This is a genomic window from Flavobacterium frigidum, from assembly GCF_048286795.2.
Map to the genome: position 1 here is coordinate 57,672 of NZ_JBLVPT020000002.1, position 57,671 is coordinate 115,342.

The following is a 57,671-nucleotide window of genomic DNA, read 5'->3' on the forward strand; positions in this document are numbered from 1 at the left end:
GATAAATTAAGAAGAGTTGATCTTTTTTTTGAAGTGAGCAATACGATCAATAGGGGATATACCATTGATTTAGTTTTTCTAGATAACAACAATCAACAGCTTTATACTTCAAACTTTACTATACCACCGTATTCTGGTTCAGAAAACAAAGTAACTAAAACTGAAATATTCGAAAATGCGCAACTTGATTTATTAAAGAGAACTACAAAAATTGCTTTCATATTACAAATGATGTCCGGACCACAATTGAATGAAAATAGTCCAGGTAGTTTGAAATTGCGTTCAGGTGTAACTGCTTATTTTGTAGTAGAATGAGAAAAAATATTTTAGTTTTTGTGCTAATGCTAACGGTTGTCAGCTATTCACAAAATAAACAATTGCTTTATAATTTCACTTCGATCCCGCAGACGTTAATGACTAATTCAGGTGCCGATGTCAAGTACAATTGGTATTTTGGGGTTCCTTTATTGTCTGGTATTTCTGCAAATGTAGGTTCAAGCGGTTTTTCGGCTTATGATTTACTGGCAAATGATGGTGTAGATTTTAATGTAAAACTGCGTAATGTGATATTCTCTTCCACTAATAAAGATAATATTGCGGTCAACGAACAGGTAGAACTATTCAGCGGAGGCTTTAAGTTAAGAGGACAAGAACGTGATTCGTATGTGTCGTTTGGTATGTATCAAGAATTTGATTTTTTAAGTTATATGCCTAAGGATATGGCAATTTTGGCTATTGACGGCAATAGAGATTATTTGGGTAAAGTTTTTAGTTTAGCAGATATTAATGTTAAAGCAGAAATGCTCTCCGTATTTCATTTGGGATTTCATAAAAATGTGAGTGATAAATTGATTTTGGGTGTGCGAGGAAAAATTTATTCCAGTATTTACAATGTCAGTTCTGTTAATAATTCAGGCTACATTTATACCGTTCCATCAACTCAAGGTGTGTATGAACAGCAAATTTTTTCTAACTTGGAACTCAATACTTCTGGACTTTCAAATTACAATGATGAAAATTATGAGCCTAATGTGGTCAAAGACATTACCAAAAGAGCGTTGTTAGGTGGTAATCTAGGTTTGGGTTTAGATGCAGGTTTTACGTATTACCCAAAAAAAAACATACAGATTACAGCAAGTATAATTGATTTTGGTTTTATAAAACATAGTAAAGAAGTAGAAAGTCTGACGTTAAAAGGAAGCTATAAATACGAAGGAGTAACGCCAAGTTTTAGCTCTGGAGGTTCTTTAGGTAATGTTTTTGAAGAATTCAAAGATGCGATTCCTTTAGATACTTTATACACTAAATACACGACTTGGCGCCCAGCCAAGTTTAATAGTTCGATCCAATACTCATTTGAAGAAGACGTTGCTGAAGATTGTAATTGCGCAAATAGTAGTAACGAAAGCATTTATAAAAGCGCTCTCGGTACTCAATTATTTTTAATGTCAACGCCTAAAACGCCTTTGCTAGCATTGACCACTTATTACCGAAGAAGAATTTTTGATGGCTTGAATATTAAAGCTACATATACTATTGACTCCTATTCTTATAAAAATATTGGTTTGGGGATTTCGAGTATGATTGGGCCTGTTAATTTTTATGTACTTGCGGACAATCTTTTGGAGTATAAGGATGTCACAAAAGCCAATAGTGCATCCTTTCAATTGGGGCTTAATGTTGTTTTTAAGGATAAGAAAAAATAGCGGTTTGCTTTCATGGGTTCTGTTTCGTTCTAAAATTTTATAATTTTTTCACAAATAACGTGATGAAAACTTGTACTTAACTCAGTACAATTGAAACATAGTTTTCTAGTGTTATACGATGTTTCGACGTTCGTAGCACAATGAGTTGAGTATTAATTTAGTAATTAAGGATTTGCAAGAATAGCTCCAGATGTGACTTATACTTTATTGCATTTAATGCTCGTTTTTTTGGTTAAGATTGTTTATATTTGCACGCAATTAAACTCCAACTACAATTGCAATGATCGCACACAACACCAAGATTATCGGCGAAGGATTAACTTACGATGACGTTCTATTAGTCCCAAATTACTCTAATGTACTTCCGCGCGAAGTGAGTATTAAATCTAAATTTTCTCGAAATATTACGTTAAACGTTCCTATCGTATCTGCTGCTATGGATACAGTAACAGAAAGTGCAATGGCTATTGCTATGGCACAAGAGGGCGGAATAGGTGTTTTGCATAAAAACATGACGATCGAACAACAAGCTGCTAAAGTTCGTAAAGTAAAACGTGCAGAGTCAGGAATGATCATTGATCCCGTGACTTTACCATTGACTTCGACTGTTGCAGATGCTAAAAATGCAATGAAAGAATTTGGCATTGGAGGTATTCCAATCGTAGATGAAAACCAAATATTGAAAGGAATTGTTACCAACAGGGATTTGCGTTTCGAAAGAAATAACACCAGACCTATAGTAGAAGTGATGACCAGTGAAAATTTAGTGACTGTGGCCGAAGGCACTTCATTAGAACAAGCAGAAGTAGTTTTGCAAGGCCATAAAATTGAAAAATTACCAGTTGTAAACGCGTCGTACAAATTAGTGGGTTTAATTACTTTTAGAGACATCACTAAATTAACCCAGAAACCAATCGCTAATAAAGATGTTTTTGGTCGTCTACGTGTAGCTGCAGCTATTGGCGTAACAGGTGATGCTGTTCTGAGAGCGGAAGCCTTGGTAAATGCTGGGGTTGATGCTATTATTATCGATACTGCTCACGGGCATACGCAAGGTGTTGTCAATGTATTAAAAGAGGTTAAAAGTAAATTTCCACAAATAGATGTTATCGTCGGTAATATCGCTACTCCGGAGGCCGCTAAATTTTTAGTTGAAAATGGTGCAGACGGTGTAAAGGTAGGAATTGGTCCAGGTTCTATTTGTACTACTCGTATTGTTGCGGGTGTAGGTTTTCCTCAGTTTTCTGCTGTTCTTGAAGTGGCTGCGGCTATCAAAGGAAGTGGAGTTCCAGTTATCGCTGATGGAGGAATTCGGTATACTGGTGATATCCCAAAAGCTATTGCTGCTGGTGCTGATTGTGTGATGCTAGGTTCTTTGCTAGCTGGAACCATGGAATCTCCCGGTGAGACAATTATTTTTGAAGGAAGAAAATTCAAATCCTACCGCGGAATGGGTTCTGTTGAAGCCATGCAAGAAGGATCAAAAGACCGTTATTTCCAAGATGTTGAAGATGATGTAAAAAAACTTGTTCCAGAAGGTATTGTGGGTCGAGTTCCTTACAAAGGTGAATTAAACGAAAGTATGCAACAGTTCATTGGAGGACTAAGAGCAGGAATGGGCTATTGTGGTTCAAAAGATATTCCAACTTTACAGGAAAACGGTCGTTTTGTTCGCATAACAGCCAGTGGAATCAATGAAAGTCATCCTCATAATGTAACTATTACAAAAGAAGCACCGAATTATTCGAGATAACCCTGTTTCAAAATCATAAAAAAAAAGCATAATTACTTCCTTTTCTTGGATAGTAATTATGCTTTTTTTGTTGGTGAAAAGTGTAGTACTACGATTCAGTTGATTCGGATACATCTGCCAAGTTGTCTTTTAAATGCTGACTATCCCAGCTGTGGTTTGTTGCCGCCACTTGAGAATAAACGTCGGCTTTAAGTAGTTGCTCTTGCAACTCTATTTCTTCCTTAACAGTAATCATATAGGCCATTTTATCATGGCGTTTTTCAGCTAGTTTACGAGTCGTAATTTCGTCGTATTTTATAAATTGTTGCCCTTGTCTAGTTGCAGTATATTTTCGAAGTCCCAATTCTACCAACGCATCAACACCCATATTGACAGCACTGTATAAGGTTTCTCGATAAATATGTTTGACTTTATGATCGATGAGTTCATAGGCATCATTTCTGTTTCGAGCACGAGTTAATACTTTTAAATTTGGGAAGTGTTTTTTTAATACCTCAATTACTTGGAGATTGACAGTAGGATTATCAATAGCAGCGATAAAAACTTTCGCATTTTCGCAACCTGCGGCTTTCAATAATTCCAATCGGGTTGCATCTCCATAGTACACTTTAAAACCCATTTTTCGGAGTAAATCGATACGGTCTGAATCATAATCTAAAATAGTTGTTTTTATTTTATTAGCTCTCAACAGTCGGCCAACCGTGCTTCCAAAATGTCCAAAACCTGCTATGATAACTGGATTATCTTCATCGATGTAATCATTCTCTTTTTTGGTTTCCTTTTCTTTAGTTCTGGTGTTGGGATAGATTATTCGCTCATTGATCAATAATAAAAAAGGTGTGGCAACCATACTCATCGCTATGACAGCCATAATCTGGTTGGCTAAAATATTAGGTATGATATTCAATTGCATGCAAAAACTCATAATCACAAAACCAAATTCACCTGCTTGGCTTAAGCCAAAAGCGAAAAGTAAATTTTGATCCAATTTTTTTTTATAAAATCGACTGGTAAAAAACAAAACTATAAATTTCACTATGGTTAGAATGGCTCCAAAAGCAAAAATAAATAACGGATTGTCAATTATTAACTGGAAATTGATCGAGGCGCCAACTCCCAAAAAGAACAAACCAAGAAGCAGTCCTTTGAAAGGCGCAATATCGCCTTCTAATTCATGACGAAATTCAGAATTTGCCAGTACGACACCTGCCATAAATGCGCCAAGTGCAGGACTTAAGCCAATTAATTGCATCATATAGGAAACCCCTACAACGAGCAATAATGCCGAAGCGGTAAACAATTCTTGCAGCCTCGTTTTTGCAATGATTTGTAACAACGGAACAAACAAAAAGCGACCTGCAAAATAGATTGTCGCAAGAATTCCGAAAACGATTACCGTTTGCAACCAACTTTGATAACCCGTGATTAATGATTGAGGCGCGTCATTGCTAAGCTCAAGATTGACCGAGGATAATAGTGGTAAAAAGGCTAATATTGGGATTACAGCAATATCTTGGAAAAGTAAAACCGAAAAAGAAGAACTCCCAACGGAGGTATTTGATAGGCCTTTTTCTTTCAATGTTTGTAAGACAATTGCTGTTGACGATAGTGCTAGTGCAAGCGAAATTGCCAAGGCACTTTCCCACTTCCAGTCCATAAAAATGAGGCATCCTACAAACATTAGTACTGTTGTGCCTACCAGTTGCATAGATCCCATACCAAGAATGAATCTTCGCATTTTCCAAAACTTACTGGGTTCTAGTTCAAGACCAATTAAAAAAAGCATCATGACCACACCAAATTCTGCAAAATGCATTATATCCTGGCCTTCTTGACCTATCAGTCCAAGAACAAAAGGGCCAATAATTATTCCAGCAAACAAATAGCCTAGAATGGAACTTAAGCCTAATTTTTTTGCAATTGGCACACAAATTACAGATGCTGTTAGGTAGATAATAGCCTGAAGTAAAAAATTAGTATCCATATTAGGTTTGTATTGTTGCAAACCATTCGTTCAAATAATGGAATTGCAAAATTTCATCTGTATTTAAATCGTAATTTTCTAAATAGTCCAAAAAATAGCCATAAATCAAACCATTTTTTTCATAATCTTCACTCTTCATATTATGTGTTCCGTGAACTACAAAAGGGGGTAAATAAATCATGTTACACACTTTTGCAGTTTGGTTAAAGGGCTCTAGCAATTCTAGAATACTGTAACGATCACTGCCAGTTTCACAATAATTTTCTTTATCGCCACCTGTTGTAATGACTTGAAAAATTATTTTATTAAGTAATGCTTTTCCCTTTTTTCCATAAGCCCAATTGTGTTCTAAAACCATATCAATCCATTGCTTCATTAAAGGCGGACAACTGTACCAATACATAGGATGATGCCAAATGATGATGTCATGTTTGCTCAATAAATCTTGTTCGAATTTTACGTCAATATCAAAATTTGGATATTGTTCGTATAAATCATGAAAAGTAATATTTTCTGAATCGGGAATATGATTCACTAACGCTTTGTTCGCATGTGATTTTTCGAACAATGGATGTGAAAACAGGATTAAGATTTTATTTTTTGGCATGAAATGTTATTTGTCTTTTTATTTTTAAACAAGAAATAAGGTAATCAATTTGGCGAACAATTTACTTCAATTTAAAAGTGTATTGAAAGGTATAAAATAGTATTCATTTTTTAGGATACTCCTCCTCGTTTTTACGATTTTTTGATAATAAAAAATCCCTTCGAAAGAAATTTGACTTCCTTTCGAAGGGATTTAATACAATTCAATAATTTCTTAAAACTTATATGCCAAGAAAATTACTAGGTGTAATTTGCATCAATTCTGCTTTTACTTCGTCCGAAACATCTAGGGTTGTAATAAAACCATGAATGGCGTTTTTATCAATCGCTTCATTGGTTCTAGTCAATCCTTTTAAGGCTTCATACGGATTAGGATATCCTTCCCGACGCAAGATTGTTTGAATTGCTTCAGCTACAACTGCCCAGTTCTTCTCTAAATCTTCGTGAAATTTAGGTTCGTTCAACAACAATTTGTTTAATCCTTTCAAAGTAGCTTCAAAAGCGATTAAGGTATGTCCCATTGGTACACCAATGTTTCTTAAAACCGTACTGTCTGTTAAATCACGCTGTAATCTTGACAAAGGTAATTTAGCCGATAAATGTTCGAAAATCGCATTCGCAATTCCTAAATTCCCTTCGGAGTTTTCAAAATCAATTGGGTTTACTTTATGTGGCATCGCCGAAGAACCTATTTCACCTGCTTTTATTTTTTGCTTGAAATATTCCATCGAAACATAGGTCCAAATGTCTCGGTCTAAATCAATGATGATCGTGTTTATTCTTTTCAATGCATCAAAAAAGGCTGCGAAATGATCGTAGTGCTCAATTTGTGTAGTAGGGAAGGAGTGGTGCAATCCTAAAATATCTTCCACAAATTTCCCTCCAAAATTTCTCCAGTCAATTTGTGGGTACGCTACGTGATGTGCGTTATAATTTCCGGTTGCTCCACCAAATTTAGCTGCAAAAGGAATATTAAACAACAAACGCATTTGTTCCTCTAAACGTTCAACAAAAACACCAATTTCTTTCCCCAAACGAGTAGGAGAAGCCGGTTGTCCGTGGGTGCGTGCAAGCATTGGAACGTCCTTCCATTCGATACTTAGATCTTTCAATTTTGATGTCAAAGTAATCAAAGAAGGCATGTACACTTTCTCGAAAGCTTCTTTTGTAGACAACGGAATCGCAGTGTTATTAATATCTTGAGATGTTAATCCAAAGTGGATAAACTCTTTATATTCTGATAATCCTAATTTTTCAAAAGCATCTTTGATAAAGTATTCCACGGCTTTTACATCGTGGTTAGTCACTTTCTCCGTTTCTTTGATCCAAAGGGCATCTTCCGTAGAGAAATTTTTAAAAATGTTGCGTAAACTTTCAAATAAATCCGAATGTACTCCTGCAAGTTGAGGCAAAGGCACCTCGCACAAAGCAATGAAATATTCGATTTCAACCAATACGCGGTATTTGATTAAGGCTTCTTCAGAAAAAAAGGGAGCCAGCGAAATAGTCTTGTTTCTATATCTTCCGTCTATTGGCGATATAGCATTCAATTCGTTTAAAGTAGTCATTGTTTAGTTGTTTGTTCGAAAGGCACAAAAATAGTTATAAGTTACAAGTAATGGAGTATAAGTATAGACTTTTATTGCCCTCATAATTGATTTTTTGCCATTGGCATTGGCATTGCCATTTTCATTGCTATTGCCATTCTCATTACAATTTATGTAGTAAATTCTTCCTCATGATTTCAACGCCTTTTGAAGCCACTTCAGGAATAACCTCCAATGGATTTCTGAGATTTGGGATTTTTATTGGCTTTGGATCAATATAAAAAATTGGTGTTTCCCGAGGTGTGAAATCAATAAGTCCAGCCGCAGGATAGACTTGTAAGGAGGTCCCGATTACCGCAAAATAATCCGCACTTTCAGCAAGTATTATGGCTTCATCAAGCGCGGGAACTTCTTCGCCAAACCAAACGATATGTGGGCGCAATTGATTCTTGTTTTCGTCAAAATCACCAAAATTCAAATCGTCCTGCCAATTCAGAATGTAATCTGGGTTTTTAGTGCTTCTTACTTTCAATAATTCGCCATGCAAATGCAATACATTAGAACTTCCCGCACGTTCGTGCAAATCATCCACATTTTGTGTGATTATGTACACCTCAAAATCGGTTTCTAATTCGGCAAGTATCAAATGCCCAAGATTAGGTTCGACTTCTTTTAGCTGTTTGCGTCTTTGATTGTAAAAATCGAGTACTAAAGCCGGGTTTTTATACCAACCTTCCGGCGTGGCCACATCAAGAACGTTATGACCTTCCCATAATCCGTCACTATCGCGAAAAGTTTTTATGCCACTCTCGGCACTTATTCCTGCTCCGGTCAATACTACAAGTTTCTTTTTCATAGTTATATTTTTTCGCCACAGATTCACAGATTATTTTTGAATTAGGCTTTATATTGGAAGGTTAAAATACTAAAAAAGAACAGGGAATTTAAGTATTTGCACTTTTTTTTGCCACATACTTAATTTTTTTTTAAAATTAATCAAACAATTAAATCTGCGAATTTGCGGTTAATTTTTGTTCCGTTGCTTTTTTTATATTGTACTAAACAAATGATAAATCAGTGAATCTGTGGCTATTTTTTATTTTCACTATTTTTGCAAAAAAACAATCCATAATGATTGACTTAGAGTACCTCGCTTTCCTCGAAAATATCCTAACCGATAATCGCAAAGAAAAATTTCAAAAAGTATTGCAAAACAGAACCAAGCATTTTACAATTGCTGTAGAGGATATTTTTCAAATGCACAATACCAGCGCAGTAATGCGGAGTTGTGAAATTTTCGGAATTCAGGAATTAAATGTTATCGAACAGCGTTATGGGAAAAGTATCGACAAGGAAATTGCGATGGGCGCTCAAAAATGGGTTGACATCAATACCTTCGACAGCATTACAAATTGTCTAGATACGTTAAAAAGTAAAGGGTATCAAATCATAGCTACTACTCCACATGAGAATGATTGCTTGTTGGAAGATTTTGATATTTCGATACCTAGTGCTTTATTTTTTGGAACAGAAAGAGACGGATTATCCGAAGAAATTTTACAACGCGCCGATGGTTTTCTAAAAATCCCCATGGTAGGTTTTACCGAAAGTTTGAATATTTCAGTTTCGGCGGCAATCATCATTCAAAACCTGACGAATCGATTGCGCAATTCAAACATCGATTGGCACTTATCCGAAACTGAAATTTTGGAGAAGCGTTTGGCTTGGGCCAAAAATTCAATTAAAGATATTAAGCGAATCGAAGCGCGATATTTTGAAGAACATTAAAACGTTGTTTCACTCTCCAGTTGTATGTCTTTTATGTTACTCGGATTCATTTTATAGCGGTATACACCGTTATTTCCAATAGCAAATAAGGTATTGTCGCGTACAATTAAATCAAAGCAATTTTTGTCAATGGCATGCACTAAAACAGGTTCAGCAGGATTTTGAATATTGAATATCTTGATCACATCATCGCAAACCAATAAATAATCCGCGTTGTAAAAACTAATGCCTTTAGGTTGCGTGAGTGTTCTGCTGTGAATTAATTTTGGATTCGTTAAATCTTTGGTGTCATAAACTTGTAAAACGTTAGTGTTGTTGCCGCAAGTGGTATTCGAATTTAAGGTTACATAGGAGTGCGTGCTATTGGCAATGACTGGATCACAAGCGGTAAAGTGCTGTACGCTTGACAATTTTGTTGGGTTTTCAGGATTGCTGATCGAATAGATAAACATTCCATTTCTAGATCCAATAAACAAATTATCGCCGTATGAAAACAAGGTTTCAATATCGAAACCAATAGGTATTTCATTGATTTTTACGGGCTTTTCTGAGTCAATTAGCGAGAATACATTCAATTTCATCTGGTCGACACCGTATAAATAGTTCCCTTTTATGGCAAAAACAGCTAGTGAACCGCCTTGCCCTATGTCGCCATTTTGTGCGCTGTCACTTTGTGAACAACCGATTATGAATAGTAATATTACTAAGGATATAATTTTTTTCATGTTTTACTTGGTTAAAGTCCAATCGATTATTATTTCATCTTGATTTGTGTTGGCCACGGAACCATTTGGAGCTTGCTTTTGCGGAAACACATTTTTGTTTCTGTTAGTAACCGTAAATTTTTTTGTCGCAGGATCGAAAGTGGCAGTGACTAAATCTACTGCTTGATTGATGTACACCGTATTTCCTTTGATGGCTAAGTCAGTAGCGCCTGGAGCTTTTATAAAATGGAGTCGGATAGGTTTCTTAGGATCGGTGTAATCATAAACATGAAAACCTTTATTGACATCGTTTATAAACATTAAATCGTCCTTAATGTAGATTTTCCCCGATTTAATAATAGGCTGTGCGTTTTGAAAAGCAATGGAGGTTTCGAGGGCGCTCCGAGTAATAATAACCGGTTTGTATTCTTGACGCGCAAAATCACCGGTATCCGTTGTAGGCCAACAGGAAACGAACAGAAATGAAACCAGCATAAGAATTACTATTTTTTTCATTGCAAAATGTTTTTATAAAGATATCAAAAAGAGGATTTGGTTGCGTTATGATAGTGTTATTGTTTGTGTAGCGAGATATTGTAGTTGACGAGTGAAATTTTGCAACGCGCCGTCGGTTTTCTTAAAATCCGATGGTAGGTTTTCACGAAAGTTTGAACATTTCGGTGTCGGCGGCAATCATCATTCAAAACTTGACGAATCGATTGCGCAATTCAAACATAAATTGGCACTTATCCGAAACTGAAATTTTGAAGAAGCGTTTGGCTTGGGCTAAAAATTCAATTAAAGATAGTATAAGAATTGAAGAACGGTATTATGCTGATAATGTGAAATAGTTATTTTATATTGCTACAGTTGTATTCTTTATTTAAAAAATAGCATGTAACTTGTACTGTTTTCATAAAACAAGATACTTTATCGAATACTGTATTTAACGCATGATTAAAAAAGAAAAACAATGAAAGAATTTAAAAATAGCAATGAAAATTTAATAAATACTATATTGCCAGCTGGAGCAGAGGGAGTAATTGCTCCTATTTTAATTCCAAAAGAAGATACAGAGAATAATAAGGAGTACTGCGCTGGTTATTTCCAGAGACCAAAGGTTTTATTTTTTGATGTAAATGAAACGTTGCTGGATCTTAATGTGATGAAAAAAAGTATTGGTGCAGCGCTTGGAGATCGTCCTGAGTTAATGCCTTTGTGGTTCACTACAATGCTTCAATATTCATTGGTTACTACAGTAGCAAATCAATATCATGATTTCGGAACAATTGGAGCCGCTGTACTTATGATGGTTGCCCACAAAAATGGAATTGCTATAACGGATAAACAAGCGAAAGATGCTGTTGCCGCAATTTTATCATTGCCTGCACATCCAGAAGTGAAAGAATCACTCTTACTTTTAAAAAAAGAGGGTTTTAAATTGGTTGCCTTCACTAACTCTTCCAATAAGGCAGTTGAAACGCAACTGAAATATGCGGGAATTCATGATATATTTGACGATGTGTTGAGTATAGAAGATGTAGCTAAATTCAAACCACATGTAGATACCTATAATTGGGCTGCTAGAAAAATGAGATTAAAACCAAATGAATGTATGTTGATAGCGGCGCACGGTTGGGATGTTGCTGGTGCAAATTGGGCGGGTTGGCAAACGGCTTTTGTCAGCCGTCCGGAACAGCAATTGTTTCCTCTTGCAAATTTACCTGAAATTAATGAAGAGAATATTTTATCAGTTGCTCAGAAGCTAATCTCAATACCATTTCAGCAGTTCTAATCATTTAAAAATACACGAATCGATTGCGCAATTCAAACATCGCTTGGCACTTATCCGAAACTGAAATTTTGGAGAAGCGTTTGGCTTGGGCCAAAAGTTCTATTAAAGATAGTATAAGAATCGAAGTGCGATATTTTGAGGAACATTAAAACGTTGTTTCACTTTCCAGTTGTATGTCTTTTATGTTACTCGGATTCATTTTATAGCGGTATACGCCGTTGTTCCCAATAGCAAATAAGGTATTGTCGCATACAATTAAATCAAAGCAATTTTTGTCAATAGCATGCACTAAAACAGGTTAAGCAGGATTTTGAATACTTACAAATACACCTTAACAACGTCATTGAGTTACAGTTTTATAAAAGACTTTTTTGCACAAGTCACGCCAGCCGATGACACGAATAAAAATTTTATAACCACAAGAAATGTAGCGAGTCAAGCAGTATGGAACCTGAGCGTTTCCTATCCTTTTAGTCTAAAAAATGGCATGATGTATTTGTTAATGTATCTGCTTCAATCAATTCTAACAACGGATATAAAAACCTACAATTTAGTGTAATATCATTTATAATTTTAGCAATAGCGAAACTAAAACGGCAAAACGAAGCTCAAGTATAGAAAAGGAAAATAAAGGTTATGAGTTTAAAAGAGATTTTAGTTAAGCACAGTTATTGAAAAACGAAGCGTTTAGCTGTGTTATTTAATTAATTATCGTGACCATCACCGTCGAAGTAAATTTCAGAGATGGCAGTATTTTGTTTTTTCCCTTAATCGAAGCACAAGTATTAATTTAAGTACTGAACTCGCTTTTAACAAACTATATGTTCTAGCTGTTAGCCGAAGTATTATTTGTACTTTTCAAATAACCATTTAGGAATTTCTTCGGTCATTAAAAAAGGAGCGACAATATTATTATGATTTAGGTTACTAAAAGTTGTAAAAATTAAATTTTTGTTTGAAGATAATTTTTTAAACAATTCAACACTTCCATGATAAGGATTTTCATCATCTTTTTCGCCGTGAATAAGCCAAATATTTTTATTATTTAATTTTTTAAGATTTGAGAAATCAGGAACTGCTGCAACCGAAATAATTGCCGCAAATTTATTTGGTGCAATATTTAGTAAATTTTGTGCAGTTGAAGCACCCATGGAATAACCAATTAAATAAATTCTATTTTTATCAATGTTAGGATATTCTTGTTCAGTATTTTGAATTAATTCCAATAAAGCAAAAACATCGCTTGAAGGTTTTGAAATTGGAATACCCTCAATATTTTTTTCATAATTTGATGAACGCTTGTTGAATTGCGGTGCAATATCATAACATTGATATTTATTATAAATTTCAGGCCTTAACCAATTTTTCGCAAATGGTTCAAGTTGATTTTCATTATCATTTCCAATTCGAGAAGAGTTGTGAAAAGTAATTATTAATGGATATTTCTGGCTTTCAATATTATTCTTTGGTGTTAAAAGTCTGTACGGAATTACTATATCTTTTTTAGTAAATATTTTTTTTTCAAATACTTCAGTATTTATATTGTTTAGTGAGTTTCTATTATTTACAAAAGTTAAACTGTCAACAGTTGTGTCGCGGTATTCTTTGTTTTGTGCAAAAATAAAATTTGCAGTTAAACTCAAAAAAATTATCGTTAGAATTACTTTTAAATTTCCTTTATACATAATGTTTTTCTAAAATTACTGCCAATATTTCGAGTTGCATCAAGTTGCAAACCTTGTAACCGATTATTTTTTGTTAAAAATTAAATTTTTTGCGGAACATAAAAGTTAATTACCTCTCTACTCATATTTTATACTTGCATAACCTACCCAATGTTTTTGAGTGGCTATAGCTGTAGTTCCCATACCTAAATCTTCTACTTTTATAAGGTCATGATCTATACTTGATGCGTAACCTAAAAAAGTCCCTATCAAAGGTTTGTTGTATAATGCCTGATTTAATTTATTGGCAAAACTCACTCCAAAAGGTACAGAATAACGACCACACCAAACCCATTTATATTCTTTGTAATCCCTATTTTGTAAGGTGTATTCTGTAAATGTTTTTACTTTTACTTGATTAATTTCGTTTACTAAACACTTCTCAATGATCTCCATATCTAAAGCTCTAGCTTTTTTAGTACCTATATCATCTACTCCAAATGGAGCTAAATCACCACTCCAATTTTCAGTACCATAATGTACAGCATCGTTAGAAATGACAACTGCGACATCCTTTCCATATGTAAGATGCTTTTCTTTTAAAATTTTTGATACAACATCAGAAAGAACATCGCTTATGCTTTCAATTGTTTCGTAATTGATGTACGGCACCAGTATTGGAATAATTTGTAGGTTCTTGTTTTTGCGATGTAAAAAAGGTATGATAGCTTCTAATGAATGTTCTAACTCTTGCATATCGTTATGAACTAGGTAGGAAGATTGTGGCAGTTGCGCCATAATTTCAGCATTTAAATCAGACACTTTTAAATCACCATAAGGCGATTTCCAATGAGTGAAATCTCCAAAGATGATTTTGTCCTGAAGTTTAAAGTTTCGAGCGCGATGTGCAACACCAATCAAAATAATTGTGTTGGCATTAATTCCTTTAAGCGATTCGTAGTACAAACGTCCAGCGTATTTATAATCGTCATGCGGACTTATAGCAGCTTTCCACTGCTTATTATTTTTAGAATCCTTAATCCCTAAACGGTTATAAATAGAATCTAATTGCCAATTGTATTTTGTAAAACCAATCGTATCATGCACAGGCCGAACTTTCTTTTCTAGTGCTAGGTCTGGTACTGCATTTTTTATATTTTTTTCAATTTTACAACTGAAACAACACAAACAGATTAGAATAAGTAGTAATCGCATAATAAATTTTATTTCAAGCAATTTACGCTTAAAAACGCTATCTGATAACGGTCGCAATTTTTAGATCCATTTTTGTTTTAGGATACTGTTTGGTTTAAGATTGGTGAATTGCTACTTTGAGTCTTTCTCATATATTGCTAAAATTTTAGGTTGTTTTGCATGCTGTTGTGTGCACGGTTTGCAAATCCGCACTAACTAAGTACTTCAGCCGTTATATTGCCAAACTACTATTATTGGTTCGGGCTTTTATTAAAACTATTTCCAAGTTTCGTTGTTAGATTCAAAATTATTGGTCTGATAAATCTGTACGCGACCAGACCAATAACTGCAACTATTAGTATAAACACTGTTGGAATTATTGCTCCAAAGGTGTACGTCATACCAAGAATAAACCCTAAGATAAATTCTGAGTAATATACAGGAATAATAAAGCTGAGTACAATTATAATATAAAGAACATTGTCTAAGAACGGTTTATACTCATTTGTAAAAGAAGTTGAAAGCAAAATTCCAAACGCTAACCCTGTCATAAAAAGCCAAAAAACGGTGCTAAAAGCGATATTTGTCTGTTGAGTATGTGAAATTTTTTTATCAAGTCTCTTTTCAATCCTACACAAAAGAAACCAAGTAAGTGTAGGCAATAATATACCACTCCACCAATTTGAGATTGAAGGAAGGTCTTGTTGATCTAGAATGTGATGACTAGTGACACCACCATGAAAATGCTCCCAAAAAAGGAAGCTGAAAATTAAAAATGTCACAACACCTACAATAAGGGCTTTTATCTTCGTCAAATTTTGTCTTTGCATGTGTATTTTAATTTGCTGTTTTTATTTTATTGTATGTCAGCCAGACCGCTATCGTTTGGCCGCTTTGAGATGGCTGAAAATTCGTAAACGCTCAACTTCGGCTTGACGAAAACGTGATGCAAAATAATAATTCCACTAAATTCTAGGGAGCTCAAAATGGGGATTAGGCGATGTTTATTATTTATCTTCTATTTTCGTGTCAATGAATTCGTATTCAGCATTTTCAAAACTTACACCAATCTGTTTTGATTTAAATTTCACGTGATTTTCGTCAACAAAACTATAAGTATAAATATCAGTTTTTCCTGAATCAAAATGTAATTCGTGAAATTCTCCATTTTCAATCCACCATTGTCCTTTTTCAACGAAACTATCAACATCGCCATTTTCAACTGTCGTAAATAAAAGTAAAAAAGTGCCATCTTCAAATCTATGCTGAATCCAGTACTTTACAAGGCCTTTTTTCTGGTTATCAATCTCTGAACCTTTCCAACTTCCAAACATTTTATTGTCTAGTTTGTTTTCTTTAGAATCTTTTTTTTGTGCGTTTGAAATTGTAATTATTCCTAAAAATGCAATTAATAACAGTTTTTTCATAAGTTTTTTAATTTATTTAAAAGTAATGGTTAATGGTACTTTGCTATTTACAACTTCGCCCATGCTTTTGGCAGGAATCCATTTTGTTTTCAATATGAATTCTTTTAATTTAGTTGTAAAATATGAAGCATATTTATAGTTTGTTTTATTTTGAAAAGTTAATTCAATATCTATGTTAGTAATATTTCCGTCTTTGAGTAATATGAAATCTGCTGAAATCCAAGAATAAGAATCTTTTTCATTTCTAAACTCAAAATCATCAGGATATTCTGCAATTTTAAAAAAATCATTTTTGTAATTTTTAAAAAATTCTGTGTAATTTTTATCATTTGGATATCTCGATAAAGTATCACATTCTTGAAAGTCATAAATTTTATTCGGGTTATTTATCACATATTGTTTTTCAGCAATAATTGTTAAAGAGTCAATGAATTTTTTTCCAAATCGTTTGTCTATTTCTTGTCGCATCTTGTGTGCATAACAATTTTGTAATTCGCCTGGAACTGTGCAATAATAGGAAGCAGAATCGATGCTCATATTGTATTTTGAAAGCAATTTATTCATTTCTTCATTGCCTCGATATTTTACGACCATTCCAAAATAATGAAAATAAGTTAGCTTATTTTGCTCAATATCTTTTTCGGCATTTTTAGTTTCTATTTTGCAAATCGAATCCCAATATTTGTTTCCGGAGTCAATTTCAACTATTTTTCCCTTCTGTGTTTTACTTTTTTCTTCTTGATTTTGAGAAGTTGATTTTACACAACTAATTAAAGTGAAAAGTGTTATGTAATATATTATTTTCATTTCTTTCGTATTTTCGGTCAAAATATCGTCCAACGTTTCGCCACTTTGATATGTCTAGTAATTCCTAACCTTTCAATTTTTCGACTTAACGAAAACGTGTTGTGAAATGATAATTCCACTAAATTCCAGCTAGCTCAAAATGGCTGTAGTACGATCGTATTTTTAAGAAATCCAAGCTTCTTCAACTTTATCTATTATCCATTTATCTTTCATTTTTTTAATGAAAAATCTGTAACCGTGTCCACATAGTCCACCGCAAATAACCGAGCTTGTTAATATGCCATATTTCTTTTCTGTATCAAATTGAATTCTTGAAAAAGAGACTACACCCCAAAAACTATAAGCATTTTTGCTTTCCCAAACTCTTTCGTTCATTTTGAATTTGGTTATATATTTTACTTTAAAGTGTTTTGATGAAGTAAATTTTTTATGTTCTATTGAATATTCTAAAGTGTCAAACTCTTTGTTTTTATATAAAGAGACATTTTTATGACGGTTTTTTAATTCATTTCGTTCAAATGGTTGTATTCGGGATATTGTATCTAAAATCACAATAAATATTCTTGAAGTATCTTTCTTTATTTCGGCTAAATGTTTAGTATATTCCTGTTTTAGTTTGTCTTTGTCTTTAGGTTGAACTCCTATAACCTTGTCGTTTTTATCTAGTTTCACAAATGAAACAGAATTAGAAATTGAATTATATACCCATAAAGAATCGATAAGATTTGGATAAATTTCAAGCATAACATTTTTTTCAAAATCTAATTCGGATGTTTTATTATCACAACTAGAAATTAAAATTATAAGAAATAAGATAAATGTTATTTTATGCAGTTTTTTCATAATATGTCACACAGCGTCTTGTTAGTAGGCGATGGTCGGGCTAAATAAAGCAATTATTTTCGGATTATCACTAATTTGCCAAATACAAAACCATTTTCCCATTAAGCCTAATTCCCGACTATTGCTTACTAGCTGTTGGCAGGAGTTCATTTATTCGTATTCAGTTTTATTTCTTAATCTTTTTAGCAAATTGTTTTTTTCTAAAAAATTAAATCCAAGATTTAATGTAATAAATTTATCTTTTTCAATTTGGAATTTATAATATTGACCGTCAGTTTCAACTTTCTTCTGTTTATCATTTGACCAATACCTAATTATATATTTTGATTTAAAGTTTACATTTTCTTCTTTGCAATTTTGTAGCAAGTTGGACAAATAAAAACATTCAGATTTAGTTAACACACAAATTTCATTTCCTTTTTCAAAATCTCCGAACCCAAAATCAATATATGCTTTTGAATTTTTAAATTGCTCAAGTCGAATTTTTTGATTTAGAAAAATTATCGGCAAAACTGCCCATTTTAATTCTGTTGGCGATTCCCTTCCGTAATCAGTTATAGTTTTGATAATCTGATTGTTTTCAATAAAGGTTACTGTTAATGTCATATCATCGGTATGATTTGCAATATACTCGTCTTTTAAATTAATGTAATTTGCTTTTTTAAAATCAGCTTCAATCTTTAAAAAATCTTCCTGACTAATTTTCGATTTGTAAAGACCTTTCTTGTTCACATACATTTTTCCATTATAAATTATTTCTCCAGATTTTGAAATAATAATATCTGTTACTGGACAAGAACCATAACATCCCGAAGTTGAAACAATAATTTTATCAAAAGAGCGGACTTTGGCAGTATTATAATTTCTTTTAGCAAATTTTTCTTTTGATTTGTCTTTGTATTCTAGTATTAAAGAGTCTTTAGTCAATTTATCGATTTTTACATTCTCCCATTTATTACTTGTTAAATCATAAGTTTCTAAACTGTTATCTACTATTTTATATTTAGTTTGTGTACCTAAAAATTGATTTTTTTTTCTGCCTTCACTATCATTTTTATTTTTACCAAAATAACCAAGTTTGTTTTCAAAAACTCTGTTTTCAGCAAAATAATATCCAATATTACCGTCTCTATTTTGTCGTGGCGGTAGTATTATAATCTCACTATTTTCAGAAATTTCAATTTTTTCAATAACTTTTTCCCAATCTCCAACGATTAGTTTTTCATAATTTCTAGTTTTGATATTGCAAGAAATTAATAATATTGATAAAATAAATAATGTTTTTAGTTTTCTCATTTTTTTTGAATTCCTGCCAACTTGTATCGTTTGACAAAATCAGACCTAGCACCTCAAAATAGGATAGATAGGTCTGATGAGCGTCATCCTTTATTTATTTTCAAATATATAAATTAATCGCTGAAAATACTTATAAATATATTAGTAGTTTATTTATTTTCCAACATAGATTCTTTGAGTACAGGATTAGTATGGAAAACCGTAAACAAAGTTATGTATCGCTAAATCCCTAGCCCCGACAGCAGCGGAAAGCCTATGCCGGTTGAAAACTACTTTTTTCTGGTGGTGGCAGAGCGACCAACGGAAGCTCCTGCCAGTGCCTAGAAAAAGGGTTTGAAACCCAATAGCTTGCAGCGTATGGCGGGAATAGCTCCCGAAAAAAAATATGTATAAAAAAACTCCACTACTTGCGCAGTGGAGTTTTATGAATCTTGAAATAAAAGGTTTTAGTTCACTAATACCCATTGTCCTGAAGCGATTAGGCTCTCGGCTTTTTTGTATTTCATTTCTTGTGTTTGTCCGTTGGCCACATTTTGAATCGTAACATTATCATTGCGATTAATTTTTGGCATGTCGCGCACAATGGTTTCGGTTACTTGTTTTTGTTGGGTTTGTCCAGCCTCACGGTTGGCCGCTTCGCTACTCACAATCTCGTCTTTACTCAATTGATAATCGTCTTGTTGACGTACTTCTTTCGCTTCTTGAATTTGTTGGTTTTCTTGAGCTGGTAAATCTCCTTTGAACAAGAAGGAAATCACTTCTTTATTCACATTATCGATCATGGCTCTAAACAAATTGAACGCCTCGAGTTTGTAAATAAGTAATGGATCTTTTTGTTCGTGTACCGCAAGTTGAACGGATTGTTTCAATTCATCCATTTTGCGTAAGTGTTTCTTCCAAGCTTCATCTACAATAGACAAGGTAATATTTTTTTCGAAATCAGCAACAAGTTGAGCTCCTATGGTTTCGTATGCTTTTTTCAAATCAGTAACCACATTCAACGATTTGATTCCGTCCGTAAAAGGAACTACAATACGCTCAAACTGGTTGTTCTTGTCTTCGTAAACGCTTTTTATAATAGGGAACGCTTCTCTGGCACTTCTTTCGGTTTTCTCGGTGTAATATTCCAGCGTTGCTTTGTATATTTTACCGGTAAGTTCCATCTCCGTCAATTTGCTGAATTCACTTTCAGTAACTGGTGAAGTAATCGAGAAATAACGAATTAATTCGAATTCGAAGTTTTTGAAATTATTTGCTGCCTTGTTTTGGTCTACAATCAATTCGCAAGTGTCATAAAGCATGTTTGCAATATCGAGTTTCAATCGCTCTCCAAATAAGGCATGACGACGACGTTTGTAAACGACTTCACGTTGTGCGTTCATTACGTCATCATATTCTAATAAACGCTTACGAACACCAAAGTTGTTTTCTTCTACCTTTTTCTGAGCACGTTCAATAGATTTAGTCATCATAGAATGCTGAATCACTTCGCCTTCCTGCAATCCCATTCTGTCCATCACCTTTGCTACTCTTTCAGAACCAAACAAACGCATTAGGTTGTCTTCAAGAGATACATAAAACTGAGAACTTCCCGGATCTCCTTGACGTCCTGCACGACCACGCAATTGGCGGTCTACACGACGCGAATCATGACGTTCTGTTCCTACAATTGCTAATCCACCAGCGGCTTTTACTTCGGCAGATAATTTAATATCGGTACCACGACCTGCCATGTTGGTTGCTATAGTAACCACGCCAGGTTTTCCAGCTTCTTCAACAATTTGTGCTTCTTGTTTGTGCATTTTTGCATTCAAGACATTGTGTGCAACGCCTCTCATTTTCAACATTCGGCTTAACAATTCTGAAATCTCTACCGAAGTGGTACCAATAAGAACTGGTCTTCCTGCTTTAGATAATTCCGTTACGTCTTCGATTACGGCATTGAATTTTTCACGAGTCGTTTTATAAATAAAATCCTCTTTATCTTTTCTTGCCATTCCTCTGTTCGTAGGAATTTCTACTACGTCTAGCTTATATATTTGCCATAACTCGCCCGCTTCTGTTACTGCAGTTCCAGTCATTCCTCCCAGTTTGTTGTACATTCTGAAATAATTCTGTAACGTAACGGTTGCAAATGTTTGTGTAGCGGCTTCGATTTTTACATTTTCTTTGGCTTCAATCGCTTGGTGTAATCCGTCAGAATAACGACGACCGTCCATGATACGACCCGTTTGCTCATCTACAATCATGATTTTGTTATCCATGATTACGTATTCTACATCTTTTTCGAATAAAGCGTAAGCTTTCAAAAGTTGTGTCAAGGTATGAATACGCTCGCTTTTGATTCCGAAATCTTGAAACAATTGTTCTTTTTCTTCGGCTTCAGCGTCTTTATCTAATTTTTTCTTTTCGATAGCTGCAATTTCAGTTCCAATGTCTGGAAGGACAAAAAAGTCTGAATCGGTATCGCCAGAAAGGTATTTGATACCGTTATCCGTCAATTCAACCTGATTGTTTTTTTCTTCAATAACAAAATACAATGCCTCATCAATCTTGTGCATGTCTCTCTTGTTGTCCTGCATGTACTGATTTTCGGTTTTTTGAAGCAATTGTTTAATTCCTTCTTCACTCAAAAATTTAATCAATGCTTTGTTTTTTGGCAAAGCACGATACGCTCTCAACAATTGGAATCCGCCTTCTTTAGTATTCCCTGCTGCGATTAATTTTTTTGCATCGGATAAAAACCCATTGGCCAACTGACGTTGTATGCTAACTAAGTTTTCAATTTTTGGTTTTAATTCATTAAATTCATGACGATCTCCTTGTGGTACCGGTCCTGAAATAATCAATGGTGTTCTGGCATCATCAATCAAAACTGAATCAACCTCATCGACAATGGCATAATTGTGTTTTCTCTGAACTAAGTCTTCTGGCGAGTGTGCCATGTTATCTCGTAAGTAATCAAAACCAAATTCATTATTTGTTCCGTACGTGATATCGGCGTCGTATGCTTTTTTTCTTCCTTCTGAACTTGGTTGGTAATTGTCAATACACTCAACAGTCATCCCGTGAAATTCGAATAATGGCGCTTTCCAAGTACTATCTCTTTTTGCCAAGTAATCATTCACAGTTACTAGATGCACACCGTTTCCTGTCAACGCATTTAAGTAAAGCGGTAAGGTGGCTACCAATGTTTTTCCTTCACCGGTTTGCATTTCGGCTACTTTTCCTTCATGCAACACCATTCCGCCAATTAATTGTACGTCATAGTGAATCATGTCCCACGTAATTTCTTTCCCTGCAGCACTCCATGAATTTGCCCAAATTGCGTTTTCACCATCTAAGGTAATGTAGCTTTTGGTTGCTGAAAGTTCGCGATCAAGAGGTGATGCAGTAACTGTAATCTCAGTATTATCTTTGAAACGTCTTGCTGTTTCTTTTACAACGGCAAATGCTTCTGGGAGAATTTCTAATAATGTTTTTTCAGAAATATCGTAAGCTTCTTTTTCTAATGCGTCTATAGCAACGTAGATATCTTCTCTTTTGTCAATATCTTCAATGCTTTCTACCTCTAGTTTAAGTGCTGCAATTTTAGCGTCTTTATCAGCGCGTGCTTGTTTTATTCTATCCTTAAAAAAAGCAGTACGTCCTCTAAGCTCATCATGAGATAATGCCATTAGCGGAGTTTCAAAAGTTTTAATTTTGTTTAAAAACGGTTGTAAAACTTTGACATCTTTTTGGGATTTATCCCCAACAAAGACTTTAATAATACTATTTATAAAACTCATAATATGTTTTTATTTCTGTTTGTGTAATTCTGTAAATTTAAACAAAAAAAAAGCCTCTTTTGAGACTTTTTCTTGGTTTACTTTTTAATATTCGTCCTCGTTCCAAAGATAATCTTCGTCAGTAGGATAATCAGGCCAAATTTCTTCCATTGATTCATATATCTCGCCTTCGTCTTCTATAGACTGAAGGTTTTCTACTACTTCTAATGGAGCTCCTGCTCTAATAGCGTAGTCAATAAGTTCGTCTTTGTTAGCAGGCCACGGTGCATCGCTTAAATAAGATGCTAATTCTAATGTCCAATACATGTATAGTCTATTTAGTTTTGTGCAAAAATAAATTTTTTACTGAAAAAGACAAGTAAAAAATGATTTATTTTTAGTTAAAGTTAAGAACGTCTTTTTTAGTTTAAAGTTTCAGGTTTAAAGTTTAACGTTTTCGTATCAAAAACTTCGACTAAAAACCGCTAACTACTTCCTCGGAATCCATTTTACTTCATCCGCATTAAGATCGTGAGACAACTTCCGTGCCAACACAAAAAGGTAGTCAGAAAGTCGGTTTAAGTACTTGATTGCGATATCCGCTACGGGTTCATTATGGCTTAAGTGCACTGCTAATCGCTCTGCACGGCGACAAACGCAACGTGCTATATGACAATATGACACAGTAGTATGTCCTCCAGGAAGTACAAAATGAGTCATGGGTGGCAAGGCATTTTCCATGCTGTCGATTTCATTTTCTAATAATTCTATATCAGATTCTATAATGCCTAGTTTTTTTAAACGCAGTTCGCCGTTTTTCTTGACTTCTTTTTCTGGCGGTGTTGCTAAAATGGCACCAACCGTAAAGAGACGATCCTGAATTTCGATAAGTATTTCTTTATAATGCGCATTCATTTCTTGATCGCGAATTAATCCTATGTGTGAGTTGAGTTCATCAACGGTTCCATAGCTTTCAATTCGGGCGTGATCTTTTGGGACTCTGGTTCCACCAAAAAGGGCTGTGGTTCCTTTATCTCCGGTCTTTGTATATACTTTCATTTAGATTATAAATTGTTGATTAACGATTTTAGATTTTAGTCTTTTGAAAACGAGGTCAAACTCTTTTAAAACTTTGAAAAAACAGTTTTTTTTAACCATTAAGAAATTAAGTTCATTAAGTCTTAATTTTCTTAATGGTTTAAATTTATTTAAGTTTAAAAAGGTTAAAAGTGTTTACCTTGATTTGAAAACTAGGGCAAATGCTTTTAAAACTTTGAAAAAACAGTTTTTTTTTAACCATTAAGAAATCAAGTTCATTAAGTCTTAATTTTCTTAATGGTTTAAATTTTTTTAAGTCTAGAGGTTAAAAGTGTTTACCTTGATTTTAAAACTAGGGCAAACGCTTTTAAAGCTTTGAAAAAACATTTTTTTTTAACCATTAAGAAATTAAGTTCATTAAGTCTTAATTTTCTTAATTTCTTAATGGTTTAAATTTTTTTAAGTCTAAAGGTTAAAAGTGTTTGCCTTGATTTGAAAACAAAATTACTGTATTAATTCCACAATTGCGTTAACAAAGCGTTCCAGTGCGATTTCGCTGAGATTGAAATATAAATCGGGTTCAATACATTCAATTTCCATTAAATGAAGTTCGCTATTTATGATAATTCCGTCTACTCTGGCATACAATAAATGATCTGGAAATGTATTTACAATTTTTTGGGCTTTTTCAATAAGTGTTGTAGTTGGTTGAACCAAAGTGTACTGTCCTCCAAATAGCGATTGAACTCTAAAATCGCCATCAACGGGTTTTTTGTTAACGGCATGAGAGAATTTTTTATCGAAAAAGATAAAGGAAGTTTCTCCTATTGTTTGAATCTCGGGCATGAATTCTTGTAGAAGCAACTCTTTTTCAGCTGCAATACTTATGTACTTTTCATTGATTGTTTGTATTTCGGAAACATTAAATACTTCGGTGAGATAGGATCCTGCTGAGAATGCTGGTTTTATAACGGCTCTTTTCCAGTGTGACGGAATCACTTCAGTAAGATTAAGATGGTTCGTTTTGTCAATAAAAACGGTTGGTAAAATTGTAACTCCCAGTTTTTGAAGATCGCGCAAATAAAACTTATGAATATTTTGCTGGATTATTGCGATAGGATTGAGTGTTTTGATTCCCAGTTTTTCTATTTGGTCGAGCCAAATTTTAAATTCGGTTTCTTTCTCGAAATAATCCCACGTATTGCGAAAAATCAAATAATCAAAGTCGGTCCAATTAACGGTTTTATCGTCCCAAATAGTGGCTTTAGCGTCGATGTTGTGTTTGGCTAATTCCGTAATTATGTTTTGATCTTCCGGATTTAAGTCAGGAAGTTTTTCGCAGGTTAAAATGGCGATTTTCATTTTATAGAGGTATTGTATGATGATGGTGAACGCAATTATTATGAGGATTTCCTAGCCCGGATAGTAGTGGAGATCCTTTTCTAAAAGCGTGCAGCCTTTTTTGGCTGAAAGGTTTTAGAAAATATTGTAGCGGATAGCCGGATCAGCTCCCGAAAAAAAAATTATTTAATTGTATCGCTTTCAATGAGTCCATCACGCAAACGAATGACTCTGTGGGCATAAGCGGCAATTTCTTCTTCGTGTGTTACCAAGATTACCGTATTTCCGTTGGCATGGATGTCTCCAAAAAGTTTCATGATTTCTAAGGAGGTTTTGCTGTCTAAATTTCCAGTAGGCTCATCGGCAAGAATGATAGAAGGTTTGTTTACCAAAGCACGCGCAATAGCCACACGCTGGCGTTGTCCTCCAGAAAGTTGGTTGGGTTGGTGATCCATTCTATCGGCAAGGTTCACTTGTTCGAGTACTTCGGTAGCTCTTGTTTTTCGTTCCGATTTTGAAAATCCAGCATAGATCATTGGTAATGCTACATTATCTAATGCGGTAGTTCTTGGTAAAAGGTTGAAGGTTTGAAAAACAAATCCAATTTCTTTGTTCCGAATCTCGGCTAATTCATCATCTCGCATTTGGCTGACATCTTTTCCGTTCAGAATATAACTCCCAGAAGTTGGTGTGTCTAAACATCCTAATAAATTCATTAAAGTTGATTTTCCAGAACCTGAGGGGCCCATTAATGCAACGTATTCTCCTTTATTTATTTGTAAATCAATGCCTTTAAGTACGTAAACGATTTCATTTCCAAGAACAAAATCTCGTTTGATATTGGTTATTTGGATGAGCGGGTTTGCCATTAGATGATATGATTTTTGACCTTTGACGATGCGCAGGCAGCTATTAAATTAGATTTTAAAAGTACAAAACACTTTTGAATTAATAATAAGTACCTGTTTCTTAAAATTTGTTACATTTTATACCTGACTTTTAAATTTTAATTCACAGGGCAAAGTCAAACTCTTTTTGTTTTTACTGATTTGACAAAAAAATCCAATTTTTATACACCAAAACAGTTAATTATAATTTATACTATTTAAGAGTTAATTTATATAATTCACACATATATTTCATTTATTTCATAATTACATATAATATTTATAAGATTTTTGGATTATAATTACGAATTGAATAATACTTCTTACATTTACATAAATAATATTAATCAAATCAAGTTGTTATGAAAAGTACAAAAATGGTGTTAGGAATAGCGGTAATCGCTTTAGGATTTACTTCATGTAAAGATGAAAAAGCTGTAGAGGCAGAAAAAACCGTAGATTCATATGTAATGTATGTGGACTCATTGGGTAATGTTGCTTCTGAGGATGCTAAAGAAAATTGGGACGGAATTGAAGCTACATATCAATTAAAAAGTGGAGATGCTCAAGCGGCATTGGCTAACATGAAAGACAATACAGCGGCACAAGAACGTTTGGCTGCTGCTACTGCAAAGTATGAGGCAATGAAAGCTAAATATGAAGCAGAAGTGCAAGATAATGCTAAAGTTGCTGTAGCGGCTAATCCAAAACAACAATTAAGAAACGCTTTGTTTGGTGAAGGAAAAATAGGCGAAGACATGAATTTTAGTTGGGTAAACAAAGATAACATTCTTGGGATTTATCAAAATTTTGTAAATACTGTAGATAATAATAAGGATGCGTATTCTCGTGAGGATTGGGACGAAGTTAAATTGATGTACGAAGCATTAGATAGCAGAAAAAATACAGTTGAAAAAGAAGGTCTTTCAGGAGACGATAACAGAAAAATTGCTGGTTTAAAGTTGAAGTTTGCACCAATGTATACATTGAACAGAATGGGAGCTAAAAATGGTGAAATGCAAAGAGCTAAAGAATAAGGTTTATTAATTCACTTTTGAAAAATGACAGTCAGCAATGGCTGTCATTTTTTTTTAGATTCGAATTATAAAATGTTGTTTGGGTTGTTCCCGCCTAAAAAAGACCAATCCCCACTGAAAGGTATCTATGGTGACCGTTACTTTTGGATGGGTTTTTATAATTTCCCAAGCATTTTTCATTTCTGGCGACCAATTGATGTCGTCGATTATCCAAACCGTTTCATTTGTAATCGTAGGAAGTAATAAATCGAAATAGTCTAGTGTTGCTTTTTTGGAGTGGTTTCCGTCGAAATAGATAAGTTTAAAGTTTAAAGTTTGAAGTTGTATGTCACCCAAAAAACTACTAAACTCAGTTACGATTGGATTTACATTATCAAAATTGAATAATTGTAATTCACTTTTTGCAATTGCCATTGTGTTAGGACAACCTTCAAGCGTTGTAATTTTGGCTTTTATCCCGACGCTTTGGGATCCTAAAGAAAGTGCAGCAGTAGCCAATCCTAACGAAGTTCCAATTTCTAAAACAGAGTCAGGCTGAAAATAGTGGGTGATTCTAAATAATAATTCGGCTCGTTTTCTAGATATTCCAGCGGTTTTGGCAATCTGAGCAATCACTCTTGTATTCGATTTGAAAACTTTCGAACCCGCACCAAAATCAGTGACTTCAATAGTGTTCTTATTTGCTAAAAGCGAGTTTCTATACTTCCTTAATACTGCATATTCCGGTTTTGATTTTTTATCATAGAAACATTTTGTCAGTAAACTAAACACAAACGGAGAATGTACCGCATGCTCATTTTTAGAGTGCCAAAGAAATTTAAGGTAGGATTGGATTTGAAATAACATAGTCATTATTACGCAAAGGTTCGCAAAGTAAAAACGCAAAGATACACGGAGATTTTTTAAAATTTGAAAACAAAAAATAAACTTTGCGAGGCTCAGTGTTTGCTTTGTGAAGCTTTGCGAAATAGCGCTTTAACTTTAAAAATATCCGACTTTAAAAAACCTATCTTTGCGCGCTTAGAATTTCCACCAATATTACATTCACTTTTTACAATAATGATTGAATTACCAGATACTAAAACGGCCATAACTTCAGATGAAATTGAGAAATGCATCGCTATTTTAGCCCAATTAAATTCCGATACGGATCAAATTTTTGATATCCCAAAAGAACAACGAACGGCATTAATCAAAGCGGCTGGAATGTTTTCCAGACCTGATCGTGACGAGTTTTCTAAACGTAAAAAAGATGGGAAATTAGTTGCCAAACGTAAAAAAGAAAAGCAAGATAGAACCGCAAGGAAAGAAACTGGAATTCGCTCTGCACGTGAAGCGACTATTTTTATAGCACCAAAGCTTTTGGCTTTTAATGATTTGGCTAGCAAAGAGCAACTAGAATTAGAAACTCCACGAAACTGTTACGTTTGTAAAACCGAGTTTACTAGGATGCACCACTTTTACGATTCGATGTGTGCTGATTGTGGTGATTTTAATTATGCCAAACGTTTCCAAACCGCCGATGTAAAAGGGCAAGTTGCCGTTATTACAGGTTCTAGATTAAAAATTGGCTATCACATTACGTTGATGCTTTTACGGGGAGGAGCAACCGTTGTGGCAACTACACGTTTTCCAGTCGATTCGGCTTTGCGATTTTCTAAAGAGCCTGATTTTATGGATTGGGTACACCGTTTGAAAATTCACGGCTTAGACTTGCGACACATTCCGAGTGTGGAGATTTTTTGCAATTTTATCGAGCAAAAATACAAGCGATTGGATATTCTGATTAATAATGCGGCCCAAACCGTGAGACGTCCTGCCGGATTCTACACCCATTTAATGGAAAACGAAGAACGTTCCATTGCTTCTTTACCACAACAAGCACAAGAATTATTACTGGATCATACGAATTGTCTGGATGAATTGAAAGTGTTGACCACTGGTTTTTCATCCAATGAAAATATGCCTGTCACTTGGCACGGACCAGAACCTGGAATTGGGTTGCGGGCTTCAGCCAAATTATCGCAGATTCCCTATTCGTTTGACAATGCCTTGGTAGCGCAAGAAGTTTTCCCAGAAGGAGAACTCGATGCCGACCTTCAGCAAGTAGATTTGCGAAAAACAAACAGTTGGCGACTAAAATTAGGTCAAATAGAAACCACGGAGATGATCGAAGTGCAGCTGGTGAATTCTGTAGCACCATTTGTATTGTGTAACCGCCTTTCGGAAGTGATGAAGAAAGACAACACAGGCAAAAAACACATCATCAATGTTTCTGCTATGGAAGGGAAGTTTTACCGCGATTTCAAGGAAGACCGACATCCGCATACCAATATGGCGAAAGCCGCTTTGAACATGTTAACGCATACTGCCGCAGGTACTTTGGCTAAAGACGGAATTTTTATGAATGCAGTAGATACGGGTTGGGTAACCGACGAAGATCCTGCAGAATTAGCCAAAAGAAAACAGGAAGAACAAGATTTTCAACCGCCATTAGACATTGTTGATGGCGCTGCTCGAGTGATGGATCCGTTGTTTGACGGAATTAATACTGGAAAACATTGGTGCGGCAAGTTTTTAAAAGATTACAATCCGATAGCCTGGTAGAAAGCCCCCTAACCCCCGAAGGGGGAATTTAAAATTGTCATAGAAAAAAAACCACAACAGAATTGGATTTTGTTGTGGTTTTTTGTTGCTGTTAATTAGTGTTTGGATTATTTATGCGCAATCACGGTTTGCGGATTATGATCCGGCTAAGGGTGTCCCGAAAATACCGACTGCAAGTTCAATCCAAATTAGGAGAAGCGCTGCCAGAATAACTCCACAAAGAAGGATTCGATGATTGGTTTTTTTTACCTTTCTTATGACAAGCTCACAAATAAAACCAGTGCCGAGAAGTAAGACCCCAGCAACCACAAAATCGAACAGGGTCCAGTTTACTTCATTTGTGAATTGCATTGCTATTAATGGGATGAGCAATAAAACTACTACTGTGAGGACGATTCCAATAAGCCTTTTGTTTTCCATAATTATAATTTTCAGGTTTATAGATTAATTTGGTTGTTTGTAATACGAAAGTAAGGTCTTCAATCAGTTAAATTACAAATAAAATTTACAACAGAATTGGATTTTCAGAAGTTTTTTGTGCTTACTATTGTGGCCGCAAAGTCAGAGATATTTTTGCAGCGTAATCAAGAATTGCTGTGTATTTGGAAGAGCGGGCGTTCATTGTTCGTGATATGCACTCAACGAAAACCTAGCTTTTTGCTGTAGTCTATTTTTTTTGTAATTCTTGTTTTACAATTTGGTCAAAATTATCTTTATTTACTTTGAGATACTTATCTAAAAGTTTATAATAATTATCATCAGTTTTTCCACTACAAATAAGTTCTAATACTTTATCAAAACCTTTTTCGCGTTCTAATTTTCGCATAAATATTGCAGAAATAGGAAATTTTATTCTAATTGGATGTTGAAGAATATTGTTCTTTTGAAAAACTTCATATAGTGATTTGTCTGGATTTTCTTTTATGAAGTTTTCTAATAGCTCAAAAATTTCTGATGGCTTTCTCCCCCAATAATCAGTTGTGTAAATATTGTATCCTTCTTCTGCTGTCCAATTCCTAATTTCATTTCCAAATTTTCTTTCAAAATATAAATGCGTTAAATCGTGGTTATATTCCTCTAAATTTGTTCCAGAAATAAAAATTTGTCCTTTATCTAAAATCCAACTAGAACGCACATCTCCATTTATTTGTAAAAAGTAATCAATCCCAAGAAGTTTATAAACTTCTTGTATGTCTTTACATTTGTAATATCCAAAAGCAATTGGGCTTAGATTCAGTTTTTTAGCAATTTCAGCATTATATTTTTCAAATTTTAAAGCATTTTCTTTATTAAAATTATCATCAAAATGAAAAGTTATTTTTTTTTGTTTTTTGTAATTCCAGTTTTTTACATTCTCTTCAAAAGGACAGTAGAAGTTAAAATTTCCGTTTTCACTCTTTGCTATAACTGAAAAATTAATACGGTTTAAAATTTGGTTTTTGTCATCAATTCCGAAATATGAAATATCAATTTTATAAGATCTATCAGATTGCAGAACTATATTTTTTAAGTATGGTTTGAAAAATCTTGTACCATATTTATCACTATTTTGAATATTATTAAAAATATCAAAATAATCTTTGTATTTAAATAAATGAACTTTCGCAATTACTCCAGAGTTAACATTGCCATTTTCAATATCTTGAATAAATATTTTGAGATTTTCAATCAGATATTTTTTTGCTATCGAATCAGTTGGGATTTTAATTTGCGGAGTGATTATTAAGTCTGAATTTTGTCCAAAAGCTAAAAATGTTACGCTTAAAAACAGAATAAGAAGAACAGATTTTAAATAATTTTTCATTTTCACATCCTATTTTTATAAATTACATCCAACCTGTAAATAAAACTAATGAAATCATCTCAACCTACCATTATATGGTGTCTTAGTCTGATAAAAATCAAAATTTATATTTATCAAAAATATATAAAATAAACTACAAAACACCAATCGGATTTTTATTTAATTATTATTTTTCTTACTAGTTAAAAATTGGTTTTTGTGACTATAATTGTGGGCGCAAAGTCAAATACATTTGCGCAGCGTAATCAAAAACCATTGCATACTTCGTAGAGCGGGTAGTTTTTGAAGGGTTATAATTCGATTGCTTGGTAGAGATGGTATGTTTGAAAATAAAAAAACCACAACAGAATTGGATTTTGTTGTGGTTTATCAATTTGTTAATACAAACATTATTTACTATTCTTCTAGCATTTTTTCGACCTCTTTTTGTAATATGGGTAAATGTCGAATTACAATTCCCCAAATCACATCATCAGAAACAGAATCATAACCGTGAATTATTCTATTTCTAACATCAACTATTTTTCTGGAGTTCGAAATAATGATTTCGCTATCTTCTTTTAAAATACGGTTCATTGCTTCGCCAATGATTTCGATATTCCTTTCGATGGCTCTTTTTGTTCTCACATCATTTTCATAGGCTTTGAATTCTTTTGGTTTATCAATAAAATAACTTTCTATTTCATTGATGGAACTTAAAATATCATAAAGCCAAGTTTTAATATTATTGTCCATAAATCAGTTGTTTATTTTGATTTATAGTTTGTCGAAAATAAGGATTTTTAATTGCTTTTTCTTCAAGCAAATCAATTTCTCTTTTTAGTATTGTTTCTAATGAAAATTTCAAATCATAATAATTATCTGCATAATCTAAGACATCTATAAGTTGAAATTCAACGATTAAGTCAATGTCACTTTCCGTATTGAATTTTTCAGTTAAAACAGAACCAAATACATGCAATGACTTAACATTATGCGTTTTGCATAATTTTGTTATAGCAGCAGTATGGATTTCAATTGGATTCATATTTTATCAAGGATAATTCAAAAATACGCAAAATAATTCATTTACGGGAATTGTGTATAAGTTGAATTTCAGACTTATCAATGCTTTGGGTTATTATTTGTGTACAAAATATAATTCTGAACTATGATACTGGTACAAGATGATTAATGTATTTTGCTAACTCAAATTAAAAAAGAACAATTGGCAATTCATGTTGACGGCTGCCATCTTTAGCACTTGATTCAAACAAAATCAGCGTCAATTTTGAATTCTCTCGTTTTTTTTGAACCGCAATTGTAAAGTCAAAGTTACCCCATTCAGGAGCTCCGGCATCAGTGGTCTGAAACCCCGCCTTTAACTCGTCGTGTCCGTCTTCAATTATCCAGTTGAAGCTTGCCTCAAAGATTTGCCCTTTTCCGCGAATTCTGAATTTATTTTCATCGATGCGTTCGACAGTTACTTTTTTAAAACGTTCATTAGAATATTGCTTTGGCAAATGAATTTCTGGCTTTTCATCCTTTATTACTGTAGTGATTTCAGGAATTGTTATTAAAGTGTCATTCACAATTGTGCTGCGCTGATTTTCTTTCTTATTGCATGCGAATAATAATATTGCCGATAACAAAAATGTCCATTTCATAAATTATATTGGATAAGTTTTTCTTTAAATTAACTAACTAGTTTTAAAAAGATTTGATATCGAAACATTGTGCGGAGGTATTATTCTTTAGCTTTAAATCGCTTTAATTCGGACAATGGTTCAATAGCATGGTATCCTTTCCATATTTTAGGATCGTATGATTTTATGGCTATAAGTTTGAATTCATTTTCAACAACTTTAGTAACATCAGTATCGGTTACAAGGGAATGTGATAGATTTAAAAATTCAGTTTTAGTCGTAGAGTTTCCTTCAAATTTTATGTCTAATGATAGAATATCTTTGTCTTCTTTTGTGATTTCAATAAATTTCAAAGGACGGTTTACATAAAAATAATTCCCATTTTCTTCAGAGGCATAGTGCAGGTAATAATTCTTGTTTTCAGATTTTTTGCGAAACATTAAAATTCCTTTGTTGTTATTTTGGGCTACTTTAATGCCTAAAAGCCATTTTAAATTAACATTGTTAAGTTTTTCTCCTTCGTCAAGCTGGTATTCAGCTCTAAGAACGGCATAATCCGACTCGTTAATGTAGAGTTTACCTGTATATTTTGCACTGCCTTTCTTTGGTGAAAATGAAAGTACAAATGCATAATCGTTATCCTCAGTAAAAGTAGTTCCTTCAAATTTGTAGCGGTACAGTTCTGGATTATTTATAAAATCATGCTCAGAAGATTTACCTAAATTATTGTTCTGAATGAATTGTGTTAAATTGTATTTGGTAGTTGTTAAGAGCGTACTTTGATCTGTTTTTTTATTTTTTATTTTCTTTTTGTTGAAATCTTTTCTTAAAGAAATGGTATCTCGAGAACCGATGAGTCCACTTTTTATGCGGTAATACTTTGTAGAATCTAAGTGTTTTAGCATTGTTTTGATGCCTATTTGTTTCAACTCTTCTGATGAGGTTGCACTTCCCTCATTTTTGAGAACCGTTGCTTTGAGAACGTTCATTTTATGTAATTCAATTGACTTATTGTCTTTTTTAATAGTATGAGTAAATAAATTACACAACATGTCTGTATACTCTTTTGGAGGTGATGCGATTAAAGTGTTTGTAAAAGATTGAACATCACTATTTACTTGCTTGAGTGCTTGTTTTGAAAAACCAGTAGACTGATTTACATCAACTACAACTTCTTTAGGATATGTCGTCGTTGATTTTCTTACAAATAACATGTCTTTAATAGGATTATCGGTATTTCTATAATTTACAGAAAGATTAGCCTTTACCGTAGCCATGATAACATAAGGATTGGTTTTTTCACCATTTACTTGTACATCATTTAATTCAAAAATAGTAGGAGTGAGTGCTATGACATACTCTAGTTTTGATAATTGACTTACTTTAACTTCAAGATTTTTATATCCAAGATACGTAATGATTAGTGTATTTTCGTCTTGAACTGCAGTTTCAGATAGGTTAAAAAAACCTTCAGCATTTGAGATCAAATGCTCTTTTTTATCAATATTGATGGTGGCGTAGGGAATAGGTTCTTTAGTAGTTGCATCAATTATTTTTACTGAAATATTTTGTGACCAAGAATATTGAAAAAAGAAAATCGTACTCAACAAGAGCAGGTATGGTATGAATTTAGATTTTTTTTTGATGGAGGTGTTTGTAGAATTTACGTTCATTTGAGTTGATTTATAGTTTGATGATTGAAATTGATAGTCAAATGTATATGTTATTTCAATACTCAAGTACCGTAATTGTGCTAATTTTCTGTTAATGTATCCAAACGATAAACCCCATCCCAAGTTGCGATTACCAACTTTGGGTGGGGTTTATTGTATTTTTTTGCTACTATAATTGCGGGCGCAAAGTTTATAATATTTGCGTAGTTTACTGAAGTACTATTTCATCTGTGAAGAGCGGGGAATTACAACTCACATTTCAAAAGCTTTTTTTGATGCATAAAACCTGCAATATAAGCATCTGTAAACCCAGTTCCCATTTTTTTTGGTAATCTTGTTTCAAACTCAGCCAAATTACCCATGATATTTTTACAGTTTGAAAAATGCTTTTTAACAGCTTCTATAGCAATTTTTTGATCTTTTATTTTTTTTCGTATTCCACTTTCGCAAAACATACCAGCCTCGACAATGCTGCTAGTATTCTTATCTACTATCCTATATTGATACCATAAATAGTATTCTGGAGCGTACGAAGGTTGAATAGCAGGTGGATAAAAGGCTAATAACAATATTTTATCGTCAGATTCTGCAACAACTTTGTATAGCATTAAGTCTTTATTTCTTTTTTCACTTTCTTTAAATGGTATGTAAGTTATGTCGCTTGTAACTAATTTTTCTATTTCATCTAATTCAATTCCTTTTTCAAACTGTATACCCTTTAAGTCTGAAAAGTAGCAACGTAGTTTTCCAAAAGTAGAATGATGGTAGACTTCATTTCTTATTAGAATTTTAGTTCCGTCCTTTTTTATGACGTAATCATCTTGAGCTGACGCACACATTGAACACAAAAGAATGCTGGCAATAATTAATTTTTTCATTTTTTTCATTTTTTATAATTTCCCAAACTTTTTTTAGAAATCTTGCACACAGTATTAAAGTAGACGCTTTGACTTACGAAAGGTTTAATGTTGATTTTAAAATTTAAGCGATTTCAGATTAAATCAGCATGAGTAAGTTTAGAATCATTAAACAATTTGTACTAATTCGTTAAAGTTTTAACTTGCATAAGTTTCGTCCTTTAAGCTAGCAGTTAGTGTTCCAAAGCTTGGCAAGATTGCGAACTTCGTTACTTGTTATTTTCTATTAAAATAAAATTTCTTGCGAGAAATAAAGGTTAATTTACTACAAAATTTGCAATCTTGCTAAATGGCTTTTATATTAAGCCATTTATTTTTTTAATTCAATTTTAAGTCTTTCTATTATTACTTTTTCAAATTCTCTTTTCATCATTATATTTCCAAATAAACCCAAGTCTTGATTAATTAATTGCCACTTTTTGTTTTTATATATAGCAACAAGAGCAAAATCTGTTTCGTTTTCATTAATTGGCCTTGTCCATGTTTGTAATCTTTTGTCTCCTAAATCAAAATAAACGTCATGCCAATAATCTGTCGTATCATTATCAACTAAGTCCGCATTTTTTAGTTTAAGCTTTTCCATTGCAGTGATGATTTGTTTTTCAGAATATTTGAGATAATAAGTTTCTGCGTAAGGATATCTTCCAGCAGCATAAAAGTGGAAAGTTGAAAAGAATGAAATCAGATAATACGAACTGAATAGAAGTATTGTGATAATAATTATAAATTTCAATTTCAATTTAGTCATTTCGATTTGAGTTTTTTTATGGTTTCATACAACGTTCTCGACCAGTTTGGAAATAAATTTAGTCCTGTTTTAGGATATTCTAAATCATCCTAAATTCGCGTCGAAGCTTTTATGCTTAGTACAAATTATGTTCCAACAAAAGTCAAATTCCAAATATTCTTGTGGCATCTTTTCGAAATTTTGTCTTGCGTTAAATTTTGGGTGTAAATATTATTGTATTTGTCTTTATATTCAATGTGTATTTGCGTAGAGTTACAATGTGTAAATTTCAAAATTGTGTTTTCCTTCAATAATCCAATTTCAAATATTGGTTTGGTTTCCTCAATAAAAAATAAGGTAGTATCTTTTTCAGTATTACAATCATATAAATTAATTCGGCACATCATGTTTACATAAGGTTCGCAAATGAATTTTAAATCATACAAATCGGATTTTAAAACTTTCACCCAAATATGTTTTTGATCTTCATTTTTTGGTGTAAAATATAATTTTCCGAATTCTTTTTTTCTAAGCGTTGCAATTAATGCGATTACACTAACTATTAAGGTAAAGATGTCTAATAAATCAATTTGAGTATTCAAAATACAAAGCATAGTAATTTCTATATTGTCAATTTTTGCGCATTATGCATAACTTATATTTAGATCTAATGAAATCAATTTAATCTACCATTATTAAGTATCTGGGTCTGATAAACATCAAAATTTATATTTCTCAAAAATATATAAAATAAACTACAAAACACTAATAGGATATTTAATTAAATCTTAATTTTCTTACTAGTTAAAAATTGGTTTTATGCAAAAAAAAATCCACAACAAAATCAAAATTTTGTTGTGGATCTAATCCTATAACAGTAAAAATGTTCAAAGCTGCAAACTGCGACTGAACACTGATTCCTAATTTTATCCTTCCATTTTGGCGCTTAATTCAAACCAACGTTCTTCTTTAAGTTCCATTTTTTGGATGAGGTTTTGCAATTCATTTCCTTTTTTCTCAATGTCAGCATCAGTAATTTTTCCGTCCGAAAAAAGTTGCTCAATAGCTACTTTTTGAATCTCTAAATCTTTGATTTCTCGTTCTATTTTCTGGAATTCTTTTTGCTCATTGAAAGTCAAATTTCCGGTTGGATTGTTTTGTTTCCAGTCTTTCTTTTCGGCTTTGTTTTCTTCTTTTTGAGCAACATCAGCACTGTCTTCGTAGGCTCTAAAATCAGAGTAGTTTCCTGGAAAATCTTCGACTACACCATCACCTCTAAAAATGAATAAGTGATCTACAATTTTATCCATGAAATATCGATCGTGAGAAACTACTAAAAGACATCCAGGATAATCCAAAAGGAAACTTTCTAAAACATTCAGTGTTACAATATCCAAATCATTCGTCGGCTCATCCAGAATCAAGAAGTTCGGATTCTGAATCAAAACCGTACACAAATACAAACGTTTCAATTCACCACCGCTCAATCGATCTACAAAATCATATTGTTTTTTGGCATCAAATAAGAAACGCTCTAACAACTGCGAAGCCGAAATCAATTTTCCTTTCATCAAAGGAATGAATTCCCCGTATTCCTTAATGACATCAATAACGCGCTGTCCTGGTTTTGGGTTGATTCCACTTTGAGTGTAGTACCCTACTTTTATGGTTTCACCTACAACTACTTTTCCGCTATCAAGCGGTAAGGTTCCAGTCAATAAATTTAAGAAAGTCGATTTTCCTGTTCCGTTTTTACCTATAATACCAATTCTTTCGCCACGTTGAAAATCAAAACTAAAATTATCCATGATCACATGATCCTTGAATTTTTTAGAAATCTTGTGAAGTTCGATAATCTTGCTTCCCATGCGTTCCATGTTAATTTCAAGCTCTACTTTATTTTCGCGACGGCGACTTTGTGCTTTTTCTTTGATTTCATAAAAATCATCCTGACGCGATTTCGATTTGGTCGTTCTCGCTTTTGGCTGACGGCGCATCCATTCTAATTCTTTCACAAAAAGATTCTGTGCTTTATCTACACTTGAATTTTCAGATGCTATGCGTTCTTCTTTTTTCTCTAAATAATAGGAGTAATTTCCTTTGTATTGGTATAATTTTCCGTTGTCTAGTTCAATGATTTCGTTACACACACGTTCTAAGAAAAAACGGTCGTGCGTCACCATAAACAACGTAATGTTTTCTTTTGCAAAATAGCTCTCTAGCCATTCAATCATCTCTAAATCTAAGTGATTCGTAGGTTCATCCAAAATCAATAAGTCGGGACGATTAATCAAAATGATAGCAAGAGACAATCTTTTTTTCTGTCCACCCGAAAGATTTTTTACTTTCAGTTTGAAATTTTCCAACTTCAATTTGAACAAAATTTGCTTGTATTGCGTTTCAAAATCCCAAGCATTATGCTGATCCATTCCGTCAAAAGCTTTTTGATAAGCTTCTTCATCTTCCGGATTTTCTAATGCTTTTTCATACGCTTCAATCACTTTTAACGTCTCATTATCAGAGGCAAAAATACTTTCCTCAATAGTCAATTCCTCCTGCAAATTATTGTTTTGAGACAAAAATGCCATTTTTATGCCTTTTCTTAATACGACTTTGCCGGTATCCGATTCTTCGAGACCATTAATGATACTCATAATAGTCGTTTTTCCAGAACCGTTTTTGGCAATGAAGGCAATTTTTTGATCTTTATTAATTCCGAACGAGATGTCTTTAAACAACGTACGTTCACCAAAAGATTTCGAGATATTTTCTACAGAAAGGTAATTCATGGTATAAAAGCGCCTAAAATAAGGCTTTTTTGTTTATTAAAATTAAGAGGTCTCTAATTAGGTCTCTAATTTTAAATAGGAGTTTAATTTAGACGGTGCAAAGATACCTTTTTTGAATCAAACAAAAAAAGATAGCTTTACACTATCTTTTATGTTGAATTTTTAATAATTCACTAACCTTGTACCTTTTTCTATTACTAAAGGGTCTGTATACTTTTATTTTTCCATCTGTTTCATATTTCCCAATTGTGGTTTGACTTCTTATTCCTAAAATCACCATTGCTTCTTTAGTATTTACATATTGTTCCATACTTTTATTTTTTAAATGCATTAAACTTTACTACCGTTATTTCTATAAGCTTAAATATTTTAAATTATTTTATACATCTCGAGGACTATCTTCTTTGTCATTGATTGCTTAACCTTCTTCTATTGATCGGACAAGCCCATGAACAAAACTTTACTGATTTAATTAGTCATAAGGGGAAATAAGTTGTGCTCCTCTGGTTTCTATTGCGGGTTGGTACGTACTTAATGTAGCCATACTCATTTAGTTCATTCATACATTTATGATATGTTTTTGGGGAAGATATCATTGCTATCTCCATAATTTCATAACTGTATACTTGAATTGGATTAATAAAGCCCTTATCCACTCTAAATTGCAGCAATGCAGCATATATACCGATATGCGTGACGCTGATACGATAATCTTTCTCTATTGCTTTAAAGAAATCGGATAAAGGTTGTAGTGTTTTCATTGTTTTATGGTTTATCAACTTACATGCATGCCATTTCGTTTTGAATGGTTTTTCTCTTGATGCTCATTGGCTTTTTGCATCTGTTTTACCGTTTCCATTGGTTTATTACCTAGTGCGGTTGCAAGTGTTACCTTTCTCGAGTGCTCATCATAAATGTTTACCGATTTAAATTGAGGATTGGCTTCGATATAAAAGCGATGTTCATTTCCATTTTTATTTAAGATTACGGACTGCCGACTACCTTGTTTTAAAGCATCCTGCAATTTATCTGCCTCGGTTTTACTTGACAGCTCTTTTAACGGTAGTTGTTGTAATGCTTTTTCAAGATTATAACCATATCCCGAATGAAACTCTTTGATACGGTAATTACCATTTGCATCCTTATCATTAAGGTCAAGTTGTATCCAAGACCCTTCCTTTTGAACTGAGCGTCCTGCTAATAGATTATAAGCCTGTGTTGTGTCAACAGCATGACCTTCCCGAATTTTAAAGTAGTGTTGTCTATTTTCTTCAGGCTTTGATTCATTTTGCAAAGTGGTTTTATAGCCTTCAAATTGATAGTGTTCTCTCTGGTCTTTAACAAAAGAAAGTTCGTGATCGAGTCGTTCTTTTTCGTTGATGTAATAGGAAATCGGAATAGTGAACCGATCTTGCCCCTGTCTAATTTGGTGGTCTATTGTAGCCGACAAATCTCGAAAACCAATGCGCTGCACTTGATCGTGCAGCGATTGACTATTCTGTTCTACTTCCTTTAGATCCTGTCGGACTGCTATTTGCTCTATTAATGGTGTAACGAGCACCTTACGAGCAAGGCGTACCAATAAATTAGGATAAAGTTGTTTTAATACCCTGCTTTTTTCCTGCTTTAGCATCCGCAAAGCAAATTGTTCGTCCATATTCGGCGAGCCTTTATACTTCGACGCAATGCGCTCGTAGTGGTGTAGCTTTTCTTTAAGCAGTGACCTGTTGTTTGAAAGACTGAAAGAAAACAGTTTACTAAAACGCTCTTCCCTAGAGCGCCACTGGCTCAATTCCATCTCTACTCTGTTAATGGGAAGTTGTTCGTTCATAATTCAAATTTTATGTATCACATTTACTTACATGGAATTAGACTGGCTTTTCCTTCTTTTCTTGCCTTCCTTTGGGACTTCTGGGCCGTCATCGTCAGCACTCTGGTTTTGCTTTTTGCTATCCTGTTTAACCGAGGCTTTTTCGGCTTCGGACTGTTTTTCCTCTTTGGAATGACGGTTGTCAATTCGTTGCATATTACCATCGTACACATTGATAGTTTTGAATTGTGGACAGGCCTCAATATACTGCTTGACCTCATTGCCTTCTTTTAGGAAAGTAGCAGATTGCAGGTTTCCTTTTTTCATAGAATCCATCAGATCCTCTTTATACTTGGGATTTTCCAGTTCCTTGATTGGATGTTTAGCCAATGTTGCTTCAAGATCGTAACCGTAATTTTGATGGTATTGGTTTAGCTTAAAGTTTCCGTTAGTATCGGCTTGTTTAAAATCCATCTGTACCCAGGCATTGTATAATTCCCCTTCTTTATTGGTAAGGTTTTTGTTTACGGATCTTCCCTCCATAAGATTAAAGGCTTCTTTCATGGTAATGTTGCTGCCTTTATTGATATAAAAGGTTTGTTCCAGAGCTTCCTTGGAATTCTCCTTTTGCAATTCAACCTTGTAGGAATTAAAAAAATACATATCGCTTTGATCTGATTTTTTAAAATTCAATGTAGCTAGAGCAGTATCATTGCCGTATTGTGCATTATGGGTCAAAGTGAAATTAGGTTCCTCTTTCTGCATTTTTTCTTTTAATTCACTTTCCAGTCCTTCACCGAAACCGGTGTACTTAACCTGGTCTTTTAAGTATTCAAAATTTTTCTCGTTCATGACTCAATTTTTTAAATGATTACTAATTATAATTTGGGAAGCACAGTGACCTGCACCAACTTTGTGTTCTTCACATGCAGTTCCACATGTCTGCCACCATTTTTTTCCATAAGTTGTATAGCTAAGTATTTTTTCTCTGGAATTGTAAATTTAGGAATCGCAAATACAAATGTATTTTCCGTTTCTCCTTCAATTTTAACTACATTATTTAGAATGTAGATTGGTGTAATTTCGATTTCCTGTGAAGCGGTTCGTTTTACCTTCTTATTATCACGAATAAAAAAACGAAGCTGGTCAATATCATAATTGATTTTGGAATTGTTCGTTACCTTTATCCTATAGTACATAACATCATCACGTATAAAAATTGCGTTAAGTTGAAACTCAATTTCATAGGTGCTTTCCTTTTCACCACGTATCTTTTTTTTGTCATAAAAAGCCAATTTGGAATACTCTTGGACATCCTTTTCGTTTCCACTTTCAGATGAAAAATAAATTTCCTGTCCTTCGGGTTTGGTCTTATTCACGGTGAGATTCAACTGTGGCGAGTTCTCACCATAGTTTAACACGAAAGAATATAATTTACCATCGGCAGTGACCACTGTAAGGTTGGTCTGAAAAAATCCTTTCTGTGCAGCCTTAATCTGAAGTATATTTTCAAGACCTTTCGCTTTCTGTACCAGTATATCCTGACTTCCTTTGTCTACACTTTTAATAGCAAAGGGAAATACGAGATTGGTCGTTTTTGAATAGGCTATCGTTAAAAAATCAGGCTCGATTTTAGATAGACGGTTTTTGCCTGTTTGTTGTGCAAATGCACTGATGGTAATAAGTAATAGATACCCCATCACCAATAGATTAAAATTTTTCATAGTTAATAATTTTTAGTTTTTAATTGGAATCTTTTTGTTTCTGCTTTTCATCACGAAGCAGTACTATATAGCCCGCCTTTACAACCACTTTGACCAGTTTTACTTTTTTACTGAGAAGGCTTTTAGCAGCTTCAATCCCAGCTCCCGCCGCTTGTGCTCCCCAAGAATCATCAAGACTCGCAACACCCAGTGTTTGCATAGAACGGTCAGCAGATGCTTTTGCAACGTCACGGTTGATTGCGCCTGGAATATAGATCCCAAGGAGCCCGTCCATATCATATACGGATAAGTCAACAGGAAAAAGGGAGTTGTTGTATCTTAGGTTGTTTATGGTAATTGCCAGTCTTTCCCCTTTTAGCGAAGCTGTGCCAAAAAGAAAATTGTCCTTTGGAATTTTTATTCCATTTATAAAAATATCATTCGTAAGTCGCAGCTTAATTGTTGAACCATTTACAATAGTCTGGGTTTCATGGATGACAGCTTTCACGACATTTTGTGTATAGTCAACACTTGCCGGTTCATCCAAGGAGTAAAATCCATTGTGTCCGGATTGTCCAGCAAAGGCAGGAGCATTTACCGGAGCACTTTGCAAAGAAGAAACAGTGTCTTCCTGCGTTCTGGTAGAGATGGCAAATACCTGTCCTCTTTGTTGTTCCGAGGCTTTTCTCAATTTTTCCTGCATCCTGTCAGGGTGTTGAATATCAAGGATGCTTTCGAGCATTCCGCTGAGTTGCTGTAATTCGGGATCCTGATCGCCGCTTTGGCCGTTCATGGAATGCATCATTTGTTCCAGCCTGTCAACATCATTGGAATGCGTCGAGGTCTCATTTGATTTTGCATATTTGTCAAAATCCCGATTTTGTGCTGGAGGAGTTACTGGCGTATTTATCGCCTTTTGTAATGCTTCCAATTTTTGATGCACTTTTTCTGCGTTCGGATCACGATACACCGATGTATTTAAACCCGTATTTCCTTTTCCTAAAGTAGCGTTGCTACTTTCTTCTGTAGAATCTACCTGAAAAGATTGACTCAAATAGTTTGGGTCTTTTTTGATAAGTTCATCAAGCTTTATAGAGTCAAGGGTTGCCTGATCATAATAATTCATCTTATCCAATGGGAGTCCTTCCTTCAGATTCGCGTCGGGGAGCTTTATATTGAAACCCTTTTTTTCTACTGTTTGTGTATTTGCAGCCTCCATTTTTCCACCGCCAAACGCCCAAAACATAACAGTTATAAATGGGAGAACCAATAGCGGCAATACAACTAACAGCTTGCGCTGTCTTAACATTTTTAGCGATTTTGTTTTTTGTTCCATGATATTAATTTTTAAATTGTGAGTGATAATAATGTTCTACTCTCCTGATACTGTCCATCAGTCCGGGACGGTAGTGCACAATGCTGTCTTGCAGTTTTTTCCCTGTGGGACTGCGGCCCAGACTATCCATATACCTGCGAAAGCGGACAATTTTTTCAAATTCGGTTGTATTGATGATCGCATTTAGCTGGATGGGTTTTTCCTCTAATGGTACCGAATTGGTTGGTTTGGTAATTGGAGTTACAGCTATGCTTTTAGTTGTATTCCCTGAAAAGCTATTCACAATCAGGTAAATGCTACAACCGCTTGTAAGCACTGTAAAACAAAACAGAATAATAATCCAACTTTCGCGTGATAAATGTGCTGTCTTACGCTCTAACCAGTTGGCACACTTATATTGTAACCGTAGATTCGCTTCATCAAATCTTTGTAATAAACTACTCTTGAAACTATCAGCCTCAGTAGGACAATTTTTAGTGTTTTTTTTAAAAGTGAATTTCATGATTTGTAGTTTTATTATTTTCTGTTTTCGGTACTTAAATCACGATTCTCGATTGTGTTCCACCGTTCGATCAAAAATCCATGTGGATTGTTATCACTACGCGATACATTGCGAAGATTGCCTTCCGTTATCAAATTTCGATGTGCAATGCTGGTAGTTCTGGTAATATTTTGGATAGCGTAACAACGGAATTGATAGGGATAGGTATTGGTGTCAATTGTTATGCTGTCCACCTGTATGGTCTGGCTGATATTCCCTGATATGATACCAGCGTAATACCCATTTTCCTTTAAATCATCGTATATCCGTTTGGCACTATCATCAGCAAGATAAAGTGCCTTGGTTACGTTACTTTTGATTACTTTATCATCCGGATCAAGGGTAAAGAATAACTTATGAAAGGTCTTTACATGATCTCGTGCTTCAACGGGTATATTATCTTTCCTGTCCGAAGCATAGGCTTCCAGCGCTTTTCCATTAGCCAGTATATAGACCTTATCTTGCATTTGCGATACTAAACTGAAACTCCTGTAAAGGGCGAAGCAGCAGATTACGATACAACCAGTTATCACTAGCATGGTAAAGCCGCGAACATGCCGAAAAGCGGTGTCAATATTTTTCATTTTGCTAAACATGATGTTTTCTTTTTTAAGGATTATGAATTGCCTTTCAACTTATCGCCCATGTAGCTATCCTTGTCCTTAAAGTAGGGAGCCGAAGCACCCGAACCAGACAAACTTTGAGACATGCGTCCAGCAGCATTGCCCATCGCATCCACTACCATTCCTGTACCAGCAGATGCCGTGTTAACCGCCGAATTTGTGGAGTTGCTAAAGAGACTGGTCACTTTTTGACCTAAAGCTCCGCCACCGCCTGCGTGAACAATGTAATTAGCAACAGAGGGAACAGTAAAATAGCCTACAATGCCGATAATCATAAATACCAGATACGCTACATCGGTCCTGCTAAAGAAGGTATCCCCATAATCATTGGCCTGTGCTATGTCAATTTTTAGCATGTTCTCCTGAATCTTGCCGATTATACTGCCAAAAATATTGGCCACTGGAAGCCATAAGTAGATATTGATATAGCGTGCCAGCCACACGGTTAGCGTATGTTGGAAACCATCGAAGACTGATATACCGAAAACGAGTGGTCCTAAAATAGATAGTACAACTAGTTGAAAAGTTCGAAGCGTATCAATACAAAGTGAAGCGGCTTCAAAAAGAACTCTTAATACTTCGCTCATCCATTCTTTTACAGAGTTGCGAAAATTATAAGATGCCTTGGACATGGCAAACTTGATGTCGTTCCCAATGCTTGCAAATGCTCCTTCAGTACTAGGATTCTTATCATCATGGGTGTATTTGTACCATTTATCACGATCACCACTTCCATCTGCACCAACATACATCTGCCAAGGATCGGTAGTCTTGAGCGCATCTTCTTTTTGTCGGAGCAGTACTTCAATAGCTTTGTTCGATCCCTCTACCATTGCGGCAGTTGCTGTAACGGTAGGTTTCATCACGCCATTGATCATGTCTAGCACTGAAGGAAAAATCATAATACAAAAGCCGATAACAAAAGGACGAAACAGCGGGTAAAAGTCTATGGGTTCTGCGCTTGCTATATGCCTCCAAACCCTGGAGGCAATATACCAGATGGCCGCAAAGCCAGCGATTCCCTGTCCAACTCCCAAAAGGTTGCTACATAAAGGCAGCATCTCGTCATACAATTGTTCCAATACACTATGCAGACTATTCATGTCGACTGCCAGCCCTTGTGACTGGCTAGTAAAAGGCAATAGCATCCCTATGGAGGCAAAGAATGCCGCCTTATTTATCTTTATCATGTGAGTGGGTATTTAGTTATTTACTTTGTAAATGTTACGCATTGTATTCACATCATTGTGCTCCTTTGCACGTTGTATCGCTAGCACCGAAGTGTTGTTGTTGAAGTTTCGCAGGAACAAAAGTTTATCTTGCATATCAGCATAAATTTTATCAATTGCGGCCAATCGTTCATCATCAGACATCCTGAGTTTATTTGCAGTAACAATTGAGGCTAGCTCGTCAAGATTTCTAAGACACTGCTTAAAGAGATTATCATACACCCTTTCGAGATAGGCTATTTCTTCAGGATTGAAATTTCCACTGTTTCTGAAACGATCAAATGCAGCCTTGTATTCCTTTACCAAAAGCAACTGATAGTTGACAATATCGCCAACACGTCCGTAATTCCGAACCGTTGGACTTACCTGCATGAGCGCATCAAGGAAGGTTTCATGAAGGCTAAAATTTCCCTGAGATATTTTTTTTACCGTATTATAACCGCCATTAAGAATTTCATAGCCCTTTTTCATATCCTTGAGGATCTGCCTGAATTGGGCAAGCTTTTCTATGTTCAAAATCAATTGTTGCATTTCCTGTGCTTGAGCTGTAACCTTCGACGGTAACAATAAACCGACAAGCACAATTCCTATAATTAGTATTTTTTTCATGGTAAATCGGTGTTAATGCCACGCAAGGAACGGCTAGTTTTTACCTCTTTAGTATCCTTAGTTCTTGAGAGGGACATCAATCTGGTTTGATTACTGAAACTCTCACAAAAAGTGTGGTTTTCCAGCATGTTCTGATAGATTGCATCGATTCGTTTCATTCGCTCATCATCTTTCATTTCGAGCTGCCCGTCTGTTACAATTGTGATGAGTTCCTCTAGATTGTCATCGCAATTTTCAATTAGGCGATCGAATACGCGATTGATATAATCCACTTCATCCCCGTGAAATAAATCATCCTGCTGAAATCGCTGGTAAATACCACCGTAACTTTTCATGATCTTTACCTGAAGGGATATAATTTCAGCAATCCTTGCGTACTTTTTTATTTTCGGGTTAACCGTCTTGAGCGAATTGAAATAATCAGAATGAAGATTAAATTCGCCGCGTTTGAAATCTCCAATGGTGTTGAGTCCCTTTTTAGCAACGGAATAGCCTTTTTGGGCATAGCTAATATAGATTTGAAGGGCTGCGATTTGTTTCAGGAGTACTTCTGCTTGTTTTGCTTGCCCATAAATGTTTGCGTTTAAGAATCCTGCAAGGAGCATGAATAGAACTATTTTTTTCATCACTTTAAGGTTTTAATAATGGAATCCCATAAAACTTCTTAACAGCATCCACGTCATTTTTTGTTTTTGCTCTCTGCAAGCTTAAGAGTATATTTTGCCTATTGAACAACAAAAGGTCATCGTAGTTGGCATCAATCTGATCTGCTGCGGTATTGATGATTTCAAGTCTTTTGGCATCGCTCATCTGTGTGTAAAATGAATCAAGGATTAAAAAAATCTGGTCGATATTTTTCATGCTTTCATTCAATATACCTGAGTACACTTTTTGCATATACTTCAATTCTTCTGAATTAAAATGGTCGTCTTTTTGGAACAGACTCCAAGCCCTTTCGTACTCATCCACAAGACGTACCTGCTTTTGGGTAATGTCACTGATACGCTGGTAATAGGTAATGATGGATTTGACCTTCATCAGTTCACCATAGTAATTTTTGTACAGGTCTTTCTGCTTCTTTGTCCAATCAGAAATCTCATCAAGCTTAATTTTGGATAAGGTATTTTCTAATTTCTTCTGCGCATTTTGTAGCCAGATCGTTTTGTTTTGCAGCCTTTGGATCCGCAGATCAATTGCTAATATGACTTTCTTTACTGCATCTTTAATCAATCCAATTATTGGAAAAGCCGCAACGTTTACTGCCGGTCTTGCAGGAGTGCTTAGGAGTAACAGGCACAGCAGGCAAACCATCATTTTTTTCTTTGCTTTCATAATTCTGTATTTTAGTGTGCGTTTCTTATTTATTCTGCGATGTTATTCAACTTTCATCCTTTAGCCTGCGCTCGCAAATCATTAGCCAGTGCCGCTATCCCTTTTTTGATATCACCATCAAATCTCTTGGTATAAGCTTGCACTTTTACTTTTTCCGTTTCTTCGGTGGTGTAGGCGAGGTATTCTTCAAGGGATACTTCAGTGCGGTATACTTTAGATTGTATTCCACCTAGGGAAATAAATACTTCTTTGTATTTTTTATCGGGATCATTGGCTTTGTTTACCGAAAGCACCAGTGCCTTTTCCTTTTCTGTAAGTCCAAGCAGTTCCTGGATTTGCTCGAACTTATTTTGGTATTTGCTCTGATCTAGCAATATTTTGCAATCACTGTTATTGATGATGGCCTGCTTCACTACAGGGGATGAAATGATATCTTCCACTTCTTGAGTTACTACAATAGCCTCTCCAAAAAACTTTCTTACTGTCTTGAATAGATATTTAATGTATTCGGCCATCCCTTCCTTAGCAATGGCTTTCCATGCTTCTTCAATAAGAATCATTTTACGGATGCCTTTTAGCTTGCGCATCTTACTGATGAAAACCTCCATAATGATGATCGTTACGACTGGAAAAAGTATTGGATGATCTTTTATGTTATCCAGTTCAAATACAATAAATCGTTCTTTCAATAGTTCGAGATTTTTGGTAGCATTGAGCAGGTAATCAAATTCACCTCCCTGATAATAAGGACGCAGTACATACAGAAAATTGTTCACGTCAAAATCCTTTTCCTTAACCTTGTCTCCTTCCAATATTTTTACAAAATCATCTTTCAGGAAATCGTAAAAAGTATTGAAACAGGGAAACAAATTGGAATTGGCATCTAGTTTTTCATAGTAGAGTTGCAGCGCATTGGATAGTGCCACATATTCACTTCTGTTGAATGTTTCATTGTCTTTTTTCCATAAAGCCAACAACAATGTTTTGATACTTTCTTTTTTCTCTGTATCCAAAGTGTCGCCCTCGCTGATATAGAATGGGTTGAATCGTATCGGATTTTTTTCATCATAGGTAAAATAATACCCACCTACCATATCGCACAGTCCTTTGTAGCTGTGTCCCACATCTACCAAAACAATATGGGTTCCCTGCTCGTAGTAACTTCTGACCATATGATTAGTGAAAAAGGATTTTCCGCTACCCGAAGGCCCCAGTATGAATTTGTTTCGATTGGTGCAAATGCCCATTTTGACAGGTTCGTCACTGATATCCACATGAACTGGTTTTCCCGTCAAGCGGTCTCCCAGTCGAATCCCAATTGGACTAAGGGAAGAGCGATAACCTGTTTCTAAATTCAAAAAGCAGGTAGCTTGTTCAGCGAAAGTATCAAAAGTGTCATTCATAGGAAAGTCTGCTGAGTTTCCTGGAATACCCGCCCAAAAAATCTGTGCAGCTCCAATAGTTTCCTGCTTGGCTGCCGCATCCATCTGCGCCAGTGCGGAAGAAACTTTGTTCTTCAGGTCTTTCAATTCTTCTTTATTATCTGTCCAGACTAACACATTAAAATGTGCCTTGACAGGTAACCGTTGCTGGCTGATAGCCTCATTAAGAAAATCATTAGTGGCATCACGCGCAATCAAATTTTCTCTGCTGTAAGCTGATAAGGACTGTAAACGCAATCTTTTACTTTCCAGTTTCTGCAACGTTTTTTGGAAATCCTCTATAAAAATATACTGGTTGTAAATGTGGTTACAGGAAAGCAATTGACCCAGCGTTGAGGCAAAACCGATACTAAACTTGGTCTTATCCGTGGAATATCGGTCATAATTAATTCTGGAACCGCAAAGTGCAGGCAAGTCAGCTGCATCACCTAGTGTATAAATTTGGCAATGTTTGTCGCCAACCTGTAGCCCATCATTGAAAGCGATATCTTTAAAAACAAACGAATTTTCTTTTTCAGAAAGAAAGCAGTACCGTTCTATAATCCCAATCTTTCTACTGTGACTTCGGAGTTCATCATTGCCAAGGCGTGTCAATTTTACAAAACCACTGTCTTCTAAGATTCGTGCAAATTGTCCGGTACTGTCAATAAATTCCTGACGTAGCTGCGCTTTTAATGTTTCTTCCGGAACTATTGAACTCCTAAGTAAATTAGAAAATAAGGAACTGGATGTTTTTCTTCCTGCCGGTTTTTTGGTCAGGAAAATGTAGCACGAATGATCCAGAAAGGGACGTTCATTAAAAAAACGCTCACTGCTACGGGTCAGGAAACTATTGTCCTCATTGGTAAAGTCCGGTTGAAACTTACTGTCGATAAACCAATCCTGTTTATGGAATACACTGAACTTAGGAAGTAATTTTATTGCCTTCAGCCAAGTTTGGTGGAATGCTTCATACTCCTGATCCGACAAGGTAAATATCTCAGGAAGCTCTGCCTTGAATACTACGGTCACGTCACCCTGTTTGGACAGGATGCAGTCGTGCTCAACATCCATAATCGGTAAAATATCATCTATCATCTTTTCCATCTTCATTTTTATTTACCTGTTAGTAATTTTAACGGAATGCTATTTTTGCATTTTGAAAATTTTCCTGCTTTGAGTCCTGATTGCTTTGGGGATCTGTCGTTTTGCTAAAGCTTTCATCATACCATGTTCGCCGTATTTCTGGCTCATCTTGTATATTTTTAAAACCCATAGTGCCCCTGAAACGCCAATAATTCCTATACAGACTATTGAGGGCAAACCTGCAATGTACATTACAGCAAACAGAATCATAAGAACAATGACACCTCCGCCCAAATACCATATATATTGTGCTTTCAACCCCTTGAATTCTATACTTTGGTTAATTCCTTTGTTGATTTGATATACACTATTTGTCATGGTATTTATTTTAAAATTTCATCCTGTTACTTCGTCTCATTTCGGCAAAGGATTGTTGTTGCCATTTATCATTGTCACTTTCTACAGTTGAAAAATGCTCTGATTTTTCTGTATGCTCCTCACTGCTCTTTATAGGTAATTGAATCACTGAGACCTCATTAGATTCTGCTGTTTCTCCATTGATATTGGTATCTTGCGGATTATCTTGCTTTAATTGGTTCTCTTGAATTTTCAATGCTATTTCCCTTTCAAGATTGGAGAGTTCACTTTTCATTTGTTGCAATTCATGCTCCTTGCTAAAGGGTTTTGCAGTTAATTGTTGTAATTCTGGTAACTGATTTTCAATATCATTTAAGGATTTTTGGTACTTTTCCTTGAGGTGCTCTACCCGGTCAATTGCATTTAGGAAATGACGAACTGCCAATTTTGGATTGTCCACATTCGGCGTTCCTCCATTGAAAGTATATTTAATGCCTTCATCCGAACGTTGCGCATAAAAGCTGTTGGAGTAGCGGTATTGGTAAAGGCCATCACTCTGATAGGCTTCGCGTTCCCTTTTTATATACAGTCCAAAATCATACAGCTTACCGATTTGTTTTGCTTCACTTTCTCCATCTGGAGGTTTCCAATTTTTATAGAGATCAATAATCTGCTTACCGATACTTTCGGAATCTTGCGTTTTAAAATCATGCAATTGTATGGGATTTGCCTTTGTCCCATCACTTTCATACTTCAAGTTCTTTTTGTACAATCCTTCATCTATTGTTAGCTTATCCAATGTTTTAGTAGTAACAACCTTTTCCTCCTGAAGATATTCAATCTGATACTTGGTTCTTGAAATTTCTTTGTAATGTGCTTTTTTAAGGCTTTCCATCACGGCTACTTTCTTTTCGAGTTTTGATTTTTCGAGTAGGGAAGTGTCGCCCGATAATACTGCGATGTATTCCGAAAAGTTCATTCCGCTTTTCTCATCCATAGAACCTTCATCAATAGACCTGACATTCAGTTCACAGTTTTTCATCTGGCTGATGAAAGTCTGTTTGTTTTTCAAAAGATTAAATTTGTAATTGTCTAGTGACTGCTCCGTAGCATAAATGAAATTCTTAACTTTATTATCATAATGCTGTTTAGCAACTTCGTTGCCTTGTCTGCCTCCACGTCCATTACGTTGTCCTAGATCCGATGGTCTCCAAGGAATGTCCAAATGATGCATCGCCACAACACGTTTTTGAACATTTAGTCCTGTACCAGCTTTTTCCGTGCTCCCCAAAAGAATGCGTATTTCACCTGTATTCATTTTGTAAAAAAGCTGCGCTTTCTTCTTATCAGTCCAATCATGGATGTAGGTAATCTCATGGACAGGTATATTAAAGTCCGCCACCAGTTTTTCTTTAAGCGCATCATACATATTGAATGCGTCTGGCTTGGGTGTTCCGATATCTGAAAAAACAATCTGAGTCCCTTTATGTTGGGTTGAAGCATTATAAATTTCAGCCACATTTCGAGCGCAAGTATTGACTTTATTGTCGGGATGATCGCCATACCCTTCATCTATCAAGCGCATATCGGCAGCCATCTTTTTAGCGTAATTTGTTGCAATCAGCATCCTTCCTCTGTCTTCCTCCCTGCTAAGGGGGGCTCTTCCAATAAGTGCCGCATCACCCGTCTTCGCAAACTGCATGAGCTTTGCAATGAACTCACTTTGTTCTGGTGTCGGGCTGATATTGACAAGCTGCTCATCAATTTCTGGTTTGTCCAGATCAATATGTCGGGCTGTTTTATAGTCCGTAATCTCATTATAGAATAGTGCCAATTCCGGGACTTTAATAAAATGACGGAATCGTTCTTTGGCGATGATTTCATTAGTAACAGAAAATTCAAAATCAGTTGTTTTTCTAGCAAAAACTGATGCCCATCCATCAAAGTTTTCAATATGCTGACGTTCCATTTCTTTTGGACGCAGGTATTTAAAAAGCAGATACATCTCGGTTAAGCTGTTTGAAATAGGCGTTCCAGAAAGAAAGGTTACACACAGATCCGAATCAAATTTTTCCTGAAGCGAACGGACAGCAAAAAGCATATTAAGCGCTTTTTGACTTCCTTGCATATTTCCAATCCCTGCAACTCGGTCATGACGGGTAGTGAAAGTCAGATTCTTGAATTTGTGTGATTCATCCACAAACAAATGGTCAATTCCCATTTCGCTGAAGTTGATTCCGCTGTCTTTTTTTTCTTCGATATCCTTTAATATACCTTTCAGCTTTCCATCCAGATTATTTTTCCTTATCTCAAGCCCCTTTAGTATCTTTTTGGATATATCTCCACCCAAATCTTTTGCAGTATCCAAATCACGTTCCACATTATCCAATTCATTTTGCAATATCTCTTTTTGGATTTCTGGAGATTGTGGAATTTTCCCGAACTGATCGTGCGTCAGAATGATGCAATCCCAATTATTATTCTTAATTTCATGGAACAACCGTGCTCTTTTAGCTGGTGTAAAATCATTTTCACCTGGAGCCAAAATTCGGGCATTGGGATAGGCCTTACGATAGGTCGTTGCAATTTGATCTACATTTGCATGTAATGCCAGTATTGCTGGTTTGTGTATGATTCCTAAGCGTTTCATTTCATTGGCTGCAACAATCATGGTGAGTGTTTTACCGAGTCCAACCTCATGGTCAATTAAAGCACCTCGGTTTTGAATAATACGCCATGCGGCGTTTTTTTGCGAACTATACAAATCCTCAATTTCAAGGGCTTTTTTATCCAACTCAGGAAAACTGAGATGACTTCCGTCATACTCACGTAGTACATAACAATTAAATGTTTCGTTATACAGGTTTTCCAATTCCTTTTTATCGTTCTGTGGTAATTCCTGAAGCCATTCAATAAAGCCATTACGGATGTTCTCAATTTTTTGATGTGCCAATTGTATGGCTTCATTGTCGGGTAGTCGTATTGATTTACCTCCAGGTCCGTCTACTTCATAGGTGAAAAAGGGAGTGGTATTTTCCAGCGCATGTTCCAATATCGTATAGCCATAAGTTGTTCTTCCACTTTTGGGTGTTATCGCAAATTCCCTGTCAATTTTGGTATTATGTCCAGTACTGATTTTAAAGGTATCCAGTGATGGGAAGTAATTAATTTCAGTTGACTGTTCAAACAATTGTCTGGCAAAATTCTCATAGTAATTAATAGGTATCCATCGTTCACCAAGGTTAAAGTCGAGTAATTCAAAAGGTATGCGCTCTGGCTGTACCTTTTCCAGTGCCTGCATTCCTTTATAATATTGGATGTTTTCAGGATATTGTTGTACCGCCTGTTTAGCCTGTTGCAACTTTTCCACAACATTACCACTTAGATACAGGTCTGAAGTCTCCCAATCCTGACGGATAGGATTTAGATAAATATGATGGTTGAGGCTTTCTATGGCCTCATTTTCTTCAAGTCCAGTTGCAGCGGTTATAAATCCTAAATCTACATTTCCTTTTTCGTTCAGGCTTCGGGCAAGTGCCTCTATTGGATCATCCGTAAAGTACCGTTCTTGTTGTTTTACTATGGACTCGCTCAAAATATCGGACTTCACATACCGTTCGCCTTCCTTGCGTTCCAGCGAAGAAAGTACCGTGAACCCAAAAGCCGAATCCTGCATAATTAACCTGCGATTCTCAGCACTGTTAAGAATGCCATAGTGAGACACAAACTTCGTGTACAGTGCATCCAGATTTTTTCGCACTTCGTCACTGGCAGTTTCATCTGATTGTTCTTTTTCAAACAGTTCCAAGTAATTATCCCTGATAACAATATAGGAATCGTAAAATTTCAGATTCCCTTGCAACAGTAATGGCTGGAAAAAAGCCTGTTTGTGTTCGTTATTTATATCATTGATCGTTCCAATTTCTTCTCCTAGCCGAACCAGTGTTCCTTCTTTATAGAAGGATTTGAAGGCGGTGACTTCTTCATAAAGCTGTCTTTCAAGGTTAAAGGCTGACTCAAGAGTTTTATCTCCTTCATAAATATACCCATGGTCATATTGCTGAAGGGTATTGGATAACGCCAATAGCTCATGTGGCAATAATCCGCCATTCATCCAGTTAGCTGAAAAGCCATCAATTTCTTTTACATTGGAATATAACTTGTACAAGTATCGATTAGTCTTGTTTTGTTTGGCGGTAATAAGCACCACATTTTCATGTGAGGGATTATCCGTTGTGCGGATCGTGCTTAATATTCTTGCTGTTTTTTTGTCAACTACCGTTTCATCCAATGGATTGATGTAATCCATCGCACGATTGATATTCTCCGCTGGCACGGTGTCAAACAATCCTAGCTGAACAGAAATTCCGCTTGCCTTGCTTTCCGGCATTGTCAAGTAGGTAAATTTTTGTCCTAGTACTTCGGGTTGCTGAACAATACCTGCTTGTTGTGCCTGCTCAAAGCGTTCCTTGCTAAAATTTTCCCGTAATCCATCAGTGATTGTTTGGGCAAGCCTGTCTTCAATTGAATTGATATCGCCACTTTGCCATACCCTTTGATGTGCTTGTCCATATTGGTTTTTACAGGCTTGTACTTCATTACCAATTATTAACTCTGGTCTGTCGTTTAAATATTTATTAATACTGTATTTTCCAAACTCGTTTTCCATACCAACAGTTTGCAACAGGTCAGTTTCATTGTCAGATAACGTTTCTTTATGCTCATTTTTTTGCACAATAAGCAAATGATTAGGAGCTTCCGTATTACCTGTTTCCTTCATCAGGTTATCAGGCATAACAGCCAGACTTACAAAATCTGCATTTTGAAAAAGATATTCACGTACACTCTGATTCGAAGAACTATTCAAAAAACCATCCGTAGTGATATACGCCATTAAGCCGCCATCCGCTAGTTTGTCCAGTCCTTTTGCAAAAAAATAATTGTGGATTTTCCCTGAAATTGCTTTATCAGGATAAGCCTGGTCATAAACTGAAAAATTGCCAAAAGGAATATTGCTGACCACAAGATCATAACTGTTGTTGTCATTTGTTGGAGTTTCCTCCAATCCTGCAATATGTGTGGTAGTGTTTGCTGTTAGTGTACTGTTCAATACCGATAGAACCAATCCACTCAATCTGTCTTTTTCGACGGCAGTAATCTGTTCTAGATTTTCAAATACTTTTTCGGCTTCCGTGATGAAAATTCCTGAACCTGCCGATGGTTCATATAATCTTTTAGGGGCAATACCTTCTTCTTTTAAAGTATTGTACAATGTTCTGGGAACAATTTCAGGTGTGTAAAAGGCGGTAAGCCCACTATTACGAAGTGATGAAACAACCTCATTGTACTGCTTTTCAGAATAGTGTTCCTGCAACAATTCATGTAGGCGCATCATCTCTGGATGCAGCTTTAGGTCTTCTTTAGTTGCTCCGGACTTTAACCATTCTTCGGTAGTGCCATATGGATATAACACAGCCTTGATACCCCCAAAACCAGCGTATGCCTGTAATGCTGCTATTGCTTCTTCAGCAAGAACGTCACCCTGCTGCCATTGCATGGCAATAGTAATCGCCTTGATATTGGCACTTAGTTTTTGGGATAGATTGTAAGCCATAATTATTCATTTTCATACTGTTCACTTCCATAAATAGCTCAACTCAGATAGTCAGCAATCTGACCAATAAGGGCATTCCTTAAAGTAGGATCTTCTTCATTTTCATTTGTAAAACCAATAGTTTCAAAAACTTCCCTACAACTTTCCATAAGATTGATTACCTCATAAGTGAGGATGCCTGATTCACGAAAAGTGGTATAGGTTTTCTCAAACTCCTCAGCCAATAGGGAACGGATATATATAAATCGGGAAGGCTTCAGATCTTCGATAAGTACATTGAGGCAAATTTCTTCTATGATATATTGGGGTGTACCTTCTGATAACATATCCTCGATTATGGATTTTACACCATTTACTTTTTCATTGAGATAACCCAATACATTGTACTCTTCCTGTAGCGTAAACATCAGGTCGGGATTGTTATGGATAATATAAAACCATAACTTTTCTTTCAGTATATCTTCCATATCGATTTGTTTTAAATACCAAAGAAGGATTTAATTACTGTGGCAACTACAACCAGAAAAACACAACTGCCAAACCATGCCGCAGCAACTTTACCTGTATCAGGGTCGCCTGCATTCCATTTTTGATATACTTTGACAGCACCTATTAAACCCAATAGCGCACCAATAGCGTACATTAATTCCGTGCCGGCATCGAAATAACTTCGAACCTGTTGGT

54 protein-coding genes and 1 pseudogene (2 of these 55 cut by a window edge) are annotated in these 57,671 nt (G+C 35.0%); 9 read left to right on the forward strand and 46 right to left on the reverse strand.

Going from position 1 to position 57,671, the window contains the following annotated elements; genetic code table 11:
• From ACNQGB_RS03830 to guaB, 3 genes are all read left to right on the forward strand, one after another.
• Nucleotides 1–315, forward strand: the 3' portion of a protein-coding gene (locus ACNQGB_RS03830; RefSeq protein WP_417944376.1) for a hypothetical protein. 240 nt of this gene lie to the left of the window's left edge; the window shows 315 of its 555 coding nt (coding positions 241–555); the start codon falls outside the window, past its left edge; the stop codon is at nucleotides 313–315.
• Entirely contained in the window at nucleotides 312–1,706 is a 1,395-nt protein-coding gene (locus ACNQGB_RS03835) for a DUF5723 family protein (RefSeq protein ID WP_417944377.1), read from the forward strand. Before ACNQGB_RS03830 ends, ACNQGB_RS03835 begins: the two co-directional genes overlap by 4 nt.
• Nucleotides 1,707–1,986: 280 nt before the next feature.
• Entirely contained in the window at nucleotides 1,987–3,459 is a 1,473-nt protein-coding gene (guaB, locus tag ACNQGB_RS03840) for an IMP dehydrogenase (protein WP_417944378.1), read from the forward strand.
• 88 nt (nucleotides 3,460–3,547) lie between these two features.
• Here the strand turns inward: guaB and ACNQGB_RS03845 are convergent, their stop codons facing one another.
• The 4 genes from ACNQGB_RS03845 to ACNQGB_RS03860 form a co-directional block, all read right to left on the reverse strand.
• Nucleotides 3,548–5,443: a monovalent cation:proton antiporter-2 (CPA2) family protein gene (locus ACNQGB_RS03845; protein WP_417944379.1), complete on the reverse strand. Its 1,896-nt coding sequence runs from the start codon at nucleotides 5,441–5,443 to the stop codon at nucleotides 3,548–3,550.
• 1 nt (nucleotide 5,444) lies between these two features.
• Nucleotides 5,445–6,050 carry an NAD(P)H-dependent oxidoreductase gene (locus tag ACNQGB_RS03850; RefSeq protein WP_417944380.1) on the reverse strand — a complete coding sequence of 202 codons (606 nt, stop codon included), beginning with the start codon at nucleotides 6,048–6,050 and terminating at the stop codon, nucleotides 5,445–5,447.
• A gap of 220 nt (nucleotides 6,051–6,270) precedes the next feature.
• Entirely contained in the window at nucleotides 6,271–7,617 is a 1,347-nt protein-coding gene (purB, locus tag ACNQGB_RS03855; RefSeq protein WP_417944381.1) for an adenylosuccinate lyase, read from the reverse strand.
• A 142-nt stretch (nucleotides 7,618–7,759) separates the two neighbouring features.
• The gene (locus ACNQGB_RS03860; RefSeq protein ID WP_417944382.1) at nucleotides 7,760–8,452 is read right to left on the reverse strand and encodes an SIR2 family NAD-dependent protein deacylase; all 693 of its coding nucleotides are present in this window, start codon (nucleotides 8,450–8,452) and stop codon (nucleotides 7,760–7,762) included.
• A 275-nt stretch (nucleotides 8,453–8,727) separates the two neighbouring features.
• On the opposite strand from ACNQGB_RS03860, the gene ACNQGB_RS03865 reads away from it, so the two are divergent.
• Nucleotides 8,728–9,384 carry a TrmH family RNA methyltransferase gene (locus tag ACNQGB_RS03865; protein WP_417944383.1) on the forward strand — a complete coding sequence of 219 codons (657 nt, stop codon included), beginning with the start codon at nucleotides 8,728–8,730 and terminating at the stop codon, nucleotides 9,382–9,384.
• Here the strand turns inward: ACNQGB_RS03865 and ACNQGB_RS03870 are convergent.
• Nucleotides 9,381–10,109, reverse strand: coding sequence for an LVIVD repeat-containing protein (locus ACNQGB_RS03870; RefSeq protein ID WP_417944384.1), 729 nt, complete (start codon nucleotides 10,107–10,109; stop codon nucleotides 9,381–9,383). The genes ACNQGB_RS03865 and ACNQGB_RS03870 overlap by 4 nt on opposite strands.
• Nucleotides 10,110–10,112: 3 nt before the next feature.
• Nucleotides 10,113–10,604 carry a hypothetical protein gene (locus ACNQGB_RS03875; RefSeq protein WP_417944385.1) on the reverse strand — a complete coding sequence of 164 codons (492 nt, stop codon included), beginning with the start codon at nucleotides 10,602–10,604 and terminating at the stop codon, nucleotides 10,113–10,115.
• Nucleotides 10,605–10,688: 84 nt separating this feature from the next.
• Between ACNQGB_RS03875 and ACNQGB_RS03880 the strand changes: the two are divergent.
• The 3 genes and pseudogenes from ACNQGB_RS03880 to ACNQGB_RS03890 form a co-directional block, all read left to right on the forward strand.
• Nucleotides 10,689–10,939 (forward strand): annotated as a pseudogene (locus ACNQGB_RS03880) (TrmH family RNA methyltransferase); the annotation flags it as partial.
• Nucleotides 10,940–11,061: 122 nt separating this feature from the next.
• Nucleotides 11,062–11,883, forward strand: coding sequence for a haloacid dehalogenase type II (locus ACNQGB_RS03885; protein WP_417944386.1), 822 nt, complete (start codon nucleotides 11,062–11,064; stop codon nucleotides 11,881–11,883).
• 310 nt (nucleotides 11,884–12,193) lie between these two features.
• Complete coding sequence (locus tag ACNQGB_RS03890; protein ID WP_417944387.1) at nucleotides 12,194–12,442, forward strand: hypothetical protein; 249 nt, start codon at nucleotides 12,194–12,196, stop codon at nucleotides 12,440–12,442.
• 286 nt (nucleotides 12,443–12,728) lie between these two features.
• Here ACNQGB_RS03890 and ACNQGB_RS03895 read toward each other — a convergent pair whose 3' ends face one another.
• The 12 genes from ACNQGB_RS03895 to ACNQGB_RS03950 all read right to left on the reverse strand — a co-directional run bounded on the left by ACNQGB_RS03895 (nucleotide 12,729) and on the right by ACNQGB_RS03950 (nucleotide 26,129).
• Nucleotides 12,729–13,526 (reverse strand): carboxylesterase family protein, encoded by a 798-nt coding sequence (locus tag ACNQGB_RS03895; RefSeq protein ID WP_472777070.1) that lies wholly within the window; start codon nucleotides 13,524–13,526, stop codon nucleotides 12,729–12,731.
• A 159-nt stretch (nucleotides 13,527–13,685) separates the two neighbouring features.
• The gene (amrB, locus tag ACNQGB_RS03900; RefSeq protein ID WP_417944389.1) at nucleotides 13,686–14,762 is read right to left on the reverse strand and encodes an AmmeMemoRadiSam system protein B; all 1,077 of its coding nucleotides are present in this window, start codon (nucleotides 14,760–14,762) and stop codon (nucleotides 13,686–13,688) included.
• Nucleotides 14,763–14,992: 230 nt separating this feature from the next.
• Nucleotides 14,993–15,571 (reverse strand): hypothetical protein, encoded by a 579-nt coding sequence (locus ACNQGB_RS03905; protein WP_417944390.1) that lies wholly within the window; start codon nucleotides 15,569–15,571, stop codon nucleotides 14,993–14,995.
• 177 nt (nucleotides 15,572–15,748) lie between these two features.
• Nucleotides 15,749–16,168: a hypothetical protein gene (locus tag ACNQGB_RS03910; RefSeq protein WP_417944391.1), complete on the reverse strand. Its 420-nt coding sequence runs from the start codon at nucleotides 16,166–16,168 to the stop codon at nucleotides 15,749–15,751.
• A 12-nt stretch (nucleotides 16,169–16,180) separates the two neighbouring features.
• Entirely contained in the window at nucleotides 16,181–16,975 is a 795-nt protein-coding gene (locus ACNQGB_RS03915) for a hypothetical protein (protein WP_417944392.1), read from the reverse strand.
• A 162-nt stretch (nucleotides 16,976–17,137) separates the two neighbouring features.
• On the reverse strand, nucleotides 17,138–17,818 hold the full coding sequence (locus ACNQGB_RS03920) for a hypothetical protein (protein ID WP_417944393.1): 681 nt from the start codon (nucleotides 17,816–17,818) through the stop codon (nucleotides 17,138–17,140).
• 150 nt (nucleotides 17,819–17,968) lie between these two features.
• Nucleotides 17,969–19,114 (reverse strand): DUF6438 domain-containing protein, encoded by a 1,146-nt coding sequence (locus ACNQGB_RS03925; protein ID WP_417944394.1) that lies wholly within the window; start codon nucleotides 19,112–19,114, stop codon nucleotides 17,969–17,971.
• A 446-nt stretch (nucleotides 19,115–19,560) separates the two neighbouring features.
• Nucleotides 19,561–22,902, reverse strand: a complete 3,342-nt coding sequence (secA, locus tag ACNQGB_RS03930; RefSeq protein ID WP_472777071.1) for a preprotein translocase subunit SecA — start codon at nucleotides 22,900–22,902, stop codon at nucleotides 19,561–19,563.
• Between the two features lie 84 nt (nucleotides 22,903–22,986).
• The gene (locus ACNQGB_RS03935) at nucleotides 22,987–23,208 is read right to left on the reverse strand and encodes a DUF2795 domain-containing protein (RefSeq protein WP_007138072.1); all 222 of its coding nucleotides are present in this window, start codon (nucleotides 23,206–23,208) and stop codon (nucleotides 22,987–22,989) included.
• A gap of 162 nt (nucleotides 23,209–23,370) precedes the next feature.
• The gene (locus ACNQGB_RS03940; RefSeq protein ID WP_417947085.1) at nucleotides 23,371–23,940 is read right to left on the reverse strand and encodes a cob(I)yrinic acid a,c-diamide adenosyltransferase; all 570 of its coding nucleotides are present in this window, start codon (nucleotides 23,938–23,940) and stop codon (nucleotides 23,371–23,373) included.
• 483 nt (nucleotides 23,941–24,423) lie between these two features.
• Entirely contained in the window at nucleotides 24,424–25,281 is an 858-nt protein-coding gene (locus tag ACNQGB_RS03945; protein WP_417947086.1) for an ATP-grasp domain-containing protein, read from the reverse strand.
• Between the two features lie 161 nt (nucleotides 25,282–25,442).
• Nucleotides 25,443–26,129: an ABC transporter ATP-binding protein gene (locus tag ACNQGB_RS03950; RefSeq protein WP_417947088.1), complete on the reverse strand. Its 687-nt coding sequence runs from the start codon at nucleotides 26,127–26,129 to the stop codon at nucleotides 25,443–25,445.
• Between the two features lie 380 nt (nucleotides 26,130–26,509).
• Here ACNQGB_RS03950 and ACNQGB_RS03955 point away from each other — a divergent pair, with 380 nt between their 5' ends.
• Nucleotides 26,510–27,184 carry a hypothetical protein gene (locus ACNQGB_RS03955; RefSeq protein WP_417947090.1) on the forward strand — a complete coding sequence of 225 codons (675 nt, stop codon included), beginning with the start codon at nucleotides 26,510–26,512 and terminating at the stop codon, nucleotides 27,182–27,184.
• 54 nt (nucleotides 27,185–27,238) lie between these two features.
• On the opposite strand, the gene ACNQGB_RS03960 is transcribed toward ACNQGB_RS03955, so the two are convergent.
• Nucleotides 27,239–28,030 (reverse strand): O-methyltransferase, encoded by a 792-nt coding sequence (locus ACNQGB_RS03960; RefSeq protein WP_417947092.1) that lies wholly within the window; start codon nucleotides 28,028–28,030, stop codon nucleotides 27,239–27,241.
• Between the two features lie 213 nt (nucleotides 28,031–28,243).
• On the opposite strand from ACNQGB_RS03960, the gene ACNQGB_RS03965 reads away from it, so the two are divergent.
• Nucleotides 28,244–29,791, forward strand: coding sequence for an SDR family NAD(P)-dependent oxidoreductase (locus ACNQGB_RS03965; protein ID WP_472777072.1), 1,548 nt, complete (start codon nucleotides 28,244–28,246; stop codon nucleotides 29,789–29,791).
• Nucleotides 29,792–29,926: 135 nt separating this feature from the next.
• Here ACNQGB_RS03965 and ACNQGB_RS03970 read toward each other — a convergent pair whose 3' ends face one another.
• The 27 genes from ACNQGB_RS03970 to ACNQGB_RS04100 form a co-directional block, all read right to left on the reverse strand.
• A complete protein-coding gene (locus ACNQGB_RS03970) occupies nucleotides 29,927–30,211 on the reverse strand; it encodes a hypothetical protein (protein ID WP_472777073.1) in 285 nt (94 codons plus the stop codon).
• 247 nt (nucleotides 30,212–30,458) lie between these two features.
• The gene (locus tag ACNQGB_RS03975) at nucleotides 30,459–31,595 is read right to left on the reverse strand and encodes a hypothetical protein (RefSeq protein ID WP_309760804.1); all 1,137 of its coding nucleotides are present in this window, start codon (nucleotides 31,593–31,595) and stop codon (nucleotides 30,459–30,461) included.
• 396 nt (nucleotides 31,596–31,991) lie between these two features.
• On the reverse strand, nucleotides 31,992–32,330 hold the full coding sequence (locus ACNQGB_RS03980; protein WP_309760806.1) for a HepT-like ribonuclease domain-containing protein: 339 nt from the start codon (nucleotides 32,328–32,330) through the stop codon (nucleotides 31,992–31,994).
• Complete coding sequence (locus tag ACNQGB_RS03985) at nucleotides 32,320–32,622, reverse strand: nucleotidyltransferase family protein (protein ID WP_309760808.1); 303 nt, start codon at nucleotides 32,620–32,622, stop codon at nucleotides 32,320–32,322. The genes ACNQGB_RS03980 and ACNQGB_RS03985 overlap by 11 nt, the downstream gene beginning before the upstream one ends.
• 166 nt (nucleotides 32,623–32,788) lie before the next feature.
• The gene (locus ACNQGB_RS03990; protein WP_417943603.1) at nucleotides 32,789–33,241 is read right to left on the reverse strand and encodes a Gmad2 immunoglobulin-like domain-containing protein; all 453 of its coding nucleotides are present in this window, start codon (nucleotides 33,239–33,241) and stop codon (nucleotides 32,789–32,791) included.
• Between the two features lie 80 nt (nucleotides 33,242–33,321).
• Nucleotides 33,322–34,893, reverse strand: a complete 1,572-nt coding sequence (locus ACNQGB_RS03995) for a carboxypeptidase-like regulatory domain-containing protein (RefSeq protein ID WP_417943604.1) — start codon at nucleotides 34,891–34,893, stop codon at nucleotides 33,322–33,324.
• Nucleotides 34,894–35,138: 245 nt separating this feature from the next.
• Nucleotides 35,139–35,771 (reverse strand): hypothetical protein, encoded by a 633-nt coding sequence (locus ACNQGB_RS04000; protein WP_417943605.1) that lies wholly within the window; start codon nucleotides 35,769–35,771, stop codon nucleotides 35,139–35,141.
• 349 nt (nucleotides 35,772–36,120) lie between these two features.
• Nucleotides 36,121–36,558: a hypothetical protein gene (locus tag ACNQGB_RS04005; protein WP_417943606.1), complete on the reverse strand. Its 438-nt coding sequence runs from the start codon at nucleotides 36,556–36,558 to the stop codon at nucleotides 36,121–36,123.
• Between the two features lie 125 nt (nucleotides 36,559–36,683).
• Nucleotides 36,684–37,139, reverse strand: coding sequence for a hypothetical protein (locus ACNQGB_RS04010; RefSeq protein ID WP_417943607.1), 456 nt, complete (start codon nucleotides 37,137–37,139; stop codon nucleotides 36,684–36,686).
• A gap of 324 nt (nucleotides 37,140–37,463) precedes the next feature.
• Nucleotides 37,464–39,326, reverse strand: a complete 1,863-nt coding sequence (locus ACNQGB_RS04015; RefSeq protein ID WP_417943608.1) for an ABC-F family ATP-binding cassette domain-containing protein — start codon at nucleotides 39,324–39,326, stop codon at nucleotides 37,464–37,466.
• 142 nt (nucleotides 39,327–39,468) lie between these two features.
• Nucleotides 39,469–39,636 carry a MerR family transcriptional regulator gene (locus tag ACNQGB_RS04020; protein ID WP_417943609.1) on the reverse strand — a complete coding sequence of 56 codons (168 nt, stop codon included), beginning with the start codon at nucleotides 39,634–39,636 and terminating at the stop codon, nucleotides 39,469–39,471.
• A gap of 166 nt (nucleotides 39,637–39,802) precedes the next feature.
• Complete coding sequence (locus ACNQGB_RS04025; RefSeq protein ID WP_314896880.1) at nucleotides 39,803–40,087, reverse strand: hypothetical protein; 285 nt, start codon at nucleotides 40,085–40,087, stop codon at nucleotides 39,803–39,805.
• Nucleotides 40,088–40,101: 14 nt separating this feature from the next.
• Nucleotides 40,102–41,157, reverse strand: coding sequence for a hypothetical protein (locus tag ACNQGB_RS04030; protein ID WP_417943610.1), 1,056 nt, complete (start codon nucleotides 41,155–41,157; stop codon nucleotides 40,102–40,104).
• 27 nt (nucleotides 41,158–41,184) lie between these two features.
• Nucleotides 41,185–41,988, reverse strand: a complete 804-nt coding sequence (locus ACNQGB_RS04035) for a hypothetical protein (protein ID WP_417943611.1) — start codon at nucleotides 41,986–41,988, stop codon at nucleotides 41,185–41,187.
• 26 nt (nucleotides 41,989–42,014) lie between these two features.
• A complete protein-coding gene (gene traN / locus ACNQGB_RS04040) occupies nucleotides 42,015–42,860 on the reverse strand; it encodes a conjugative transposon protein TraN (RefSeq protein WP_417943612.1) in 846 nt (281 codons plus the stop codon).
• 19 nt (nucleotides 42,861–42,879) lie between these two features.
• Entirely contained in the window at nucleotides 42,880–44,175 is a 1,296-nt protein-coding gene (traM, locus tag ACNQGB_RS04045; protein WP_417943613.1) for a conjugative transposon protein TraM, read from the reverse strand.
• 4 nt (nucleotides 44,176–44,179) lie between these two features.
• Nucleotides 44,180–44,677, reverse strand: a complete 498-nt coding sequence (locus ACNQGB_RS04050; RefSeq protein WP_417943614.1) for a hypothetical protein — start codon at nucleotides 44,675–44,677, stop codon at nucleotides 44,180–44,182.
• A gap of 14 nt (nucleotides 44,678–44,691) precedes the next feature.
• On the reverse strand, nucleotides 44,692–45,312 hold the full coding sequence (gene traK / locus ACNQGB_RS04055; protein WP_417943615.1) for a conjugative transposon protein TraK: 621 nt from the start codon (nucleotides 45,310–45,312) through the stop codon (nucleotides 44,692–44,694).
• 20 nt (nucleotides 45,313–45,332) lie between these two features.
• Complete coding sequence (traJ, locus tag ACNQGB_RS04060; RefSeq protein WP_417943616.1) at nucleotides 45,333–46,529, reverse strand: conjugative transposon protein TraJ; 1,197 nt, start codon at nucleotides 46,527–46,529, stop codon at nucleotides 45,333–45,335.
• A gap of 12 nt (nucleotides 46,530–46,541) precedes the next feature.
• The gene (locus tag ACNQGB_RS04065; protein WP_417943617.1) at nucleotides 46,542–47,177 is read right to left on the reverse strand and encodes a TerB family tellurite resistance protein; all 636 of its coding nucleotides are present in this window, start codon (nucleotides 47,175–47,177) and stop codon (nucleotides 46,542–46,544) included.
• Nucleotides 47,174–47,803 carry a hypothetical protein gene (locus ACNQGB_RS04070; protein ID WP_417943618.1) on the reverse strand — a complete coding sequence of 210 codons (630 nt, stop codon included), beginning with the start codon at nucleotides 47,801–47,803 and terminating at the stop codon, nucleotides 47,174–47,176. Before ACNQGB_RS04070 ends, ACNQGB_RS04065 begins: the two co-directional genes overlap by 4 nt.
• Before the next feature lie 4 nt (nucleotides 47,804–47,807).
• Nucleotides 47,808–48,509, reverse strand: coding sequence for a conjugal transfer protein TraI (locus ACNQGB_RS04075; RefSeq protein ID WP_417943619.1), 702 nt, complete (start codon nucleotides 48,507–48,509; stop codon nucleotides 47,808–47,810).
• Between the two features lie 53 nt (nucleotides 48,510–48,562).
• Complete coding sequence (locus tag ACNQGB_RS04080) at nucleotides 48,563–51,037, reverse strand: TraG family conjugative transposon ATPase (protein WP_417943620.1); 2,475 nt, start codon at nucleotides 51,035–51,037, stop codon at nucleotides 48,563–48,565.
• A 39-nt stretch (nucleotides 51,038–51,076) separates the two neighbouring features.
• The gene (locus tag ACNQGB_RS04085; RefSeq protein WP_417943621.1) at nucleotides 51,077–51,394 is read right to left on the reverse strand and encodes a DUF4133 domain-containing protein; all 318 of its coding nucleotides are present in this window, start codon (nucleotides 51,392–51,394) and stop codon (nucleotides 51,077–51,079) included.
• A gap of 10 nt (nucleotides 51,395–51,404) precedes the next feature.
• Nucleotides 51,405–56,768, reverse strand: coding sequence for a helicase-related protein (locus ACNQGB_RS04090; protein ID WP_417943622.1), 5,364 nt, complete (start codon nucleotides 56,766–56,768; stop codon nucleotides 51,405–51,407).
• 257 nt (nucleotides 56,769–57,025) lie between these two features.
• Nucleotides 57,026–57,394: a DUF1896 family protein gene (locus ACNQGB_RS04095; RefSeq protein WP_417943623.1), complete on the reverse strand. Its 369-nt coding sequence runs from the start codon at nucleotides 57,392–57,394 to the stop codon at nucleotides 57,026–57,028.
• A 71-nt stretch (nucleotides 57,395–57,465) separates the two neighbouring features.
• A protein-coding gene (locus tag ACNQGB_RS04100; protein WP_417943624.1) for a DUF4134 domain-containing protein crosses the window boundary here: on the reverse strand, nucleotides 57,466–57,671 show its 3' portion. The gene runs 133 nt beyond the window's last position; the window shows 206 of its 339 coding nt (coding positions 134–339); the start codon falls outside the window, past its right edge; the stop codon is at nucleotides 57,466–57,468.

Excerpts from the sequence above, each read along its gene's own strand:
- ACNQGB_RS04090 (WP_417943622.1), bottom strand. The coding sequence starts at position 56,768 with ATGATGCGCCTACATGAATTGTTGCAGGAACACTATTCTGAAAAGCAG.
- ACNQGB_RS03835 (WP_417944377.1), top strand. The coding sequence starts at position 312 with ATGAGAAAAAATATTTTAGTTTTTGTGCTAATGCTAACGGTTGTCAGC.
- ACNQGB_RS03950 (WP_417947088.1), bottom strand. The coding sequence starts at position 26,129 with ATGGCAAACCCGCTCATCCAAATAACCAATATCAAACGAGATTTTGTT.
- ACNQGB_RS03860 (WP_417944382.1), bottom strand. The coding sequence starts at position 8,452 with ATGAAAAAGAAACTTGTAGTATTGACCGGAGCAGGAATAAGTGCCGAG.
- ACNQGB_RS04075 (WP_417943619.1), bottom strand. The coding sequence starts at position 48,509 with ATGAAAGCAAAGAAAAAAATGATGGTTTGCCTGCTGTGCCTGTTACTC.
- ACNQGB_RS04015 (WP_417943608.1), bottom strand. The coding sequence starts at position 39,326 with ATGAATTACCTTTCTGTAGAAAATATCTCGAAATCTTTTGGTGAACGT.
- purB (WP_417944381.1), bottom strand. The coding sequence starts at position 7,617 with ATGACTACTTTAAACGAATTGAATGCTATATCGCCAATAGACGGAAGA.
- ACNQGB_RS03920 (WP_417944393.1), bottom strand. The coding sequence starts at position 17,818 with ATGAAAAAACTGCATAAAATAACATTTATCTTATTTCTTATAATTTTA.
- ACNQGB_RS04000 (WP_417943605.1), bottom strand. The coding sequence starts at position 35,771 with ATGAAAAAATTAATTATTGCCAGCATTCTTTTGTGTTCAATGTGTGCG.
- traJ (WP_417943616.1), bottom strand. The coding sequence starts at position 46,529 with ATGATAAAGATAAATAAGGCGGCATTCTTTGCCTCCATAGGGATGCTA.
- ACNQGB_RS04020 (WP_417943609.1), bottom strand. The coding sequence starts at position 39,636 with ATGGAACAATATGTAAATACTAAAGAAGCAATGGTGATTTTAGGAATA.
- traM (WP_417943613.1), bottom strand. The coding sequence starts at position 44,175 with ATGGAACAAAAAACAAAATCGCTAAAAATGTTAAGACAGCGCAAGCTG.
- ACNQGB_RS03870 (WP_417944384.1), bottom strand. The coding sequence starts at position 10,109 with ATGAAAAAAATTATATCCTTAGTAATATTACTATTCATAATCGGTTGT.
- ACNQGB_RS03940 (WP_417947085.1), bottom strand. The coding sequence starts at position 23,940 with ATGAAAGTATATACAAAGACCGGAGATAAAGGAACCACAGCCCTTTTT.
- ACNQGB_RS03960 (WP_417947092.1), bottom strand. The coding sequence starts at position 28,030 with ATGTTATTTCAAATCCAATCCTACCTTAAATTTCTTTGGCACTCTAAA.
- ACNQGB_RS03970 (WP_472777073.1), bottom strand. The coding sequence starts at position 30,211 with ATGGAAAACAAAAGGCTTATTGGAATCGTCCTCACAGTAGTAGTTTTA.
- ACNQGB_RS04005 (WP_417943606.1), bottom strand. The coding sequence starts at position 36,558 with ATGACTAAATTGAAATTGAAATTTATAATTATTATCACAATACTTCTA.
- ACNQGB_RS03990 (WP_417943603.1), bottom strand. The coding sequence starts at position 33,241 with ATGAAATGGACATTTTTGTTATCGGCAATATTATTATTCGCATGCAAT.
- ACNQGB_RS03995 (WP_417943604.1), bottom strand. The coding sequence starts at position 34,893 with ATGAACGTAAATTCTACAAACACCTCCATCAAAAAAAAATCTAAATTC.
- ACNQGB_RS04085 (WP_417943621.1), bottom strand. The coding sequence starts at position 51,394 with ATGACAAATAGTGTATATCAAATCAACAAAGGAATTAACCAAAGTATA.
- traN (WP_417943612.1), bottom strand. The coding sequence starts at position 42,860 with ATGAAAAATTTTAATCTATTGGTGATGGGGTATCTATTACTTATTACC.
- amrB (WP_417944389.1), bottom strand. The coding sequence starts at position 14,762 with ATGCGATTACTACTTATTCTAATCTGTTTGTGTTGTTTCAGTTGTAAA.
- ACNQGB_RS03875 (WP_417944385.1), bottom strand. The coding sequence starts at position 10,604 with ATGAAAAAAATAGTAATTCTTATGCTGGTTTCATTTCTGTTCGTTTCC.
- ACNQGB_RS03965 (WP_472777072.1), top strand. The coding sequence starts at position 28,244 with ATGATTGAATTACCAGATACTAAAACGGCCATAACTTCAGATGAAATT.
- ACNQGB_RS04025 (WP_314896880.1), bottom strand. The coding sequence starts at position 40,087 with ATGAAAACACTACAACCTTTATCCGATTTCTTTAAAGCAATAGAGAAA.
- ACNQGB_RS03975 (WP_309760804.1), bottom strand. The coding sequence starts at position 31,595 with ATGAAAAATTATTTAAAATCTGTTCTTCTTATTCTGTTTTTAAGCGTA.
- ACNQGB_RS04030 (WP_417943610.1), bottom strand. The coding sequence starts at position 41,157 with ATGAACGAACAACTTCCCATTAACAGAGTAGAGATGGAATTGAGCCAG.
- ACNQGB_RS03885 (WP_417944386.1), top strand. The coding sequence starts at position 11,062 with ATGAAAGAATTTAAAAATAGCAATGAAAATTTAATAAATACTATATTG.
- ACNQGB_RS04080 (WP_417943620.1), bottom strand. The coding sequence starts at position 51,037 with ATGGAAAAGATGATAGATGATATTTTACCGATTATGGATGTTGAGCAC.
- ACNQGB_RS03910 (WP_417944391.1), bottom strand. The coding sequence starts at position 16,168 with ATGAAAAAACTGTTATTAATTGCATTTTTAGGAATAATTACAATTTCA.
- ACNQGB_RS03905 (WP_417944390.1), bottom strand. The coding sequence starts at position 15,571 with ATGCAAAGACAAAATTTGACGAAGATAAAAGCCCTTATTGTAGGTGTT.
- ACNQGB_RS03845 (WP_417944379.1), bottom strand. The coding sequence starts at position 5,443 with ATGGATACTAATTTTTTACTTCAGGCTATTATCTACCTAACAGCATCT.
- ACNQGB_RS03915 (WP_417944392.1), bottom strand. The coding sequence starts at position 16,975 with ATGAAAATAATATATTACATAACACTTTTCACTTTAATTAGTTGTGTA.
- ACNQGB_RS03980 (WP_309760806.1), bottom strand. The coding sequence starts at position 32,330 with ATGGACAATAATATTAAAACTTGGCTTTATGATATTTTAAGTTCCATC.
- ACNQGB_RS03955 (WP_417947090.1), top strand. The coding sequence starts at position 26,510 with ATGAAAAGTACAAAAATGGTGTTAGGAATAGCGGTAATCGCTTTAGGA.
- secA (WP_472777071.1), bottom strand. The coding sequence starts at position 22,902 with ATGAGTTTTATAAATAGTATTATTAAAGTCTTTGTTGGGGATAAATCC.
- ACNQGB_RS04065 (WP_417943617.1), bottom strand. The coding sequence starts at position 47,177 with ATGAAAAAAATACTAATTATAGGAATTGTGCTTGTCGGTTTATTGTTA.
- guaB (WP_417944378.1), top strand. The coding sequence starts at position 1,987 with ATGATCGCACACAACACCAAGATTATCGGCGAAGGATTAACTTACGAT.
- ACNQGB_RS03945 (WP_417947086.1), bottom strand. The coding sequence starts at position 25,281 with ATGAAAATCGCCATTTTAACCTGCGAAAAACTTCCTGACTTAAATCCG.
- ACNQGB_RS03985 (WP_309760808.1), bottom strand. The coding sequence starts at position 32,622 with ATGAATCCAATTGAAATCCATACTGCTGCTATAACAAAATTATGCAAA.
- traK (WP_417943615.1), bottom strand. The coding sequence starts at position 45,312 with ATGTTTAGCAAAATGAAAAATATTGACACCGCTTTTCGGCATGTTCGC.
- ACNQGB_RS03865 (WP_417944383.1), top strand. The coding sequence starts at position 8,728 with ATGATTGACTTAGAGTACCTCGCTTTCCTCGAAAATATCCTAACCGAT.
- ACNQGB_RS04035 (WP_417943611.1), bottom strand. The coding sequence starts at position 41,988 with ATGAACGAGAAAAATTTTGAATACTTAAAAGACCAGGTTAAGTACACC.
- ACNQGB_RS04095 (WP_417943623.1), bottom strand. The coding sequence starts at position 57,394 with ATGTTTACGCTACAGGAAGAGTACAATGTATTGGGTTATCTCAATGAA.
- ACNQGB_RS03935 (WP_007138072.1), bottom strand. The coding sequence starts at position 23,208 with ATGTATTGGACATTAGAATTAGCATCTTATTTAAGCGATGCACCGTGG.
- ACNQGB_RS04070 (WP_417943618.1), bottom strand. The coding sequence starts at position 47,803 with ATGAAAAAAATAGTTCTATTCATGCTCCTTGCAGGATTCTTAAACGCA.
- ACNQGB_RS04050 (WP_417943614.1), bottom strand. The coding sequence starts at position 44,677 with ATGAAATTCACTTTTAAAAAAAACACTAAAAATTGTCCTACTGAGGCT.
- ACNQGB_RS03850 (WP_417944380.1), bottom strand. The coding sequence starts at position 6,050 with ATGCCAAAAAATAAAATCTTAATCCTGTTTTCACATCCATTGTTCGAA.
- ACNQGB_RS03925 (WP_417944394.1), bottom strand. The coding sequence starts at position 19,114 with ATGAGAAAACTAAAAACATTATTTATTTTATCAATATTATTAATTTCT.